We start from the raw sequence: 56913 nt of genomic DNA on the forward strand, positions 1-56913 counted from the left end.
GGGCTTGCTCGCGAAGGCGTCGGCGCAGGCGAAACACAAGGTGCGATTTCCCCCTCCCTGCGCTAACCTGCGGCCATGTTTTACGAGGTCGACTATGCACATTCATATTCTGGGTATCTGCGGGACTTTCATGGGCTCGATGGCGGTTCTGGCCAAAGAGCTGGGCCATCACGTGACCGGCTCCGACGCCAACGTCTATCCGCCGATGAGCACGCAGCTTGAGGCCCAGGGCATTCAGCTGACCCAAGGCTACGATCCGGCCCAGCTCGATCCGGCGCCGGATCTGGTGGTGATCGGCAATGCCATGTCCCGCGGCAACCCGGCGGTGGAATATGTGCTGAACAAAGGTCTGCCCTACGTCTCCGGCCCGCAATGGCTGGCCGATCACGTGCTGCAAGGGCGCTGGGTGCTGGCGGTTGCCGGTACGCACGGCAAGACCACCACCAGCAGCATGCTCGCCTGGGTGCTGGAACACGCCGGCATGAGCCCGGGGTTCCTGATCGGCGGGGTGCCGCAGAACTTCTCGGTGTCGGCGCGGTTGGGCGGTACGCCGTTCTTCGTGATCGAGGCCGATGAGTACGACAGCGCGTTCTTCGACAAGCGTTCGAAGTTCGTCCACTACCGTCCGCGCACCGCGATCCTCAACAACCTTGAGTTCGATCACGCCGACATCTTCCCCGATCTGCCGGCGATCGAGCGGCAGTTCCACCACTTGGTACGCACTATCCCGAGCGAAGGTCTGGTGATCCACCCGACCACCGAACCTGCCCTGCAGCGCGTGATCGAAATGGGCTGCTGGACCCCGGTGCAAACCACCGGCGTCGGCGGTCGGTGGCAGGTCAAGTTGCTCAAGGACGATGGTTCGGCGTTCGAAGTGATGTTCGAGGGCGTGTCCCAGGGCACTGTCGAATGGGAGCTGACCGGTCAGCACAACGTCGCCAACGCCTTGGCTGCGCTGGCAGCGGCGCGCCATGTCGGTGTGGTGCCGTCGATGGGCATCGCCGGGTTGAGCGCATTCAAGAACGTCAAGCGCCGGATGGAGAAAGTCGCCGAAGTGCGCGGCATCACCATCTACGACGACTTCGCCCACCACCCGACCGCCATTGCCACCACCCTCGATGGCTTGCGCAAGCGCATCGGCGACGCCCCGTTGATCGCGATCATCGAGCCGCGCTCCAACTCGATGAAGCTCGGCGCGCACCGTGACGGTCTGCCGGACAGCGTGGTCGATGCCGATCAGGTGATCTGGTACGCACCGGCCAATCTCGGTTGGGATCTGGCGGCCACCGCTGCGCTGTGCAGCGTGCCGTCGATTGTCAGCGATTCGCTCGAAGGCATCATCGAACGCGTGAAGAGTCAGGCCCAGCCTGGCACTCACGTGGTGATCATGAGCAACGGCGGCTTCGGCGGCCTGCACGGCAAGCTCGCCGAGGCGCTGCAATGAACACTTTTTCCCAGAACGGCGGTCCGGAACGCATTACGCTGGCGATGACCGGCGCGTCCGGCGCGCAGTACGGATTGCGCCTGCTCGATTGTCTGGTGCGTGAAGATCGCGAAGTGCACTTCCTGATTTCCAAGGCTGCGCAACTGGTGATGGCCACCGAAACCGATGTCACGCTGCCGCCCAAGCCGCAGATGATGCAGGCGTTCCTCACCGAATACACCGGGGCGGCCGCCGGGCAGATCCGTGTGTACGGCAAGGAAGACTGGATGTCGCCGGTAGCCTCGGGCTCCGGCGCGCCGGCGGCGATGGTCGTGGTGCCGTGTTCCACGGGTACCTTGTCGGCGATTGCCACGGGCGCGTGCAACAACCTGATCGAGCGCGCGGCGGACGTCACCTTGAAGGAACGTCGCCAGTTGATTCTGGTGCCACGCGAGGCGCCGTATTCGAGCATTCATCTGGAACACATGCTCAAGCTGTCGAACATGGGCGTGACCATCCTGCCGGCCTCGCCGGGCTTCTATCACCAGCCGCAGACCATTGATGACCTGATCGATTTCGTCGTCGCGCGGATTCTCAATCTGTTGGGCATTCCGCAGGACATGCTGCCGCGCTGGGGCGAACATCATCTGAGCAGCGATGAATAAGCTGTTGGCAATTGCGCTGGCCCTGCAACTGGCCGGCTGCGCCACCGCGCGCACGCTGGATGCGGCCAAACCGGGGGCGCCGGTGGTGTATTCCGGGACGCGCCTGGATTTGTATGCGATGAATGGCGGGTGCTGCGCGATGGATCGCTTCGGCGCTGAAGCGCCGAGCTATCCGGGCGTGGATCTGCCGGCGAGTGCGTTGCTCGATACGCTGTTGTTGCCGTTGTCATTGCTGACCGTGATTGGCGTTGGGTTTCAGGCGACTGGCGGGTTGTAGGGGAGTGCTGCGCACTCCATTCGCGGGCAAGCCACGCTCCCACAGGGATTGAGTCGTGCGCTAAATCTGTGTTCGCTGAAGACTACTGTGGGAGCGGGCTTGCCCGCGAAGAGGCCAGCCCAGACACCACAAAACTATTTGCCGAGCTTGCGCAGCTCATCCGACTCGACTATCCGCACCCCATCCTGTTCTTCCAGCGCCAGACGCCACATCGCCCGGGCCAATTGGCAGGCTTCGATGCCGCGGTACTTGCCGGGAATCAGCTTGGAAAACGGCGCCGCAAGTTGTTCGCCCAAGCGCGGTTCGCTGCGATCGCCCAGCAATAGCGATGGCCGGCAGATGGTCAGTTGCGGCCAGTCCTGTGCGCGCAATGCCTGCTCCATCTCACCTTTGACCCGGTTGTAGAAAATCGACGATTTCGGATCGGCGCCCAGCGCACTGATCACGATCAAGTGCCGCGCACCCATCTCCCGTGCGCGTTTGGCGAAGGCCACGACCATGTCCAGATCCACCGCGCGGAACGCGGCTTCGGAACCGGCCTGTTTGATCGTGGTGCCGAGGCAGCAATAGGCGATATCGACGCGTCCGCTCAGTTGCGGCAGAAAGGTCTGTGGGTCGCCCACCGGGTTTTCCAGGTGCGGATGTTCCGCCAGTGGCCGGCGGGACGGCGCGAGCACGCGGGTGATCGTCGGCTCGTTGAGCAAACGGTCGAGCAGATGCTCACCGGTCAGTCCGGTGGCTCCGGCAAGCAAAACGTGCTGAGGCGTCAAGTACATAGTGTTTCTCCCTTGATACTGTTCAGCTTAGTTGCTGTTTGTTGCTCCGTCGTTCAATGCAGCACTCTGCAACGCTTTTCTCGCTTGCTGTTTACGCAGCAGTTGCCAGTGCGCCAGTACGGTTTTCGGTGCCCAGATCTGCGGCTCCGAGGCTTCGAAGTTGTCCGCCAGTTCGCGCTCGGCGACGGTGGCCTTGGCCAGTTTGAACGCCTGCTCCAGATCATCGGTCTGGTTCAGGGCCTGCGCGAACAAGGCGTCGCCGAAGTAGGTGAAGTTGGCTTCTTCCGAGCAACCGAACGACACGCGGTCGGCGCGCGAGGCGGTCATGATCAGGGTGCGCTCATCTTTCAGTGCGGGGATGAAACCGCCGGAATAGCACGAGGAAATCACGATCACCTTGTCGCGATTTTTCAGCGGGGCCAGCACCGTGGCAAGTTCGTCGGCGGGCAGGTCGGCCAGTTCCATACGCGGCTGGTCGAGCACCAGTTCGTGTTCGGCGGTGCCGTGGCTGGTCAGGTAGATGAACACCAGGTCTTCCGGGCCGCTGCGCTCGGCCAGGGTCTGCGCGGCGCGGCGCAGGTTTTCGCGGGTGGCCATCGGTCGGTCGGTGAGATGGTCGCGATGGTTCACCAGGCGGATTTGTCCATAGGCACCAAACCGCGTGGAGAGCATGTTGGCGACATAATCTGACTCGCGCAGGAACACGCTTTGCTTGCCGTCGCCACCGAGGGTCAGGGTGTACAACTCCACCGCAGGCGTTGAGGCGGGCACGGCGGCCAGCGCCTCGTCCAGCAGACGACCCTGAGCCAGCAGGCCGAGTTCGAGGGTGTCGGGCAGCAGCTTGCCGTCGGCGTCACGTACGCGCTGGCCGTTGATCCAGGTGCCGCTGAGGACGGTGCCGTCGGTCAGCACCAGAGTGCCGCGTCCGGCGTAGCTGTCGCTGTCGAATTCGCCGATGTAGAAACTGCCGTCGGCCAGGTTCAAACGGCCCTGTCCGCTGAAGCGCCAGTCGTTGAAGTAGCCGACGTAATGGCTGCCGTCGGCACCGATCAATTCACCCTTGCCGGTCAGCGCGCCTTCCTTGAATTGGCCGAGCCATACGTCGCCGTCGGCGTTCTCGTAGCGGCCCTTGCCGTGCAGCTGGCTGTTCTTGAAGCCGCCGACATAGATGTCGCCATCGGCACTGTTGAAGGTGCCATTGCCTTCGAGCTGGCCGTTGACGAAGTGGCCGCTGAATGTGTTGCCGCTAGAGTCGCCGCGCTGGCCTTCGCCATTGGGTTTGCCGTGGGCGAACTGGCCCTGATAGGAACTGCCGTCGTCCATTTCCAGACGGCCCAGCCCGGAATACTGGTCAGCCTTGAACTCGCCACGGTAGGTCATGGCGTTTTCTTTCAGCGTGCCTTCGCCATCGCGTCGGCCCTGCTTGAAGCCGCCGGTGTAGCTGCTGGCGTTGGTGGTCAGGCTGCCCTGACCGTCGAACAGTCCCTGCTGGAACTGGCCGCGATAGACCTCGCCGTTGCTGCCGTGCCACTCGCCCTGACCATGCCACTGACCCTTGTCGAACTGGCCGGCATACCAGCTGCCGTTGGGGTAGTCGACGCGACCCTGACCTTGCAGTAAACCGTTGACCAGTTCGCCGCGATAGCGTCCGCCGTCCGGCAGCCGTGCGTCCGGGGGCAACAGCGATTCGCCGTCGCCGCAAGCGGTGAGCATCAGGGTCAGGGCAATGGGTGCAAGAGAAGCGAGTGGGCGCATAGCGGGATCCGGGCAATTAGGCGACCGAGTATGCCGCAGCTATGTGTCGCATATATAGAGAGGGAACGCGAAACAGCGTGAGCCGCTTCGCATCCGGGGCACTTAGACGAAGCAGAGCGACAGCGGTTCGGCGATGTAGGCCGGTTTGTCCGAGCCTTCTATCTCCAGTGTCGCGGTGGCCTTGAGCAGCCATTGACCGGGTTTTTTCTCGGTCACTTCGGCCAGATCGACTTTCAGGCGAACTTTCGAATTGACCTTCACCGGCTGGATGAAACGTACGCTGTCCAGGCCGTAATTGACCACCATCTTCAGGCCTTGCGGCAGCACGAGGATGTCTTCCATCAGTTTCGGGATCAGCGACAGCGACAGGAAACCGTGAGCAATGGTGCTGCCAAAAGGCGTTTGCGCGGCTTTGACCGGATCGACATGGATGAACTGATAATCCCCGGTGGCTTCGGCGAACAGGTTGATGCGCTCCTGATCGATGGTGAGCCATTCGGAACGTCCGAGTTCCTTGCCGACATAATCTTTGAGCTCTGCAACTGGAACATAGGGCATTGAGACTCTCCTTGGGTTCATCGGTTTTATAGTTTTTCAGGTGGGGGATTTGACCGCCCTGCGAACCACTGTAGATCAACATGGCGATTTGCTCCGGTCAACCGACCATGCTTTTGGCGAATGCCGATGCATAGCGCCGGCGTGCTTATAATGCGGGGCGCTTTTTCACAGGGGATGTCGGATGTTGTTACGTGGCCTGACCATGCTGGTGCTGTTCCAATTGCTCGGCACCGCGCTCAACCACTTGCTGCTGCCGGTGCTGCCGGGGCCGATCATCGGCCTGCTGCTGTTGCTGGTGTTCCTGATCATTCGCGGCGAAGTCGCTGAACCGCTGAACCTTGCCGCCGGCAGCCTGCTGCGCTATCTGCCGTTGCTGCTGGTGCCTCCGGCGGTGGGCGTGATGGTGTATGCCTCGGCCATTGCCGCCGACTTCTGGGCGATTGTCGGTGCGCTGGTGCTGTCGCTGATTCTCTCGATGGCGTTCGCCGGGGTGCTGATGCAACGGCTGGTCAAGCGCCATGCGCCGCACTCGGAGGAGTCGTGATGCTCTTCGATTGGCAAGGGGCCTGGGCTTCGGTCATCCATCATCCACTATTCGGCATCGGCATCACCCTCGGTGCCTATCAACTGGTGCTGGCGGCGTTCGAGAAAACCCGCTGGATCTTTCTGCAACCGGTGCTGGTCTCCATGCTGCTGGTGATCGGCGTGCTGGTCGGCTGTGGCCTGACTTACGCCGAGTACCGCAAAAGCACCGAGATCCTCAGCATTCTGCTGGGCCCGGCCACGGTGGCACTGGCGGTGCCGCTGTATCTGAACCTCAAACGCATCCGCCAATTGTTCTGGCCGATTTTTACTACGCTGGTGATAGGCGGGGTGGTTGCCACCGGCATGGGGGTTTTGCTGGGATGGTGGTTCGGTGCCGATCATATGATCCTGATGACCATGGCGCCGAAGTCGGTGACCTCACCGATTGCGATGCTGGTGGCCGAGCAGATCGGTGGCGTCGCGGCGCTGGCGGCGGTGTTCGTGCTGATCACCGGGGTGATCGGGGCGATCTTCGGCCCGGCCATGCTGACCCGGCTCGGCGTGCACAGCCCAGAGGCGCGCGGCATGGCGCTGGGCATGACCGCGCACGCGGTCGGCACCTCGGTGGCGTTGCAGGAAAGCGATGAGTGCGGCGCCTTCGCGGCGCTGGCGATGAGTCTGATGGGCGTGGCCACGGCGGTGTTCCTGCCGTTGGCGGTGTCGATGGTGGTCTAAGGAAATGTCTATGAGTCTGCCGCTTTTTCCGCTCAACACAGTGCTGTTTCCCGGCTGCAACCTCGACTTGCAGATCTTCGAGGCGCGCTACCTGGACATGATCGGCCGCTGCATGAAACAGGGTGGCGGTTTCGGCGTGGTGTGCATCCTTGACGGCCACGAAGTCGGCGTTGCGCCAGAAGGCTTTGCCCTGGTCGGCTGCGAGGCGCGGATCACCGATTTCCAGCAACAGGACAACGGTCTGCTGGGGATTCGCGTGCAGGGCGGGCGGCGCTTTCAGGTGCTGCGCACTGAAGTGCAGCGTGATCAGTTGATACTCGCCGACGTCGAGTGGCTGGACGATGAGCCGGAGCAACCGCTGCAGGACGAAGACGCCGATCTGGTGGCGCTGCTCAAGGCCTTGGCCGAACACCCGATGGTCGAGGCTTTGAACATGGGGACCGAGGCGTTGGGCCAGCAGTCACTGGCAAATCAACTGGCGTATCTGCTGCCGTTCGCCGAAGAGGACAAGATCGACCTGCTGCAACTCGACGATCCGCAGCAGCGGCTGGATGCGATCCAGGCGCTGCTTGATGAACTGCAGGGCGAGTTGTTCGCCTGAGCGTCAGTAGGCGTAGCGCAGCATCGTATGCGGCAAATGCCGCAGAACGAAGAAGCCGAACAGCGCGACCAGTGCCGGCAGCACCAGCCACCAGACTTTCTGCGGCATGGGTTCAAGCGGCGTGTTGCGCTGGCTCAGCCACAAGGCCGCAGCGCAGACGCACGCTGCCAGCATCGCCCCGGCCAGAATATCGGTGGGCCAGTGCGCGCCCAGATACACCCGTGACAGCGCAATCGCCATGGCCGGAATACAGCCGAGCAGCAGCCACGTCAGGCGCATGCGCGGCGGTTGTCCGCGTCCGGCCAGCACGGCGAGGGTCAGGAACAACGCAAACGACCCTGACGCATGGCCGCTGGGCATGCTGAAACTGGTCAGCGGTTCGGTCAGAACTTCCGGTCGAACACGAGCGAAGAATTGCTTGGTCGCGGTGTTTGCCAGCGCCGTGAACAGCAGTGTGCCGCCGACGAAAATAGCCTGTCGCCATTGCTTGCACAGCAACAGCAGGCCGGTCAGCAATGCACTGAACACGAACATGTTGCGGAACTCACCGATCAGCGTGAAGGTGACCGCAATTTCATCCAGCACGGGTTGACGGTGCTCCTGCACCAGCGTCATCACACCCTGATCGAGCGCACTCAGATACGGATAGCCGACGAACAGGCCGAGCAGAATCAACAGACTCATGCTGCTGATCCACAGCGTGGCGCGGCGATGCTGACGCAGACTGCTATTGACGCTCAGGCCGACCATCACCGCGATACTGCCGGCGACGATCCCGGCTTGCAGCCAGAAACCTTCCGGTAGTGGCAGGCGGATTGCCGCGCCGGTGGCCCAACCCGGCAGCAGGTAGGCGACGCTCCAGCCGGCGGCGGCCAGCAGGCTGACGGCGGCGAAACGCGCGAAGGGCATGTCGCACATCCCGGCGACCATCGGCAGCATTGGCCGCAGCGGGCCAATGAAACGGCCGACCAGCAGGCTGGCAATGCCGTAACGCTGGAAGTAGGTTTCGGCCCCGGCCATCCATTCCGGGTGATGGCGCAGGCCGGGCAAACGGCGGATGTTCTGGTGGAAATGCCGGCCCAGGTAATACGACACCGCATCGCCCAGAATCCCGCCGAGAAAACCCAGCAGCAAGGTTTCACTCAGCGACAGTGCGCCGCTGCCGGCCAGTACGGCCGCGGCAAACAACAGCACAGTGCCGGGCACGATAATTCCGGCAATCGCCAGACACTCCACGAATGCGACGATAAACACCGCAGCGGCCAGCCACTGCGGATTGGCGGCGAGCCACCCGGTCACGCTATCGAGCCATGGGCCCATACAAGCAACTCCATCAAATCTTCAATTGGCCCCAAAGGGTGCAGGCTACTTTCAACAGCACTCAGTTCCCCTGTGGGAGCGGGCTTGCTCGCGAATGCGCTGTGTCATTCAACTTATCCGCTCCTGACACGGCCCCTTCGCGAGCAAGCCCGCTCCCACAGGGGGATTTCATCTATTTCAAATCCGTCACTTCAGGACAGCAAAAAATAATCGCGACCTTCGACCTGGCCCCGGCGCAGCGGGTTCCGTGTACACCATTGGGCGTACGTGGCGTCGACGAAGCGGTACATCAGGTGTTCGTCGCGGCCATGGGGGATGCCCAGACGGGTGGTCTGGATAATCTGGGACGGCGCCGGCCCGGTGTCTTCCACCAGTATCCGTTCATGATCGAAACGCTTGGCGTCCCACATTGGTACTTTCAGGCCCAGCGCTTTGCACAGCAGCGTCTGTCCGGCGCAAAGTTTTTGCGAAGGGCGCGGCCGACCCTGAGTGTCAGGGTTGTTCAGCAGCATCTGCGCCAGACTCGCCTGCCCGCTGATTTCATCGACCCACGGGTAGGCGGACTTGATCAACACCGCGTTGCCTGGCCCTTGGGCGCTGAAGTTCAGCGAATCGCCGCCCCGGGCGTAGTACATATAGATGTGCCCACCGTCCAGAAACAAAGCCTTACGCTTTTCCGTATAACCGAGGGAGGCATGACTGCCTTTTTCCGCGCAGTAATAGGCTTCGGTTTCGATGATCCGGGCGCTGAGCCACAGATCGCCGACCCGGTGGCGGATGACTTTGCCGAGCAGATCGCAGGCCAGCACTTGCGCGTCACGGTCGAAAAAAGCGTCCGGAAGGCCCAGTGGCAGGCGCTCGGCGGTGGCGCGAACGGTCAGGTTGGACATTGCAAACGAGGTTTATCCAGGCGGAAGAGGTCGTGATGATAGCAATCCGAGGCTTAATTACGGCTGAACGTCGGCAAATTGCAGTCCATTTCGACCATCCGCCTGTCACCGCTGTTAGTCCCGGGACGCGACAGCTATAATCTGCCGCTTTCCTCTTTGCCAAGACCCCAGCAGACCATGACTGAGTCCGTTCTTGACTACATGACCCGATTGGGTCGCGCCGCCCGCGAAGCTTCCCGGGTCATCGGCCGTGCCAGCACCGCGCAGAAAAACCGCGCCCTGCAGGCTGCTGCCAATGCGCTGGACGCCGCGCGCGCCGAGCTGGCAGCAGCCAATGAGCGCGATCTGGCCGCCGGTCGCGCCAATGGTCTGGAGCCGGCCTTGCTGGAACGTCTGGAACTGACCCCGGCACGCATCGACGGGATGATCGTCGGCCTGCGTCAGGTCGCGGCACTACCGGACCCGGTCGGGGCGATCCGCGACATGAGCTTTCGTCCGTCCGGCATTCAGGTCGGCAAGATGCGCGTGCCGCTGGGCGTGATCGGGATCATCTACGAATCCCGACCCAACGTGACCATCGACGCCGCCAGCCTGTGCCTGAAGTCCGGTAACGCGACCATCCTGCGCGGTGGTTCCGAGGCGATTCATTCCAACCGGGCGATTGCTGCGTGCATCCAGCGCGGTCTGGCCGAGGCCGAGTTGCCGGCAGCCGTGGTGCAAGTGGTCGAAACCACGGATCGCGCCGCCGTCGGCGCGATGATCAGCATGCCCGAGTATGTCGACGTGATCGTGCCGCGCGGTGGTCGGGGCCTGATCGAGCGCATCAGTCGCGATGCGCGCGTGCCGGTGATCAAGCATCTGGACGGCATCTGCCACGTGTATGTCAGCGAGCACGCGGATCTGGCGAAAGCCCAGCGCATCGCCTTCAATGCCAAGACCTACCGTTATGGCATCTGTGGCGCGATGGAGACCTTGCTCGTCGATCAAAGTGTTGCGAAGGATTTCCTGCCGTCGATGGCAGCCCAGTTCCGCGAAAAAGGCGTCGAGCTGCGTGGCTGCGAACGCACCCGGGCGATCATCGACGCGGTGCCGGCCAGCGAAGACGACTGGAGCACCGAGTATCTGGCGCCGATCCTGTCGATCCGCGTGGTCGACGGACTGGACCAGGCCATTGAACACATCAACCATTACGGCTCGCATCACACCGACTCGATCGTCAGCGAAAACCTTGCGGACACCCGGCGTTTCGTCGCGGAAGTCGACTCGGCGTCGGTGATGATCAACACCCCGACCTGCTTCGCCGATGGATTCGAATACGGATTGGGTGCCGAGATCGGCATTTCTACTGATAAGCTGCACGCCCGCGGCCCGGTGGGCCTCGAAGGGCTGACCTGCGAGAAGTACATCGTGGTCGGTGATGGCCAGTTGCGCGGCCAGGCGACGGTCTGACTTGACCGACCTCGACCTGACAGCGCCGCTGCCTGACAGCGAACTCCGACCCCGGCGCATCGGCGTACTGGGCGGCACGTTCGATCCGGTGCACATCGGCCATTTGCGCGGTGCGCTGGAAGTCGCTGAAGCGCTGGCGCTCGACGAGCTGCGCATGATGCCCAGCGCCCGGCCGCCGCATCGCGATACGCCGCAGGTGTCGGCGCAGGATCGGCTGGCAATGGTTGAATGTGCGGTGGCCGGAGTGCCGCCGCTGGTGGTGGACGCCCGCGAATTGCAGCGGGACAAGCCGTCCTGGACCATCGATACCCTGGAGTTGATGCGTGCCGAAATGGCCGCCGAGACCCAGGTTTTTCTGCTTTTGGGCTGGGACGCATTTTGCGGCCTGCCCACTTGGCACCGCTGGGAAGAGTTGCTCCAGCATTGCCACATCCTGGTGCTACAGCGCCCGGACGCCGACAGCGAACCGCCGGATGCCTTGCGCAACCTGCTGGCAGCGCGTTCGGTGAGCGACCCGCTGGCCCTGAAAGGGCCGAGCGGACAGATTGCATTCGTCTGGCAGACACCGCTCGCGGTTTCCGCCACCCAGATCCGTCAACTGCTGGCCAGCGGTAAGTCGGTACGTTTCCTGGTGCCCGACGCGGTCCTGGCCTACATCGATGCGCACGGTCTGTACCGTGCGTCGAACTGAACAAGGCGTGCTTCACTGATACGAATCCACGTATCGCCAAGCCGCCGAATACATGAGCAAAACGAGTTTTATATGACTGACAAAGATGTAAGCAAAGTTAAGCGTAAAGGCACGTTCAAGAGCGCGCCGCTGCCGGAAGTGGCCAACACCAACGAGCCGCTGAAAGGCGACGAACTGGTCAAGGTTGCCGTGGCCGCCCTGGAAGACGTCAAGGCACAAGACATCCAGATCATCGATGTTCGCGACAAGCAGAGCATCACCGACTACATGATCATCGCTACCGGTACGTCCAATCGCCAGATCAACGCGATGCTGGACAAGGTCCGTGAAGAAGTGAAAAAGCAGGGCGCCAAGCCGCTGGGCGAAGAAGGCAAGGGCGACAGCGACTGGGTGCTGCTCGACCTCGACCTGGTGATCGTGCACATGATGACTGCCTCGGCGCGTCAGTTCTACGACCTGGAACGCCTGTGGGCCGGTGCCGAGCAAAGCCGTGCGGCAGACGCCAGGCACCACAGCCCGGAAAACACCCACGAGCATTTCACCAAGCTCAACAAAGACCAGCTGTAAGGGATCGCTGTGCGACTGCGACTGATCGCCGTCGGTTCACGCATGCCCAAGTGGGTGGAAGAAGGCTGGCATGAATATGCCAAGCGTCTTCCGTCCGAGCTGGCGCTGGAACTGGTGGAAATTCCGCTCAATACCCGTGGCAAGAACGCCGACGTGGCCCGTTTCATCCGTCAGGAAGGCGAAGCCATGCTGGCCAAGGTCGGGCCGAACGAGCGGATCGTCACGCTGGAAGTCCACGGCAAGCCCTGGAGTACCGAGCAGCTGGCGGTCGAACTCGACCGCTGGCGGCTGGATTCGCGCACGGTCAATTTCATGGTCGGCGGCCCCGAAGGGCTGGCGCCGGAAGTCTGCGCCCGCGCCGATCAGCGCTGGTCGTTGTCGCCATTGACCTTGCCGCACCCGCTGGTGCGGATCCTGATCGGCGAACAGCTGTACCGTGCCTGGACCGTACTGTCCGGTCACCCTTACCACAAGTAGTCCTGCCCTCATGTCTCAGCCGATCCGCATCAAGGACCACGAAAAGGACGCCCGCCTGGTGCGTAGCCGCGTCGTGTTCGGGGCCATTGCGGTCATGCTGTTGATCTGCGTATTGATTGCGCGGCTGTACTACTTGCAGGTGATCCAGTACGAGTACCACTCGACGCTCTCGGAAAACAACCGTGTCCACGTGCAGCCGATTCCGCCGACCCGCGGCTTGATCTTCGACCGCAACGGCGTGGTGGTGGCGGACAACCGCCCGAGCTTCAGCCTGAGCATGACCCGCGAGCGTTCCGGCGACTGGCAGCAAGTGCTCGATGTGATCGTCGAAGTGCTGCAGTTGACGCCCGAGGACCGGGTGATCTTCGAGAAGCGCATGCGTCAGGGGCGCCGGCCGTTCGAGCCGGTGCCGATCCTGTTCGAGCTGACCGAAGAGCAGATCGCCAGGATCGCGGTGAACCAGTTCCGCCTGCCAGGGGTGGAAGTGGTCGCGCAGCTGGTGCGCCACTACCCGCAGGGCGCGCATTTTGCGCACTCGGTGGGTTACATGGGGCGCATCAACGAGAAAGAGCTGAAGACCCTCGACCCGGTCAATTACAGCGGCACCCATCACATCGGCAAGACCGGCATCGAGCGTTTCTACGAGCCGGAACTGCACGGCCAGGTGGGTTACGAGGAAGTCGAGACCAACGCCCGAGGCCGCGTATTGCGCGTGCTCAAGCGTACCGATCCGATTCCCGGCAAGGACATCGTCCTGAGCCTGGACATCAAACTGCAGGAAGCGGCCGAGGCCGCGCTGGGCGGGCGCCGTGGCGCGGTGGTAGCGCTCGATCCGAACACCGGCGAAGTGCTGGCGATGGTCAGTCAGCCGAGTTTCGACCCGAACCTGTTCGTCACCGGCATCAGCTTCAAGGCCTATGCCGAGCTGCGCGATTCCATCGACCGGCCGCTGTTCAACCGGGTGCTGCGCGGTCTGTACCCGCCGGGTTCGACGATCAAGCCAGCGGTGGCGATTGCCGGTCTCGATGCCGGTGTGGTGACAGCGTCGAGCCGGGTGTTTGACCCCGGTTATTACATGCTGCCCAACTACGATCACAAGTACCGCAACTGGAACCGCACCGGTGACGGTTTCGTCGATCTCGACACGGCGATCATGCGTTCCAACGACACCTACTTCTACGACCTGGCGCACAAGCTGGGTATCGATCGGTTGTCGGCCTACCTGAACAAGTTCGGCATCGGCCAGAAGGTCTCGCTGGACATGTTCGAAGAATCCCCCGGCCTGATGCCGTCCCGCGAGTGGAAACGCGCGACGCGCAAACAGGCGTGGTTCCCGGGCGAAACCCTGATTCTGGGGATCGGCCAGGGCTACATGCAGTCCACCCCGTTGCAACTGGCGCAGGCTACGGCGCTGGTGGCCAACAAAGGCATCTGGAACCGGCCGCACCTGGCCAAGACCATCGAAGGCGCCAAACCGGTAGACGAAAACCCGATGCCGGATATTGTCCTGCGCGATCCGTCGGACTGGACCAAGGTCAACCACGGCATGCAGCAGGTTATGCACGGCGCCCGGGGTACAGCGCGCAAGGCGGCGATCGGTGCGCAATACCGCATCGCCGGCAAGTCCGGTACGGCTCAGGTAGTCGCGATCAAGCAAGGTGAGAAATACGACCGCTCCAAGGTTCAGGAGCGCCACCGTGACCACGCCTTGTTCGTCGGTTTCGCCCCGGCCGACAACCCGAAAATCGTGGTCTCGGTGATGGTCGAGAACGGTGAGTCCGGCTCGGGCGTCGCCGCGCCAGTGGTGCGTCAGGTCATGGATGCCTGGCTTCTGGACCAGGATGGTCGGTTGAAGGCCGAATACGCCGGTCCTATCAGTGCGGAGGCTACGGCCCGTGATGAATAATTTTGATCGCATGCTCTCCAGCGAGGATGTGATGCGTCGCCGCGCGACGCTGCTGCAACGTCTGCATATCGATGGCCCGCTGTTGATCCTGCTACTGATCCTCGCCGCAGGCAGTCTGTTCGTGCTGTATTCGGCCAGCGGCAAGAGCTGGGATCTGCTGGGCAAACAAGCCACTTCGTTCGGCATCGGCCTGGTGTCGATGATCGTCATCGCCCAGTTCGAACCGCGTTTCATGGCGCGCTGGGTGCCGCTCGGTTACGTGGTCGGCGTGGTGCTGCTGATGGTGGTGGACATCATGGGCCACAACGCCATGGGCGCGACGCGCTGGATCAACATCCCCGGGGTGATCCGCTTCCAGCCCTCGGAGTTCATGAAGATTCTGATGCCGGCGACGATTGCCTGGTATCTGTCCAAGCGCACACTGCCGCCGCAGCTCAAGCATGTGGGCATCAGCCTGTTGCTGATCGGTGTGCCGTTCATTCTGATCGTGCGCCAGCCCGACCTCGGTACGTCGTTGCTGATTCTCGCCGGCGGCGCGTTCGTGCTGTTCATGGGCGGGCTGCGCTGGCGCTGGATCCTCAGCGTGCTGGCCGCCGCCGTACCGGTGGCGATCGCCATGTGGTTCTTCATCATGCACGACTACCAGAAGCAGCGGATCCTGACCTTCCTCGACCCGGAAAGCGATCCGCTCGGCACCGGCTGGAACATCATCCAGTCGAAAGCCGCGATCGGTTCCGGCGGTGTGTTCGGCAAGGGCTGGCTGCTGGGTACCCAGTCGCACCTGGACTTTTTGCCGGAAAGCCACACCGACTTCATCATCGCCGTCCTCGGCGAAGAGTTCGGTCTGGTGGGCATCTGCGCGCTGCTGCTGATCTATCTGCTGTTGATCGGTCGCGGGCTGGTGATTACCGCCCAGGCGCAGACGCTGTTCGGCAAACTGCTCGCCGGCGCGTTGACCATGACGTTTTTTGTTTATGTTTTCGTCAACATCGGTATGGTCAGTGGCCTGTTGCCGGTGGTGGGGGTGCCGTTGCCGTTCATTAGCTACGGAGGAACTTCGCTGGTGACACTGCTGTCAGCGTTTGGGGTTTTGATGTCGATTCATACGCATCGCAAGTGGATCGCACAGGTTTGAATAAGGTGAAGAGTTCAATGCAAGTCATGCGCAGCTGGGCGACTCGTTACGCGCCGTGGGTCGGCCTGGTCGGCATCCTTGGCAGCGCGCAGGAAGCGCTGGCCGGCGATTACGAAGGCTCGCCGCAGGTGGCCGAATTCGTCGGTGAAATGACCCGCGACTACGGTTTTGCCGGTGAGCAACTGATGGCGGTGTTTCGCGAGGCCCAGCGCAAACAGGCGATTCTCGACGCGATTTCCAAGCCCGCCGAGCGGGTCAAACAGTGGAAAGAATATCGCCCGATGTTCATCACCGACGCGCGCATCGCCCGTGGCGTGGACTTCTGGCGCCAGCACGAGGCCGTACTGGCCCGTGCCGAGCAGGAATACGGCGTGCCGGCACAAGTCATCGTGTCGATCATCGGCGTCGAGACCTTTTTCGGACGTAATACCGGCAATTACCGGGTGATTGATGCGTTGTCCACGCTCGGTTTCGACTATCCTCCCCGTGCCGAATTTTTCCGCAAGGAATTGCGTGAGTTCCTGCTGCTGGCCCGTGAAGAACAAGTTGATCCATTGACCCTCAAAGGCTCGTACGCCGGGGCGATGGGCCTGCCGCAATTCATGCCGAGCAGCTTTCGCGCCTACGCGGTGGATTTCGACGGTGACGGTCACATCAATATCTGGACCAATCCGGACGATGCGATCGGCAGCGTTGCCAGTTACTTCAAACGGCATGGCTGGGTCGCCGGGGAACCGGTGGTCAGCCGCGCCGATGTGCGCGGCGAGCAGGTCGATGAAGGCCTGACCACCGGCATCGAGCCGACGAAGACGGTTGGAGAGTTGCGGGCGCTGGGCTGGTCAAGTCATGATGCGCTGCGCGATGATATGCCGGTTACTGCATTTCGCCTCGAAGGCGATAACGGCCCTGAATACTGGATGGGCCTGAAGAATTTCTACGCGATCACGCGTTATAACCGCAGCGTGATGTACGCCATGGCCGTATATCAACTGTCTGAAGAGCTGGTAAAAGCACGGGGCGTCAAGTAATGCGGGCACTGCCTATCAATAAACCCCTGAAGCTGGTGGCTTTCGCTGCGTTGGCGGTACTGGTCGTCAGTTGTTCGACCAGCCGCGCGCCGACCCAGAAGACCTCGTCCACCGCCGTGCGTGCGCAGCCGGGGCTGGACATCAACCGCGCCCACAAAGACGGCGCGCCTTGGTGGGATGTCGACGTTTCGCGGATCCCGGATGCCACGCCGACCCTGCACACCGGCCCGTACAAGGCCAACCCGTACACCGTGCTGGGCAAGACCTATTTCCCGTTGCAGGAATCCAAGACCTACGTCGCCTCGGGCACGGCGTCCTGGTACGGCACCAAGTTTCACGGGCAGAACACCGCCAACGGCGAAGTGTATGACCTGTACGGCATGAGTGCTGCCCACAAGACTCTGCCACTGCCAAGTTACGTTCGGGTGACCAACCTGGACAACAACAAGAGCGTGATCCTGCGGGTCAACGATCGCGGGCCGTTCTATTCGGACCGGATCATCGACTTGTCCTACGCGGCCGCGAAGAAGCTCGGTTATGCCGAAATCGGCACCGCGCGGGTCAAGGTCGAAGGCATCGATCCGCAGCAATGGTGGGCCGCGAAGGGCCGTCCGGCGCCTCTGATGCTCAACGAGCCGCAAGTCGCGCAGAATAGCGCCCCGGTGATCACGGCGTCGGCCGGTACCATCGAGCAGTGGACCCCGCCGCCGCAGCAACATGCCTCTGACACTGTACCTGTACAGATCAGCGCAAAAAAAAACGCTTCTGCACCAGCGTCTGGCCAGTATCTGCAGGTGGGCGCGTTCGCCAACCCGGACGCTGCAGAACTCCTGAGGTCGAAGCTCAGCGGGATGGTGAGCGCTCCGGTGTTCATCAGCTCGATCGTGCGCAATCAGCAGACCCTGCACCGGGTTCGCCTGGGGCCGATCGGTTCGCCGGGTGAAATCGCCCAGGTGCAGAACAGTGTGCGCCTGGCCAATCTCGGTTCGCCGAGTGTGGTCACAGAGTAAGAAACGTAGCACTTGATTGACGGTTCACTTGCGGTTTTGGGGGGTGAACCAGGTTGTTGGCTCGTCGAAGAACAAAAGCCCGGCAAGGGTGACTGGAGTGAGCAACTGAACACGCGATGGCCCGTTAGAAGGCTGTCTGAATAGTTTTGCCCTCGGGCAAGTTTCCATTAGCGATTTCGAGAGACGGATGAACATCACCACCTTTGCCAAACGCCTGTGTCTGCTAGTCCCGCTGCTCCTCTCGCCAGCCGCCTTCGCGGCCGAGATGATGCCGTCGCCACCTCAACTGGCTGCAAAAGCCTACGTGCTCATGGACGCCAGCAGCGGCAACGTGCTGGTGGAGAACAACGGTGACCAGCGTCTGCCGCCAGCCAGCCTGACCAAACTGATGACCGCGTACATCGCTACGCTGGAAATCCGTCGTGGCCAGATCGGTGAAAACGACCCGGTGACCGTCAGCGAAAACGCTTGGCGTACCGGCGGTTCGCGGATGTTCATCAAAGTCGGCTCGCAAGTGACCGTCAGCGACCTGCTGCACGGCATCATCATCCAGTCCGGCAACGACGCCAGCGTGGCGCTGTCCGAGCACATCGCCGGCAGCGAAGACGCTTTCGCCGACCTGATGAACAAGACGGTCGCCGATCTGGGCATGACCAACTCCCACTTCATGAACCCGACCGGTCTGCCGAACCCTGAGCACTACTCGTCGGCTCACGACATGGCGATCCTGGCGCGCGCGATCATCCACGAAGACCCGGCTCACTACGCGATCTACTCGCAGAAAGAGTTCTTCTGGAACGGCATCAAGCAGCCTAACCGCAACCTGTTGCTGTGGCGCGACAAGACCGTTGACGGTCTGAAAACCGGTCACACCGACGAAGCCGGCTACTGCATGGTGTCCTCGGCTGTGCGTGATGGCCAGCGTCTGATCGCCGTGGTGTTCGGCACCAACAGCGAAGTGGCTCGTGCTGCTGAAACCCAGAAGCTGCTGACCTACGGTTTCCGTTTCTTCGAAACCCAGACCTTCTACCAGAAGGGCACCGAACTGGCTCAGGCCCCGGTGTGGAAAGGCACCACCAGCCAAGTCAAGGCCGGCCTGGCTGAAGACCTGACCATGACCCTGCCAAAAGGCCAGCTGAAAAAGCTCGCTGCCAGCATGACCATGAACCCGCAACTGACCGCGCCAATCGCCAAGGGCGACGTGATCGGTAAAGTCGAAGTGAAGCTGGACGACAAGGTGGTGCACAGCGCCGACCTGATCGCCCTGGACGCTGTCGAGGAGGGTGGTATCTTCCGTCGCATGTGGGATAGCATCCGTCTATTCTTCTACGGCTTGTTCAACTGATTGAGTGTTGACCTGCATGGCCCCGTTCCCATCCGGATCGGGGCCATGTGCGTTACCACGGCTTACGCTTACGAGGCCGTTACGCCATGACCGATACCGAAGTAAAGGCGCCAAAGATCGAATTCCCCCAGGTTGATTATCCGGTTAAGGTAATCAGCGATACGGGCGTCGGGCACAAAGACAAGATCATCGAGATCGTGAAGAAATTCGCGACCATCAACGATGAGCGTGTCGACGAACGCTCGAGCAGCAACGGCAAGTACACCACCATCCAGTTGCACATCGTCGCGACCGATCAGGATCAGCTGTACAACATCAACAGCGAACTGCGGGCGACCGGTTTCGTACACATGGTGTTGTGATGCCGGGCACGCTGGGCTTTCGCGAACTTGGCCAGATGGCTTACGAGCCGGTCTGGCATGCCATGCAACGCTTCACCAACGAACGCGGCAGCGATGCCGCCGACGAAATCTGGCTGGTCGAGCACCCTCCGGTGTTCACCCAGGGCCAGGCCGGCAAGGCCGAACATTTGCTGCTGCCGGGGGATATCCCGGTGGTACAGGTCGATCGCGGCGGGCAGGTGACCTATCATGGCCCCGGTCAATTGGTGGCTTACCTGTTGCTGGACGTACGCAAGCTGGGCTTTGGCGTACGTGATCTGGTCAGTCGCATGGAACACTGCCTGATCGAATTGCTGGCCAGCTACGGCGTGACCGCTGTAGCCAAGCCAGATGCTCCCGGCGTCTACGTCGACGGAGCGAAAATCGCTTCTCTGGGTTTGCGGATTCGCCACGGTTGCTCCTTTCATGGCCTGGCCCTGAACGTGGATATGAACCTGGAGCCGTTTCGACGGATTAATCCCTGCGGCTATGCCGGGCTGGCGATGACCCAGCTGAGCGATCACGCAGGATCGATTGAATTTGCCGAGGTAAGTGCCCGGCTGCGCGCGCAGCTCGTCAAACACCTCGACTATGCTGAGCAGACGACCCTGACGGGCGGAATCGACTGATATGACTACTGATGCAGTGCAAACCATGATCCCGACGCTCGACGTGACCGAGCGCCCGGCCCCGCGTCCCAAGGTTGAAGCCGGCGTCAAGCTGCGCGGCGCCGAGAAGGTTGCACGCATCCCGGTCAAGATCATTCCGACCACCGAACTGCCGAAGAAACCTGACTGGATTCGCGTGCGTATCCCGGTTTCGCCGGAAGTCGACCGGATCAAGAGTCTGCTGCGTAAGCACAAGCTGCACAGCGTCTGCGAAGAAGCCTCCTGCCCGAACCTGGGCGAGTGCTTCTCCGGCGGCACCGCGACCTTCATGATCATGGGTGACATCTGCACCCGTCGCTGCCCGTTCTGCGACGTTGGCCACGGCCGTCCGAAGCCACTGGACGTCAACGAGCCGGAAAGCCTGGCGATCGCCATTGCCGACCTCAAGCTCAAGTACGTGGTGATCACTTCGGTTGACCGCGACGATCTGCGTGACGGCGGTGCCCAGCACTTTGCCGACTGCATTCGCGAAATCCGCAAGCTGTCGCCGAACGTGCAGCTGGAAACCCTGGTTCCGGACTACCGTGGCCGCATGGACATCGCCCTGGAAATCACTGCCGCCGAGCCGCCGGATGTGTTCAACCACAACCTGGAAACCGTACCGCGCCTGTACAAGGCTGCGCGTCCGGGTTCGGACTACCAGTGGTCGCTGACCCTGCTGCAACGTTTCAAGCAGATGATGCCGCACATCCCGACCAAATCCGGCCTGATGCTCGGCCTGGGCGAGACTGACGAAGAAGTCATCGAAGTCATGAAGCGCATGCGCGAACACGACATCGACATGCTGACCCTCGGCCAGTACCTGCAACCGTCGCGCAGCCACTTGCCGGTGCAGCGTTTCGTGCACCCGGACACCTTCGCCTGGTTCGCCGAGGAAGGTTACAAGATGGGCTTCAAGAACGTTGCTTCCGGCCCGCTGGTACGTTCTTCGTATCACGCTGACGAGCAGGCGAAACTGGTCAAGGCCGAGCTGCTCGGTTCCTGATCCGGCGCTGATTGCCTCCAAAAATACCCGCCTCGGCGGGTATTTTTGTTTGGGCCTGCCGAGCACTCTTTTGTTTGTCTCTGTACCTGACTACTGTGTGTTCATGAATTCACAGGGAGACCCATGGATGAACGTTCGACCAACTCACACCCTTTTTCCGCATAAGCCTGTGCCGGCGCTGCCGTCCGAAGGACTGATCGGTGTGATTGCCCCCGCCGGCCCCGGTGCACTGGACACTGACAAGGCTGTGCAGTGGATGCGTGCCCGCGGCTATGCGCTGAAGGTGTTCCCCGGTGTCTACGAGAAGGACGGCTACCTGGCCGGCAGCGATGACGTACGCCTCAACGACCTGCACGCCGCTTTCGTCGACCCTGAAGTCGACGCGATCATTTGCCTGCGCGGCGGCTACGGTACGCCGCGCCTGCTGGACCGGATCGATTACGACTTGCTGAGTCGTCACGCCAAGCCGTTTGTCGGCTACAGCGACATCACCGCACTGCATCTGGCGATCAGTCGCTACGCAGGGTTCGTGACCTTCCACGGCCCGCTGCTCAATGCCGATCTGCTGGGCGACAAGGAGCCGCCCACCGTCACCTCATTCTTCGCCATGCTGCGCGGTCAGTTGAAGGCGGGGAGTGTGTTGAGCCATCCGGTGGCTTATCCATTGACCACGGTCGAACCCGGCATCGCTCACGGGCGTTTGCTTGGCGGTAATCTGGCGATGATTGCCTCGACGCTGGGCACACCTTATGAGATTGACGTCGAAGGGGTGATTCTGCTGATCGAAGACGTCAACGAGCCGCTGTATCGGATCGACCGTCTGCTCACGCAGATGCGTCTGGCTGGCAAGCTGGCCAGATTGTGCGGTGTGCTGGTGGGGGATGTCGCCGGGGTGGATGTCGAGGCGTTGAATCGCTTGCTCAAGCAGACCTTCGAGCCGTTGCGGATTCCGGTGCTGTCGGGGTGGCGCAGCGGGCATTGTGATCCGAACCTGACGCTGCCGATGGGGGCGCTGGTTCGCTTGGATGCCGGGAAGAAGGAATTGATGTTGGAACAGGATGTAGTGATCAAACGCTAGGGTTTGGTTGCCAGTGAGTCAGTCTTCGAGAGCAGGCCCCCTCCCACATTGGATTCGTGTCGTACACAGAACCAATGTGGGAGCGGGCTTGCTCGCGAAGGCGGCATCAGCCATACGATTATCGTTCTATTGGCTGCGCAGGCTCTCAAGCAGCTTATGCGTCGGATACCCGTCCGCCGGCCAGCCAAACGACTGCTGGGCACTGCGGATCGCCTTGCGGGTATTGGCGCCGATAATCCCGTCCGCCGTGCCCGCATCGTAATTACGCGCGCTCAGCAGGTTCTGCAATTCGATGCGTTCGGAACGGCTCAGTGGCAGATCGTCTTTCGGCCAGATGCCGTTGATCAGGCCTGCGCCATTGAAGCGCTCGGACAACAGACTGACCGCCAGTGCATAGGACGACGAGTTGTTGTACTTGAGGATCGCCCGGAAGTTATCGAGGATCAGGAACGCTGGGCCACGGTAGCCGGCCGGCAGCAGCAGGGCGGCAGACAGCTGTTCCGAGCCGGCAGGGGCCTGACCGCCATTGGGCAGGATCACGCCCAGTTGACGCCATTCGGCAACGGTCTTGCGCATCGAGCCATCGGCCAGGGTGTAGTTGAAACCGCTCGGCAGTTGCACCTCGAAGCCCCACGGCTGACCACGCTGCCAGCCTGAGCTTTGCAGGTAGTGCGCGGTGGAGGCCAGCGCATCGGCCGGGCTGCCCCAGATGTCGCGGCGACCGTCACCGTCGAAATCCACGGCGTGAGTGTTGTAGGTCGTCGGAATGAACTGGGTCTGGCCCATCGCACCCGCCCACGAGCCAAGCATCTTTTCTGGCGTGATGTCGCCCTGTTGCAGGATCTGCAGCGCCGCGATCAGTTGTGCATGAGCAAATGCGGGGCGACGGCCTTCGTAGGCCAGGGTCGCCAGCGAGTTGATCACCGATTTGGTGCCCTGGAACTGACCGAAGTTGCTTTCCATGCCCCATACCGACACCAGTGCCTGGCGATCCACGCCATAACGCTGTTCGATGCTTTGCAGGATGTCGGCGTACTGACTGATCAGCGCCTGCCCCTTGCGCACCCGCAGCGGCGACAGGGCGCCGTCGAGGTATTCCCATACCGGACGGGAAAATTCCGGCTGGCTGCGGTCGGCTTTGATCACGCTGGCATCGAAGCTGACATTGGCAAACGCGCGGTCGAACACATCTGCACGGATACCGGCTGCCAGCGCATCCTTGCGGAAACCTGCCTGCCATTCGGCAAAGGTCTGGGTTGGCTGCAAGTCGAGAGAGTCGGCGGACGGCACTACCGGCGGGATGATCGCTGGGGCCGTGACGGCAGGAACGGTCTGTAATGGTTGCGCATCGGCGGCGGTAGGTTTTTCCGCGCAGGCGACAAGCAGAATGAAGCTGGAGGCAGCGATCAGTTGGCGAACGGGCCAACGACGGGAAAGACTGAAGGGCATGCACAGTTCCAGGGGATACGAATCAGGTGCAGACCTTAACATGACCGGGGGGTACTGTGCTTCAGGCAGCCAGAAAGTAAGAAGCCTCCCAGCTATCAGACTGGAAGGCTTCGCGGCGGTAGCTGCCTTTGCCCTTGGTTGGTCGTTCCTGGCGGCTGCGGAACAGGGGTTGGGCGATGATGGATTTGGCCTTGTTCGGGCCATGTTTCGATGGCTTTTTGCTCATGATGGATCTCTCGAGTGAGTGGTTTTTGCGGGGGAAATAATCTGCCGATGTTGGACGTCTGTCCAGTCCCTGATATGTAGGAATGTTCTGACGCTTTCGCGAGCAAGCCCGCTCCCACAGTCGATCGCATTCACATGATAGAACTCGGTCGACTGTGGGAGCGGGCTTGCTCGCGAAAGGGCGTTATGCGGTTGAGCGTCTTACTCGGCGGGCAGTGAAAGACGCTGGCCGGACATCAACAACGCCAACCGGCTCAGGCTCATCCACGGCGAACCGGCGGCTTGTCCCTTGATCTGCGCATCGATGCGCTGGGCTTCGAGCAGCAACTGCGCCCAGCGTTGTGCCGAATAGCGTTGCAGGGCTTTGCTCATCAGCGGTTTGCGCTTGTCCCAGACCGGTGGTTTCGCCTGGCTGAAGCACTTGTCCAGCGGCGTGCCCTGGCTGTACTGCAGCGAGATATTGGCCAGCAGGCGCAACTCCCGCGCCAGCGCCCAGAGAATCACCGGAGGCTCGACACCCTCACCGCGCAGGCCTTCGAGCATGCGCAAGGCGTGGGCCGGTTCACCGTTGAGCACGGCGTCGGTCAGGCCGAACACGTCGAAGCGCGCACTGTCGGCCACGGCGGCCTGCACCGTTTCGACAGTGATCTGCCCACCTTCGGCCATCAGCTTGAGCTTTTCGATTTCCTGCGCGGCGGCGAGCAGATTGCCCTCGACGCGCGCGGCGATCAGTTCAACCGCGTCCTGGCTGGCCGACAATCCGGCCTGCGAGAGGCGTTGGCGAATCCAGCTCGGTAGCTGATTGGCATCCACCGGCCAGATCTGAATGAACTGGGTCTGCTGGCCTTCGACCAGCGCCTTGCCCCACTTGGTCTTCTGCGCACTGCCATCGAGCTTGGGCAGGCTGATCAGCAGCACAGTGTCTTCGGCGGGGCGCGAGCAGTATTCGATCAGCGCGGCAGCACCCTTGTCACCGGGTTTGCCCGAGGGCAAACGCAGCTCCAGCAGGCGCTTTTCAGCGAACAACGACATGCTGGCACCGGCCTGCAGCAAGGTACCCCAATCGAAATTGGCATCGGCGGCGAACACCTGGCGTTCGTCGAAACCTTGCTGGCGGGCGGCGCTGCGGATGGCGTCGGCGGCCTCCTGGCACAACAGCGGGTCATCGCCGCTGATGATATAGACGGGCGCAAGAGCGCCTTGCAGGTGTTTGCCGAGTTGAGCGGGAGCGAGCTTCATAAGAGAGGGCGTACGGGGCGCCTGAGCGCCCCGTACGTCTTACTGCTGCGGCAGTTCGAGCGGCGACTGACGCGGCGTTTCCGCTTCAGCCTTCTGTGCCGCTTTCAGGGCATCGGCTTCAGCCCGGGCGCGGTCGTTGGCCGCTTGCTGCAGTTTCTCCAGTTGACCCGGAGTCAGCTGTTGCAGGCGCAGCATCATGCGCTGAACCAGCTCGCGACGAGTTTCGTTGCGGGCGTCGTTGGCTTCCTGATCGGAGCCGACCAGGTTGTTGCCGTCGTGAATGAACACTTTCTGTACTTCAAGCTTGTCGCTCAACAGGTTGAGATTGTGTTCGCCCACGATGTTGTAGTTCAGCACGGTGTTGACCTGGTATTCGCCAGTACGGCCGGCGCCGGCGTAGCTGAGGATGCGCTGGCTTTCCTGCTCGTCAGCCAGATACAGCTTGTACGGTGCACCGCTGTAGACCTTGACGCCGCTGGACTCCAGCACCTGACGCAGCTGGGTGACGGTGTCGCCATAGGCGTTGCGGGCGCTCAGGTCGAGTTCCTTGATTGCCAGTTCGGTGGTGCCAGTGCCACGCAGCTGGAAACCGCAGGCGCTCAGCAGAACAGCGAGGCCCATCACCAGCAGATTGCGTTTGATCATTGTGTTGCTCCCCTTGAAACCATGTGGGCCGACCCTGCGGCCCGAAAGGTTTTACAGTGCGTCAGGCGAACCTGACGCCCAATCCAATTTAGCTGGCGACGATGTTGACCAGTTTCCCCGGTACAACGATCACTTTGCGAATGGTCAGACCGTCGACGAAACGCAGCACGTTTTCGTTGGCGCGGGCTGCCGCTTCGACTTCCTCGCGAGTGGCGCTGGCCGGCATTTCGATCTGGCCACGCAGCTTGCCGTTCACTTGAATGACCAGTTGCAGGCTGTCCTGCACCAGGGCGCTTTCATCGACCGCTGGCCAGCCAGCATCGATCACCGGGTCAGCGTGGCCCAGTTGATTCCACAGCTCATGGCTGATGTGCGGCGTGATCGGAGCCAGCAGCAGCGTAACGGCTTCCAGGCCTTCGTGAATCAGTGCGCGATCCTGCTCGGTGCCTTGCGCGGCTTTTTCCAGCACGTTCATCAGCGTCATCACCTGAGCGATGGCGGTGTTGAATTTGTGGTTCTGGCCGACGTCATGGCTGGCCTGCTTGATGGCCAGGTGGATGGCGCGGCGCACGGCTTTCTGCTCGTCGTTCAGGCCGGCGATGTCCAGTTTGCCCGGCAGGCCCTGGGTGACGTGGGCCTGAGCCAGACGCCAGACGCGCTTGAGGAAACGGTGCGAGCCTTCCACGCCGGAGTCGGACCATTCGGCGCTCATGTCCGGCGGCGAAGCGAACATCATGAACAGGCGGCAGGTGTCGGCGCCGAACTGATCGATCATCGACTGTGGGTCGACGCCGTTGTTCTTGGACTTGGCCATTTTCTCGGTGCCACCGATTTCCACCGGCAGGCCGTCGGATTTCAGTTTGGCGCTGATGACCTTGGCCTTGCTGTCACGCTCGAGTTCCACGTCCGCCGGGTTGAACCAGGTGTAGGCACCGTTGGCTTCGCGACGGTAGTAAGTCTCGGCGATCACCATGCCCTGGGTCAGCAGGTTCTTGAACGGCTCGTTGGAGCTGACCAGGCCTTCGTCACGCATCAGCTTGTGGAAGAAACGCGCGTACAGCAGGTGCAGAATCGCGTGTTCGATACCGCCGATGTACTGATCCACCGGCAGCCAGTGGTCAGCCGCGGATTTTTCCACCAGGCCACCTTCGAAGTGCGGCGAAGCGTAGCGGGCGTAGTACCAGGACGACTCGACGAAGGTGTCCATGGTGTCGGTTTCACGCTTGGCAGGCTGGCCGCATTTCGGGCAGCTGCACTCGTAGAATTCCGGCATGCGCGCCAGCGGCGAACCGGCGCCGTCCGGCACCACGTCTTCCGGCAGAACCACCGGCAACTGGTCTTCCGGGACCGGCACGTCACCGCAAGTGGCGCAGTGGATGATCGGGATCGGGCAGCCCCAGTAGCGCTGACGGCTGATGCCCCAGTCGCGCAGGCGGAACTGGGTGCGCGAGGCACCGAGGTTTTTCTTGATCAGTGCAACTTCCATGGCATCGAACGCGCCAGCGAAGTCCAGACCGTCGAACTCGCCGGAGTTGATCAGCGTGCCGTGCTCGCCGTAGGCGTCTTGCCACGGAGCCGGGTTGGTGTCACCGGAGCTGGTGCGCACCACCGATTTGACCGGCAGGTTGTACTTGTGGGCGAATTCGAAATCGCGCTCGTCGTGCGCCGGAACCGCCATCACCGCGCCGTCGCCGTAGTGCATCAGCACGTAGTTGGCGACCCATACCGGGAGTTTTTCACCGGTCAGCGGGTGCTCGACGAACAGGCCGGTCGGCAGGCCTTTCTTCTCTTGAGTGGCGACGTCGGCTTCAGCGACGCTGCCGCCCTTGCATTCGGCGATGAACGCTTGCAGCTCAGGATTGTTCTGCGCGGCCTGGGTGGCCAGCGGGTGTTCGGCTGCCACGGCAACGTAGGTTGCGCCCATCAGGGTGTCCGGACGGGTGGTGAAGACCTTGAGGGTGCCTGCTTCGCCGATCGAGTCGACGTTGTACGGGAACTGCACTTCCATGCCGCGGGACTTGCCGATCCAGTTGCGCTGCATGGTCTTGACCTGTTCCGGCCAGCCAGTCAGTTCGTCGAGGCTCTCCAGCAGCTCATCCGCGTAGGCGGTGATCTTGAAGTAGTACATCGGGATTTCGCGCTTTTCGATCAGCGCGCCGGAACGCCAGCCGCGGCCGTCGATCACCTGCTCGTTGGCCAGTACGGTCTGGTCGACCGGGTCCCAGTTCACGGTGCCGTTCTTGCGGTAGATCACACCTTTTTCGAACAGGCGGGTGAACAGCCATTGTTCCCAACGGTAGTAATCCGGTTTGCAGGTGGTCACTTCACGGGACCAGTCCACCGCCAGGCCCAGGCTGCGCAGCTGGGACTTCATGTAGGCGATGTTTTCGTAGGTCCACTTGGCGGGTGCCACGTTGTTCTTCATCGCGGCGTTTTCCGCCGGCATGCCGAAGGCGTCCCAACCCATCGGTTGCAGAACGTTCTTGCCTTGCATGCGCTGGTAGCGGGAGATCACGTCGCCGATGGTGTAGTTGCGCACGTGCCCCATGTGTAGCTTGCCGCTGGGGTAAGGGAACATCGACAGGCAGTAGTAGGTCTCCTTGCCTGGCTGTTCACTGACTTCAAAGGACTTTTGCTCGTCCCAGAACGACTGGGCGGCGGCTTCGATTTCACGGGGCTGATATTGTTCGTGCATGGCTACTTTTGTACTGGATAGGGGTGGCCTAATCCTCTTCAACGCGCCCTCCGGGAATGCTCCGGACAAGCTGGAAGTGGAATTACAGGAAGCGCCGTAGCATACATGACCGCGCTTGGCCTAGGGAAACCCTGATTACAGCTGTCTGGCCCCGGAAAACCGTGGCGAGGGCCGTTGGTCGCGGCGTTCAGCCGGTTTGTGCAGCGAAGCTAAGCTCTTATTGGGGAGTGAGTCTTATCTTCAATGAGGTGAGGGATGGTGGAGCAACGGCAAAAAAACGTGACGAAACCCGAGTTGTACGAACGGTTGATGGATCGTCTGGGCATGGCCCTCGACGCTGCCAAAACCGCTGGCCGGCTGCGCGACGAGCGCCCCCTGGAACTGGAATTGCGTGGCTTGAGCCCCGCCGAGTTCAAACTGGTCAAGGCCTATCTGGATCGCTGTGAACGTGAAACGCATGGAAGCTTGTCTCAGGCAGTGAAGCAGCTCGATGCACCACAATCGGCCAAGGTCATCTGGCTCAAGGACAAGGCGCCCGGCAAAGACACCATCAAGGTTCGCTCTTTGCAGGCCAAGTAAGCGCAAGGCAGCAGGAAACGGATCTTTTTCAACAGGATCCGACCCTATCGGTTGTAACGCTCTATTAACACTCTTAGGCTTCGGGCATCTCTGGAGATGCCCCGATGCCTTTTCGTTACTTCATCAAACAACTTTTATTGCCGCCCGGCATTCTTTTGCTGCTGTTGTTGGTCGCCTGGTGGCTGCGCCGCTCCCGACCGCGGCTGGCCGCTGTGTGTTTCGCCATTGGCCTGGGTGGTTTCTGGCTGATGAGCCTGCCAGTGGTCGTGCAGTGGGGCGCCAAGGCGCTGGAGCGTGAGCCGCCGCTGCCCCGTGACGCGTGGTCGATGCTGGCGCAGCGGGCTGACGCCATCGTGGTATTGGGTTCCGGGCGTGAGCGCGGCGATCTGGCCTGGGGCGAGGATCAGCCGACCGGCGTTGGACTGGAGCGTCAGCGCTACGCCGCGCGGCTGGCCAAGGCGTCCGGCTTGCCGATCCTGACCAGTGGTGGTTTGCATTACGGTACACCGCCGACGGAAGCGAAGCTGATGGCCGATTCGCTGCGCGATGATTTCGGCGTGACCACGCGTTGGCAGGAAGGCGAGAGCCGTACCACATGGGAGAACGCCAAATTCAGCGCCGATATGTTGCTGCCACAGGGGATCAAACGTGTTGTGGTGGTGACCCAGGCCTGGCATATGCCGCGCGCCGTCTGGTGTTTTCAGCAGGCAGGGTTTGAAGTGGTGCCGGCACCCGTAGGGTTTCTCGGGACCGACAATGCACGACCGTTTGGTGGCTGGCTGCCGGAGTTCAAGTCGATCTGGCAGAGCGGACAGTTGCTGAATGAGGCGGTGGGGCAGGTGGGGTATTCGCTGTTTTACCGCTGAAGATCAAAAGATCGCAGCCTGCGGCAGCTCCTACATGGGGATTTGTGTTTTCCCTGTAGGAGCTGCCGCAGGCTGCGATCTTTGCTTTTAAAGGGTTTTCGACATCCGGCTCGCCATCAGTGCCCAGCCAAACAGCAGCACGCACAGAATAATCAGCGGCCACGAACGCCATTCAAGGTACGGCGTCAGGTTGTGCATCGGCACCACTTCGCCATACAGAATGCCCTGCTCGAACTGCGGGATCTGCTCGGTGATCTGCCCGAACGGGTTGATCAGTCCGGTCACGCCGTTGTTCGTAGCACGGATCATCCAGCGGCCCGCCTCAAGTGCGCGCATCTGCGCCATTTGCAGGTGCTGCAACGGGCCGATCGAGGTGCCGAACCAGGTGTCGTTGCTGATCGTCAGCAGCAGATCGCTGCGTGCCGACAAACCGGCGGCGAACTCCGGGTACACCACTTCGTAACAGATAAACGGCGCGATCTGATAACCCTTGGCCTGCAGCAACGGCTGATCCGCCGGGCCGCGAGCGAAGTCGGACATCGGCAAATCAAAGAACGCGATCAAGCCGCGCAGCAGATCCTGCAGCGGCACGTACTCACCGAACGGCACCAGTTTCTGTTTGAGATAGGTGCCATCGCCTTCGCCGACCACGGTGATGCCGTTGAAGAAGCGTTTTTCGTGGCGCACCGTCTCGCGGATCGGCACCCCGGTGATCAGCGCCGATTTACGCTCGGCGGCGAAGTTACCCATCATGTTCAGGTAGCCCTCGGCGGACTCCTTGAGCACGGGTACCGCGGTTTCCGGCCAGATCAGCAGGTCCACCGGTTTGGAGCGGAAACTCAGGTCGCGGTACAGCGCCAGTTGCGCGTTGAGCTGCGCCGGGTCCCATTTCATGCTTTGTTCGACGTTGCCCTGAATCGCCGCGACAGTCAGCGGTGCACCGGCCGGACTGGTCCAGGCGTGGCCCTTGAGCGCGATGCCCGCCACCCAAGGCCCGACCAGCAACACCAGGCCTGCGGCGATAAAACCTTTGCGAGCGGATTGCAGCAGGCGCGGCGCGTTGTAGATCAGCGCGGCAGTCAGTGCCAGAACGAAGGACACCAGCCACATGCCACCGACCGGCGCGAGCCCGGCCAATGGGCCGTCGAGCTGGCTGTAACCGGAGTAGAGCCACGGGAAACCGGTGAGGAACCAGCCGCGAAAGGCCTCCTGACCGACCCACAGTGCAGCAAACGCCAGCGCATCGGCCAACGGTGCCTCGTTGCGGCGCAACCAGCGCGCCCAGACCCACGCGGGCAGGGCGAAGAACAGCGCGATCGCTGCGGTGAACAGCAGCATCAGGAACCCGGCCAGCAGCACCGAGGCGCCACCGAAGTGGTGAATGCTGTAGTAGATCCAACTGGTGCCGGCGCCGAACAGGCCGAAACCGAAACACCAGCCACGGCCCAGCGCCTGACGCGGCTTCAGCTCGCGCAGGCCGGCATAGAACAGGCCGACCGCCAGCAAGGCCAGCGGCCAGATGTTGAACGGGGCCAGGGCGAAAGTGGTGATTGCACCGGCCGCCACGGCCAGCAGGTTACCGGGCCAGCCGGGGCGGGTTGTCCAGCGCATTTCAGTCCTTAGATTTAACGAGCGATTGGCGTCAGTCGCAGCAAATGAATCCGACGGCTGTCGGCGTTCAGGATGCGGAAACGATAGGCGCCGATTTCAGTGATTTCGTTGCGTTTTGGCAAGTGCCCGAACGCGCTCATCACCAGACCGCCAACGGTGTCGAACTCGTCGTCGGAGAATTCGCTGTCGAAGAACTCGTTGAAGTTCTCGATCGGCGTCAGGGCCTTGATCAGGAAGTCACCGCTGGGCAGCGGCTTGATGTAGCTGTCTTCTTCGACGTCGTGCTCGTCTTCGATGTCGCCGACGATCTGCTCCAGCACGTCTTCAATCGTCACCAGACCGGCCACGCCGCCGTACTCGTCGATGACGATGGCCATGTGGTTGTGGTTGGCGCGAAATTCACGCAGCAACACATTCAGGCGCTTGGACTCCGGCACGAACGTGGCCGGGCGCAGCAGGTCCTTGATGTTGAAGCTGTCGCCGTTCTCCTTGAGGATCAGCGGCAGCAGATCCTTGGCCAGCAGCACGCCCATCACGTCGTCGTGGCTTTCGCCGATGACCGGGTAGCGCGAGTGGGCCGAGTCGAGCACGGCGGGCAGGAATTCACGAGGGGTCTGGGTCGCCTTGATGCTGATCATCTGCGAGCGCGGGACCATGATGTCGCGTACTTGCAGGTCAGCCACCTGAATGGCGCCTTCGACGATGGCCAGCGCTTCGCTGTCCAGCAGTTTGTTCTGATGTGCATCACGCAGCAGCTCAAGCAGCTCCTGACGGTTCTTCGGCTCGTGGGCAAAAGCCTGGGTCAGTTTACCCAGCCATGACTTCTGCCCGTTGCTCGATCGATCTTCGCTCATAGCGATTACTCTGAATCCTTTGTTGTAACGATAGGGGAGGTTTCGGCTTCGTCGTCCGCGTACGGATCGGGATAGCCCAGTTCGGCAAGCAACTCGCGTTCCAGTGCTTCCATTTCTTCGGCTTCGTCGTCATCTATATGGTCGTAACCGAGCAGATGCAAGCAGCCGTGAATGACTAGATGTGCCCAATGGGCCTGGAGTTCCTTGCCTTGTTCGGCAGCTTCGCGTTCGACCACAGCCACGCAGATCACCAGATCGCCGAGCAGCGGGATGTCGAGAAACTCGTCCGGGACTTCGGCCGGGAACGACAGGACGTTGGTCGCGTAATCCTTGTGGCGCCAGGTGTGATTGAGTTCGCGACCTTCTTCCTCGTCGACCAGGCGAATGGTCATTTCCGAGTCGGCGGTGCGCTGGCGCAGGGCCAGTTCGCACCATTTGCGGAAGTCAGCTTCACTCGGGGCGTTCGCTTCGGTAGCGATTTGCAGATCCAGCTCAAGCATCGCGCGAGGTTTCCTTGGCGGCTTCGGCACGGGTCTCGAAGCGCTCGTAGGCCTCGACGATCCGTTGCACCAACGGGTGACGCACAACGTCTTTGGGCTGGAAGTGCGTGAAGCTGATGCCCGGAACGTCCTTGAGCACTTCGATCACATGATGCAGCCCGGACTTGGTGCCGCGCGGCAGGTCGACCTGGGTGATGTCGCCGGTGATGACGGCGGTTGAGCCGAAGCCGATCCGGGTCAGAAACATCTTCATCTGTTCGACGGTGGTGTTCTGGCTTTCGTCGAGAATGATGAAGCTGTTGTTCAGCGTCCGACCGCGCATGTAGGCCAGCGGCGCGACTTCGATCACCTGACGTTCGATCAGCTTGGCCACGTATTCGAAGCCGAGCATTTCGTACAGCGCGTCGTACAGCGGGCGCAGGTACGGGTCGATCTTCTGGCTCAGGTCGCCGGGCAGGAAGCCGAGTTTTTCACCCGCTTCAACCGCCGGACGCACCAGCAGGATGCGGCGGATCTGCTCGCGCTCCAGGGCATCAACGGCGCAAGCCACGGCCAGATAGGTCTTGCCGGTACCGGCCGGACCGATGCCGAAGTTGATGTCGTTGCCGAGGATTTCCTTCACGTAGCGCAGCTGATTCAAGCCGCGTGGGCGAATCATGCCTTTCTTGGTGCGCAGGGCAACGGAGGCTTCGGCGGGGGCGTGGTTGTCCAGTTCGACGACGGCCGATTCCTGGAGGAACAGGTGCACCATGTCCGGCGACAGCTCGGTACCCTTGGTTTCCCGGTACAGGCGGCGCAGCAGATTTTCCGCAGACGTGGTGTGCTTGGGGTCGCCGATCAGTTCGAACTGGTTTCCGCGATTGCGGATCTCGATGGCCAGGCGTTGTTCGATCAAGCGCAGGTGCTCGTCGAATTGCCCGCACAGATTGGCGAAGCGGCGAGCCTCAAAGGGCTCGAGGATAAAACGATGTGGTTCTATGGGTGCGTTCAAGGTCGTATTTAGCCGCCCTGGGGCAATTAAGATGAAATCAAGGATAACGCCAGTGGCGTGGGTGCGAAAGCTCTTAAAACGGTCTCACTGGATAACTGTGGCGAGGGAGCTTGCTCCCGCTGGAGTGCGCAGCGCTCCCAAGTCCTCCAGCCTCGATCATTCAGGATGATCGAGGTGTCTGGTTTGCGGCTGCTTCGCAACCGAGCGGGAGCAAGCTCCCTCGCCACAGAGGCACTTTGACGCCTTACGTTTACTGAACCAGCGAGCCGCGCAGCGAGTGCGGTTGCGCCGCGTCGATGTGCACGTCGGCGAACTGGCCGATCAGGGTCGGATTATCGCAGCGGAAGTTGACGATACGATTATTCTCGGTGCGCCCTTGCAGCTCGCCCGGGTCCTTCTTCGAATAGTCGGTGACCAGAATGCGCTGGATCGAGCCGACCATTTGTCGGCTGATCTCGAACCCTTGCTGATTCAAGCGATGCTGCAAGGCGTTCAGGCGTTCTTTTTTCAGCTCTTCAGGGGTGTCGTCGGCCAGATCGGCGGCCGGGGTGCCCGGGCGCTGGCTGTAGACGAAGGAATAGGAGAAGTCGAAACCGACGTCGGCAATCAGCTTCATGGTCTGCTCGAAATCTTTTTCGGTCTCGCCGGGGAAGCCGACGATGAAGTCCGAGCTGATGCAGATCCCCGGTACCGCAGCGCGCAGTTTGCGCAGTTTGGACTTGTACTCCAGCGCCGTGTGGTTGCGCTTCATCGCCGCGAGGATCCGGTCGGAACCCGACTGCACCGGCAAGTGCAGGTGTTTGACCAGCTCCGGCACTTCGGCGTGGGCCTGGATCAGGCTGTCGGAGAACTCCAGCGGGTGCGAAGTGGTGTAGCGAATGCGGTCGATGCCATCGACGGCAGCGACCACACGGATCAGCTCGGCCAGATCGGCCAGGCGCCCGTCGTGGGTCAGGCCGCGATAGCCGTTGACGTTCTGCCCGAGCAAGGTCACTTCACGCACGCCGTTTTCCGCGAGGTGGATGATCTCGGCAATCACGTCATCGAACGGTCGACTGACTTCTTCGCCACGGGTGTAGGGCACCACGCAGAACGTGCAGTACTTGCTGCAACCTTCCATCACCGACACGTAGGCGCTCGGGCCATCGATGCGCGGCTCGGGCAGGTGGTCGAATTTTTCGATTTCCGGGAACGAGACGTCGACCTGCGGCAACTTGCTGCTGCGTGCGGCGTCGATCATTTCCGGCAGACGGTGAAGGGTCTGCGGGCCGAAGACCACGTCGACATACGGCGCGCGATCACGGATCGCCGCGCCTTCCTGGCTGGCCACGCAACCGCCGACGGCGATCACCATGTCCGGGTTGGCCAGTTTCAGTTCACGCCAGCGGCCGAGCTGCGAGTACACCCGATCCTGGGCGCGTTCGCGGATCGAGCAGGTGTTGAGCAGAATCACGTCGGCGTCTTCCGCACGCGCGGTGACTTCAAGGGCCTGATGTTCGCCCAGCAGATCGACCATGCGCGAGCTGTCGTACTCGTTCATCTGGCAACCGTGGGTTTCGATGTAAAGCTTCTTGGCCATGGAGTAGGGTCGTCACGTGATTCAAAGAACCGCGCATTATAGGGAACAAGCCCTCAGGTTCCTACCGCTGTGCGTCCGGTGGCTATGCTATAGTTTGCGCCCTCATTTTTATCCCCGATGTTATCCGCCCGCCATGACCAAACGCGAAGCTCCAATCTACAAGGTGATTTTCCTCAACCAGGGCCAGGTGTTCGAAATGTACGCCAAGCAGATCTATCAAAGTGATCTGTGGGGTTTTCTGGAAGTGGAAGAGTTCGTCTTTGGCGAGCGCACGCAAGTGGTCGTCGATCCGAGCGAAGAGAAGCTCAAGGCACAGTTCGAAGGCGTGGTGCGCAGCTTTGTGCCGATGCATTCGATCGTGCGCATCGACGAGGTGGAGCGTCTGGGCACCCCGAAAATCAGCGAAGCCCGTGGCGCGGTCGGCAATGTGATGCCGTTTCCGATGCCGATGCCTGAGAAGTAAGCCGCAAAACCGAGTCGTCTCATTCGCGAGCAAGTCGAATCGTCGCACCGTCGCTCCCACAGGGGATCCTCTGAACACTGGAGATCTACTGTGGGAGCGAGCTTGCTCGCGAAGGGGCCGGAAAGGTCGGCGCAAAAATCAGGGAAGTGGCGAAAACGGCGTACGCCCATCCGCGCTCTGCAGTTCCATCAGGTATTTACGGAAAATTTGCCCGAGCACCTGGGTCGCGGTTTCGAGGTCTTCGCGGGACATTTTTTCCGAGACCTCGTCGGCGGTGTCCAGCGCATCTTCGGCGCCGTTGACCGCGGCCATCTTCAGCACGATGTACGCCTGAATGTTGTTGGCCTGCACGCCTTCGCCGTGGAAGAACATGGTGCCGAGCTTGAACTGTGCCTGAGCATGGCCTTGCAACGAGGCCTTTTCGAAATAGCTCAGGGCTTGATTGAGGTCGCGCGGCGCATTCTTGCCGTCGTAGTAGAACTCACCCAACTCGTATTGCGCTTGCGCATCCCCTTCATCCGCCGCTTTCTGGCAGGCAGCCAGTGCCTGCGTGACGTCTTGCGGCTGAGTATTGAGGGTGCAACGACCCATCGCCGGGATCAACAACGAGTTGCCGCCTGCTTGTGCATGCGCGAGCAGGGGCTGAAGGAGCAACAGGCAGCCCAAGGCAAGGGTGCGGCCGGTGCGGTTCATGGGAATCGACTTACCTCTGAAGGGCACGCGGACCCATCGAGGGATCCAATAAGCGCGCATTATGAAATAAGCGGGGCCAACCTTACAAAGTCTTTACTCGTTTTTCTGCTGCGCGGGGAATATATCGCCCACTTTCTGGCGGATTTTTAGCAGAGGCGTGGGAAAAACGGCGTGGGTGTAGGTAAAAGCTGACGCTGGCCATGGCCAACGTCAGCGGGACGGCCATTACTTCAGTGCGGCGAAGGCGCGCTCGGCAGCGTCCAGGGTGATTTTCAGCTCGGTTTCGCCGTGGGCGATCGACGTAAAACCGGCTTCGAAAGCGCTCGGTGCCAGATAAACGCCGCCTTCGAGCATCAGGTGGAAGAAGCGCCCGAACATTGCCGCGTCGCTGGCCATCACGTCTTCAAAGGTGACGATGTCGTCGGCGCCGCTGAAGTACAGGCCGAACATGCCACCCGCTTGCGTGGTCACGAACGGAATGCCCGCCGCATCGGCGCGTTGTTGCAGGCCGTCGAGCAGGCGCGTGGTGTAGTCGGTCAGTTCGGCGTGGAACCCCGGACGGCTGATCAGGCGCAGGGTGGTCAGACCGGCGGCCATCGCCAGCGGGTTGCCCGACAAGGTGCCGGCCTGGTACACCGGGCCCAGCGGCGCGATGCGCTCCATGATTTCACGCTTGCCGCCGAAGCAGCCGACCGGCATGCCGCCACCGATGATCTTGCCGAACGTGGTCAGGTCCGGGGTCACGCCGTAGTGCGCCTGGGCGCCGCCGAGGGCAACGCGGAAACCGGTCATCACTTCGTCGAAAATCAGCACCACGCCATGCTTGTCGCAGAGCGAACGCAGGCCTTCGAGGAAACCCGGCGCCGGTGGTACGCAGTTCATGTTGCCAGCGACTGGCTCGACGATGATGCAGGCGACGTCCTGACCGACTTCGGCGAGCATCTTTTCCACTGCGTCGATGTCGTTGAACGGCAGGGTCAGGGTGTGTTTGGCAAACGCTGCCGGGACACCGGCGGAGCTCGGCACACCTTGGGTCAGCGCGCCGGAACCGGCCTTGACCAGCAGGCTGTCGGAGTGGCCGTGGTAGCAGCCTTCGAACTTGATGATGCTGTCCCGACCGGTGTAACCACGGGCCAGACGAATCGCGCTCATGGTCGCTTCGGTGCCGGAGCTGACCATGCGCACCATGTCCATCGACGGCACCAGCGAGCAGACCAGATCGGCCATCTCGGTTTCCATCGCGGTCGGTGCGCCGTAGGACAGGCCGTGTTGCAGCTGATTGCGCACCGCGTCGAGCACATCCGGGTGGCTGTGGCCGAGGATCATCGGCCCCCACGAACCGACGTAATCCACATAGCGCTTGTCGTCTTCGTCGGTGACGTAGGCGCCTTCGGCATGCTTGAAGAACAGCGGTGTGCCGCCCACGCTCTTGAACGCGCGAACCGGCGAGTTCACGCCACCGGGAATGTGTTTCTGGGCATTGGCAAACAGGGTTTCGGAACGAGACATGATCGGGCTCTCAAATCAGATTTTCAGAAGTTCGTTGAAGGCGCGGGCGCGGCGGGTCACTTCGGCGGTGCTCTCGGCACCGAACAAACCGTGGACCACCGCCAGCAGGTCGACCCCGTGGGCCACCAGCGGCCCGGCATTGTCGAGGGTGATGCCGCCAATCGCGCAGACCGGCAGGTGCAGCTTGCGTTTGGCCTCGTCGAGCAGATCGAGGCTGCAGCTTGGCGCGCCGGGTTTGGTGTTGGAATTGAAGAAGCGGCCGAAGGCGACATAACTCGCGCCTTCCTTGGCGGCCTGTTCAGCCAGTTCGAGCTGCGCGTGGCAGGTCGAACCGATGATCGCCTTGGAGCCGAGCAGGGCGCGGGTCGGCGACAGCGGGCCGTCGGTCTGGCCCAGGTGCACGCCGACGTTGAGACGCGCGGCCAGTTCGGCGTCATCGTTGATGATCAACTGCGTCTTGTAGCGCTCGCACAGGTTACGCAGCGCTTCGGCCTCGCGCAGACGGCGGGCCTCGTCGCTGCTTTTGTCGCGGTATTGCAGCAGGGTGACGCCGCCTTCCAGCGCCGCCTCCACGTACGACAGAAACTTGCCCGCCAGCAATTGGCTGTCGGTGATGGCGTACAGGCCACGGAGTTTCATCAGGCAGACCTCACGACGTTACGAGCAAAAATCCAGCGGCAGGCGACGTGGCACGAACTGGCCTTTGCCCAGTTGTTCGGCGTCGCGCAGGGTGCGCCAGGTGTAATCCAGTGCAGTACGCACGGCGCTGGCAAGGTTTTCACCCTGGGCCAGCCGACCGGCGAGGGCGCTGGCCAATGTGCAGCCGGAACCGTGATAACTGCCCGGCAAACGCTGGCAATAGAAGGTTTCACGCAGGCCGTCACGGCTGTACAGGCGATTGTGGATTTCAGTTTCGTCGCCATGGCCGCCGGTGATCAGCAGGTTTTTGACGAACGGCAAGAGTTTTTCCGCGCACTCGTCCGCCGTGCCTTCGGGCAATTCGGCGAGAATCCGCGCTTCGGGAAGGTTGGGGGTGGCAATGATCGACAGCGGCAGCAGACGCTCGCGCATCGCATAACCGACTTCGTCCTTGCCCAGGCGTCCGCCGCCGCCAGCACGCAGCACCGGGTCGCAGACCACCGGCAGGTGCGGGTGCGCCGAAAGCAGTTCGACCACGGTGTCGACCATTTCCAGCGAACCGAGCATGCCCAGTTTGACCGCAGCGACTTCGGAGTCGTTGAGCACGGCATTGGCCTGGGCCAGTACCCACTCACGGTCGAGGACGCGGAAGTCAGTGACGTTGACGGTGTCTTGCACGGTCAGGGCGGTGACGGCCGGAGCCGCATGGCAACCCTGCGCGAGCAGGGCTTCGATATCTGCCTGCAAGCCGGCGCCACCACTGGGGTCGTGGCCGGAGAGACAGAGGACAACGGGGCGGGAGCTGTAGATATTCATGGTGCGCGAGCTTACCACCAAACCTGATTTTGGGGTTCAGTCCTGATGGTGTTTGCGAGCAGATTGTCGGACAACACTGCAGCTACCATTGTGGCGAGGGAGCTTGCTCCCGCTGGGTTGCGAAGCAGCCCCCTGCATTTATTCAGGCACCGCGCATTTACAGGTTTTACGACTGCTGCGCAGCCGAGCGGGAGCAAGCTCCCTCGCCACAAAAGCGGATCGCAATGATTGAGCTGACCAACTCAACAGCTCTAGCTCGCTGCTTTGCTCTGAAACGCCCGTTCTAGAGCCTTTGTAGGAAAAATTTCGATGGTGCTCAATGGCCATCAACGGCTATGCTAGTCTGGATCCAAACCAATAACAGGTAATACCGGTTTTACGTCTACTCAAAGGGAATGGGGGGCTTCCTGACACAACCGGACGAGCCACGCTGGGGCTTCAATGCGCTATTTGCTGATGTTGCTGTTCTGCTTGCCCCTCTTCGCAAGCGCCGTCGAGTTCGACGAAAATACCCAGAGCCTTCCCCTGGGCCGCTCATTGCAAGTGTTCGAGGACCCAAGCGGTCAGGCGAGCATCGCCGACGTCCGCGCTCAAGCGGCGGCGGGCAATTTCAAACCTCACGATAAAGCCACGCTCAATGCCGGTTACTCGCGCTCGGCGTTCTGGCTGAAGATCGACCTGCATTACCGCCCGAACAATCCGGCCGCCCAGCGCACCTGGCTGCTGGAACTGGCGTATCCGCCGCTTGATCACCTCGACCTTTATATGGCCGATGCCAATGGCGACTACCGACTGATCCGGCAAACCGGCGACGCCTTGCCGTTCGCCAGTCGCGAGATCCGCCAGAACAACTACCTGTTCGACCTTGAGTTCAAGCCGGAGCAACAACGCACCGTGTACCTGCGCCTGGCCAGTGAAGGTTCGATCCAGGCGCCGGTGACCTTATGGTCGAGCACCGCGTACCTCGAGGATCAACCGGTGCGCCTGTATGTGCTGGGGATCATTTATGGCGTGCTGCTGGGGATGCTGGTCTACAACCTGTTCATCTACCTGAGCGTGCGCGACACCAGTTACCTCTATTACATCTTCTACATTGCCTCGTTCGGCCTTTATCAACTGTCGGTGAACGGCGCGGCGGTCGAGTATTTCTGGCCGGACAATCCGTGGTGGACCAACGCCTCCACACCGTTTTTCATCGGCTGCGCCGGCCTGTTCGGCAGCCAGTTCGCCCGCAGTTTCCTGCAGACAAGAACCCACAGCCGCTGGCTCGACCGCTTGCTGATCGCCCTGATCGCATTCGGCGCGCTGGTGGTCGGGCTGTCGCTGATGACCAGTTACGCCTTGTCGTTGCGCCTGGCGACCCTGTTGGCGCTGGTGTTCACCGTGGTGATCTTCGCCGCCGGGATTCTCGCCTGGTGGCGCGGCTTGCGCGTGGCACGTTATTTCATCATTGCCTGGTCGGCATTCCTGCTCGGCGGCATCGTCAATACGCTGATGGTGCTCGGCCTGCTGCCGAACGTGTTCCTGACCATGTACGCCAGTCAGATCGGCTCGGCGATCGAAGTTGCGCTGCTGTCGCTGGCGCTGGCGGATCGCATCAACGCCATGCGCGAGCAACAGGCGCAGACCCTGTTCGACGCCGGGCAGAAGCTCGAAGTGCTCAACCAGCAACTGGCCCATAGCAACAAGCTCAAGGATGAATTCCTCGCGACCCTGACCCACGAATTGCGCACGCCGATGAACGGCGTGATCGGTTCGCTGGAGCTGATGCAGACCGTCGAGCTGGAACCTGAACTGGAGCAATACCAGCAAACCGCCGCCGGTTCCGCCCGGGACATGATGCGCATGGTCAACGGCATCCTCACCCTCACCGAACTGCAGGCCGGCAAGCTCAAGGCGACGCCGGGCAGCTTCAGCCTGCGCGCGGTTGTCGAGGCCTTGCGCATGCAGTTCGATGGCAACGCGGCGAGCAAGTCGCTGGACTTCAAGGTCGAGGTACTGCCGACCCTGCCGGATCGCTTGCACGGCGATAGCGCCAAACTGGCGCAGTGCCTGGAGTGCCTGCTGGACAACGCGATCAAGTTCACCCGGGTCGGTGGTCTCGCGCTGCGAGTGACCGGCAAACCGTCGGCGGGCAATCGCTTGGCACTGTCGTTTGCGGTGATCGACACCGGCATCGGTTTCACCGATCTGGGCGAGGCGACGATGTATCAGCGCTTCTTCCAGCTCGATGGCTCGATGACCCGCGAATACGGTGGGCTGGGCGTGGGGCTGGCGATCTGTCGGCAACTGGTGGAACTGCTCGGCGGCAAGCTCACACACCGCTCCCAACCTGGCAGCGGCAGCCGTTTTCAACTGGATGTCGAGTTCGAGCTGCCGGAAGTCGAAGCGGCACCAACCGCGGACGCGCTGCACGAGCGCAGCCGTGCGCCGCAGGACTGCACGGTGTTGCTTGTGGATGACAACAGCGTCAACCAACTGGTGATGCGCGGCATGCTGCTCAAACTGGGGTTCCGCGTACGCACGGCGGACAACGGCGCGGCGGCGCTGGATTATCTGCAGCGCGAGGCCTTCGATGCGGTGCTGATCGATTGCCAGTTGCCCAGCCACGAAGGGGCCTCGTTGTGCTGCCAGATTCATGGGTTGCCCGGCTGCGCCAATCTGCCGGTGTTCATGCTGGCCCTGGGCACGGATCGCGAGCATTGCGCACCGGGCACGCGCATCGATTACCTGAACAAACCGGTGAAATTCGAAGACCTGCAAACGGCGCTGGAGCGTCGGGTGCTCAGCGCGTAATAGGGTGAAAGCGCCGGAAGTTCGGCGCATATGACACTTTGATCAGCGGCGGCCCGGTGCTTAACTGGATTCCTTGGCTGACCAAAGGAGCCCCGTCATGAACCTGCATCAGTTCGCCGAAACCCACGAAGTCACCAACCAGCCACCGTCGCTGGACGGCGCCAACCTGTACCGCATTGATCTGCCGCTGCAGGAGTGGTCGCGCCGTTTTGGCGCCGGTTGGGCCGAGTCGCGGATCGACACCTACGGCGCTCTGGCCGGTGGGCCGCTGATGGAGGCCGGGTTCCTCGCCAATCAGAACAAACCGGTATTCGTCAGCCATGACCGCTACGGTCATCGCATTGATCTGGTGGAATTCCATCCCGCTTATCACGAGCTGATGCGCACCGCGATCGAACATGGTTTGACCTCGTTGCCATGGGCTCATCCGCAGGACGGCGCGCATGTCGCCCGTGCGTCCATGAGCTATTTGCACAGCCAGGCCGAGGCGGGCAGCGGTTGCCCGTTGACCATGACCTTCGCCAGCGTCCCGGCCATGCGCTTGCAGCCGGATCTGGCTGAACAGTGGCTACCGAAGATCCTCGCCACCGAATATGACCCGCGCAACGTCGGCATGGCGCACAAGGCTGGCGTGACCATCGGCATGGCGATGACCGAAAAACAGGGCGGCACCGACGTGCGCGCCAACACTACCAAGGCCTATCCGGTGGGCGCCAGTGGCCCGGGCCAAGCCTATGAACTGCTCGGGCACAAGTGGTTCTGCTCGGCGCCGATGTGCGATGCGTTCCTCACGCTGGCGCAGACCGACAAGGGCCTGACCTGCTTCCTGCTGCCGCGCCATCGCCCGGACGACACGCGCAATCAGTTCTACATCCAGCGCCTGAAAAACAAACTCGGCAACCAGTCCAACGCCTCCAGTGAAGTGGAGTTTCGCGGCGCGCTGGCATGGATGGTCGGCGAAGAGGGGCGTGGCGTGCCGACCATCATCGAGATGGTGGCGATGACCCGTTTCGATTGCATGGTCGGCTCCAGCGCCTTGATGCGTCAGGCGCTGACCCAGGCCAGCCACCACTGCGCGCACCGCAAGGTCGGCGGCAAACTGCTCAGCGAGCAACCGTTGATGCAGAACGTGCTGGCCGATCTGGCCCTGGAAAGCGAAGCCGCACTGGCGCTGAGTCTGCGCATGGGCAAGGCACTGGATCATCTGGATGATCGCCATGAAGCGCAATTCGCCCGGCTGGTGACGGCGGTGGGCAAATACTGGATCTGCAAACGCGCCCCCGGAATGATCAATGAAGCTGCCGAATGCATGGGCGGCGCGGGGTATGTCGAGGAAAGCATTCTGCCGCGCCTGTATCGCGAGGCGCCGGTCAACTCGACGTGGGAAGGCTCGGGCAATGTGCAGTGCCTGGACGTATTGCGTGCGCTGTCGAAAGAACCGGGTGTGCTCGATGTGTTGTTCAGCGAATTGGGCGATGGCCATGGCGATAAGCGTTTGGCCGCGCATATCCAGCTGTTGCAGGCACAGTTCAAGGACACCAGCGACATTCAGTATCGGGCGCGGCAGTTGACCGAGGACATTGCGCTGGGGCTGCAGGCCAAGCTGTTGCTGGAGGCCGGAAACTCAGCAGTGAGTGATGCGTTTATTGCCAGCCGTTTGAGCGGTGGCGGCCGGGTCTACGGTGCACTGCCGCGTGGGCTGGACGTCGAAGCCATCGTCGCCCGCTCAACTCCGCAGGGTTTCTGACCCAACACAAATCCCCTTGTGGGAGCGGGCTTGCTCGCGAATGCGGTGTGTCAGTCAATGGATAGGTCGACTGACACTGCGCATTCGCGAGCAAGCCCGCTCCCACAGGGGGATCTCCATTGACAGGGAGATTTGGGTATAGCCACAACGCCACTGTTCCCGTGACGCGATGTTGCAGGCAAGATGAAGCTCTGCAAGTCAGAACACAGGAAGCTGATCGTGACCGAAGCGTTTATTGTCGTTCAAACCGCCGAACAAGCCGTGGATCGTCTGGCCGAGTTGCATGAGCGGGCCACCACTGCGCTGAACTCGGCGCTCAAGCGGTATCTCAAGGATCGCGTCGAGCCCGACGCCGAACAGCGTGCTCTGTTTCGTTACCCCGAACTGCGTCTGACCTACCTGTGTCAGGGCGAAGTGCCGCAGACCACCCGCGCCTACGCCAAGGTGCAATTGCCGGGCACCTACAGCGTCACCGTCACCCATCCGAAGGCGTTCCGCAAATACCTGCTGGAACAGCTGGTGCCGTTGATGCACGACTTCACCGTGACCGTGGAAGTCGGCGTCAGTCAGCAGAACATTCCGTATCCGTACGTGGTCGAGCAGGGCGATGAACTGGCCGGCTCCGGCGTTACCGCTGCGGTGCTGGCGCGGGTGTTCCCGAGTACCGACCTGTCCGCCGCCACCGATGGCATCGCCGACGGTCTCTACGATTGGGAAAACACCGATCCGCTGCCACTGGCGCTGTTCGATGCCGCGCGCGTCGACTTTTCCCTGCGTCGCCTGGTGCACTACACCGGCAGCGACTGGCGCCATGTGCAGCCGTGGATTCTGCTGACCAACTACCACCGCTATGTCGACCAGTTCATCGTTCATGGCCTGGAACAACTGCGCAACGACCCGCGTTTCGTGCGCATGGTGCTGCCGGGCAACGTGATCATCGAGAAGGGCATGGATCACGGCGAAGCGTCGGCGATTGCCGCTGGCGTGGTCTGGCACCGCTACCAGATGCCGGCCTATCACCTGATCGCCAATGACGGCCACGGTGTGACCCTGGTCAACATCGGTGTCGGCCCGTCCAACGCCAAGAACATCACCGACCACCTGGCGGTGCTGCGTCCGCATTGCTGGCTGATGATCGGCCACTGTGGCGGTCTGCGGCAGTCGCAGACCATCGGCGACTACGTGCTGGCTCACGCCTATATGCGTCGCGACGGGATTCTCGACCGCGTAGTACCGCCGAACATTCCGATCCCGGCGCTCGCCGAAGTGCAGCTGGCGCTGCAACAAGCCGCGGCCAATATCACCGGCGAGAAGGGCGAAGAGCTGAAAAAACGCCTGCGCACCGGCACCGTGCTGACCTACGACGACCGCAACTGGGAGCTGCGTTGGGCGCAGGAACGTCCGTTGATCAACCTGTCCCGCGCCGTGGCCGTGGATATGGAAAGCGGCACCATCGCCGCCCAGGGTTATCGCCTGCGGGTGCCATACGGCACGCTGCTGTGCGTTTCGGACAAACCGCTGCACAGTGAAATCAAGCTGCCGGGCTCGGCCAACGCGTTCTACGAGCGTGCGGTCAGCCAGCACTTGAAGATCGGCATCGAGGCGGTGGATCTGCTGCGCACCGAACTCAACTCGCTGCACTCGCGCAAACTGCGCAGCTTCGACGAGCCGCCGTTCCGTTAACGGTTAGTCGTGGTCATTTGGCGGTCGGGGCACTAGCATTGTCAGCCCAGATCGCCAGATGTTGTTTTGCCCATGTCCCGTCCCCCGCGTCCTCCTTCCCGCCGTCCCGGTGCGAAGCCATCCTCCTCAGCTCCACGTCGTGTCGCCAAGGCGCCGCCGGCCGAGCCGAAGCTGATCCTGTTCAACAAACCGTTCGATGTGCTGACGCAGTTCAGCGACGAAGGCGGGCGGGCGACGCTCAAGGATTACATTGACGTGCCCGGTATCTATCCGGCCGGACGCCTTGATCGCGACAGCGAAGGCTTGTTGTTGCTGACTAATGACGGCCAGTTGCAGGCGCGCATCGCTGATCCGAAACACAAACTGGCGAAGACTTACTGGGTGCAGGTCGAAGGCGTGCCGACAGACGAGCAGTTGCAGCGTCTGCGCGAAGGCGTCGAGTTGAATGACGGCATGACTTTGCCTGCCGAGGCCCGGCAACTGGAGGAACCTGAACTGTGGCCGCGCAATCCGCCGGTGCGCTTTCGCATGACGGTGCCGACCAGTTGGCTGGAGCTGGTGATTCGTGAAGGGCGCAACCGTCAGGTACGGCGGATGACCGCCGCGGTGGGGTTGCCGACATTGCGGCTGGTGCGGGTGCGGATTGGCGACTGGACGCTCGAAGGGCTCGATCAGGGTCAGTGGAAAGAAGTGCCGGCGCGTCTATAGAGCGCCGGATTCGATCAGGCCGATCACCACACTCTTGATGATGAATGCGGCCACGCCCAGGCCCAGGACGAAGAACAGGATGAACGAGCCGAAACGCCCGGCCTTGGACTTCTTCGCCAGATCCCAGACGATGAAACCCATGAAAATGATCAGGATGCTGACCAGGCCAGTCATCATCCACTCTTCGAATACTGCAGGATCCATTAGAGTTCTCCGGCATGCGCGCGGCTAAAAGGGCGCGGCGATTATATGCCAAGGTTCGTTGGGTGGCATTGATCTGGGTCTGATCCGAAGCCTGGCCCTCACCCTGGCCCTCTCCCAGAGGTAGAGGGGACTGACCGTGCGATGCTCACGAGTTACACCGACCTGATCTTGCGTCTGTGAATCCATAATCGACTCGAAGGTTCAGGTCGATGGATGATGCCAGACGCCTCGGTCGGCCCCCTCTCCCTCCGGGAGAGGGCTGGGGTGAGGGGCTTTTGATTAGCTGCGCAGATGCGTCAGCGGCAATTCAGTGCTATTGAGCACCTGATTCAACACAAAACTCGAACGCACGCTGGTTACGCCTTCAATCCGGGTCAGATGCCCCAGCAGCAGTTTCTGATAGTGATCCATGTCCGGCACCACCACTTTCAACTGATAGTCGGCATCCACGCCGGTCACCAGGCTGCATTCCAGCACCTGCGGCAGGGTGCGGATCGCCGCTTCGAAGTTCTCGAAACGCTCCGGTGTGTGCCGGTCCATGCCGATCAGCACGTAGGCGGTCAGGCTCAGGCCGAGCATCTTGCGATCGAGCAAGGCGACCTGGCGCGAGATGTAGCCGTCGTCTTCCAGTTGCTTGACCCGGCGCGAGCAAGGGGAGGGCGACAGACCGATGCGCTCGGCCAGTTCCTGGTTGGAGATGCGGGCGTCGCGCTGCAATTCCGCCAAAATGCTCAGGTCATAACGGTCGAGTTTGCTCATGAATCTGTCCTTGGTTGTAACTATTGCGGCGGATTATCTATCCAGGGTTAAAAATTGCGCAAGCGGTGTTTATTTGAGCAATCTTCGCAATCCTCTGTCGCGCCTCGCGGCCTATTCTTATCACCAGAATCACTGCTCGGTAACACAGTCCACTGCGGCCCGCCCAATCAGGCCCGCCGCGGCCGCCACCCCCACCGGGGATGTGCCGGCCCCCGAGCTGCACACTGTCCAGAAGACGGCGTGAGGTGAGCCGACGTCAAAAGCGTCGAGCCAGGACGAAGTTCTCTAAAGGGAGGCCGACGGGTCTCCCTTTTTTCTTGCCTGCGATTTGCCCGCCACGGAGAATGCCGGCCTCAATAAATAAGTTGCGTGACTGATAACCTGTCGCAGAACCCGGACTGTGGTTTCCCGGTCTTAGCTACAGGTCCACTCAATTACAGGCCTAGCCCGCAGTGAGGAAAAGCATGAAGTCGCGCATCTGGCGTCTGGCCAGTGTTGGTTTGCTATGTGTGAGTGTCAGTGCGCAAGCGCTTGCCGATGAGCCGCAGAACCGTGGTCCCGAGAATGACGGGCGTGGTCCGGAGCATCAGGGCAACAATCAAGGCCATGGTGGCAACAATCCGCCGCACGGGCAGAACAATCCGCCGCCGCAAAATCAACCTCGTCCGCAAAACAACGAAATCATTCGTGGCGACAACAGTCGCCAGTTCGAGCACAACAATGGTCAGTGGCAGAACCAGAACCGCGCGCCGAATCAACCGGCCCCCGTGCATCAGCCACCGCCGCCACCGGCCAACAACCTGCCGATCCAGCCACGGCCCGACGCCGTGCGCCAGACTCAGGAGCCGCGCCAGGGTTACTACCGCGACGAGCGTCCGCAAAACGGCTACAACAACCAGCACTGGCAGGCCGGCAACAATCGGCCCAACGATAATCGCTGGCCGGGTCGCCCGGACGGGCATGGCAACGGTTGGGGCCCCGGCCCGCAATACCGCCCGGGGCATGTGATCGACCGCTTCCCGGATCGCGAATACCGCGTGCCGTATCGCGGCCAAGACTACTTCTATTCCGGTGGCTACTGGTATCGCCCGCAAGGCCCACGCTACATCGTCGTGCAGCCGCCACGGGGCATTCGTACCCACTATTTGCCGGACTACGCCCGTGAAGTGTGGATCGGCGGTGCGCTGCTGTTCCTCGCTGCCGGTTCGTACTATGCGTATGAGGAGTCGACCCAGGATTACGTGGTGGTCGAGCCGCCGGTTCAGCCGCCGTCACCTCAACCACAAAGCCAGGGGTATGACGTGCAGGCTTATCCGGCCAACGGCCAGTCGCCGGAGCAGGTGCAGCAGGACGGTTATCAGTGCTACCAATACGCCGTGCAGCAGAGCGGTTTCGATCCGCGCACCGCGACATATCAGCCGGCGCCCCAAGTGGTGCAGGCGTACCGTCAGGCTCAGGGTAATTGCCTGAGCAGTCGCGGTTATCAGGTGTCTTACTGAATCCGGGTTTGTGCCCGTTCGGTCTTGACCACTTCCTGCGGGTCGGCGTGCACCAGCACTTCGGCCCGCGGGTAGGCGGCGTGAATCGCATCGGCCGCCTGATCGCTGATGCCGTGGGCGACTGACAAGGTCAGCTCTCCCGGCAATTCCAGATGCAATTGCACAAACCAGTGGTTACCCGAGATCCGTGTGCGCAAGTCATGCGCGCCCAACACACCGGGTACGCCGCAGGCCAGTTCGAGCATGTGCTGACTGACATCGGTTGGCAGCTCTTCATCCATCAGCACCGAAAAGCTTTCTCGGGCGATCTGGATCGCACTCCACAAAATGTACCCGGCAATCCCCAGGCCGAACCACGCATCGAGTTGATGAAAGCCCATGCCGGCGAGGATCAGCGCGATCAGAATGCTGCCGTTGAGCAGCATGTCCGACCGGTAGTGCAGCGAGTCGGCGCGCACGGCGTTGGAGCCGGTCTGCTTGATTACTCGATGTTGCAGCGTCAGCAACGCCGCGGTCAGCAGCAGCGAGAACACGATCACGCCGATGCTCAGCCACGGCGCGCCCAGCGGCTCCGGTTGCTGAATGCGCTCATACGCCTGAAACGCAATCAGCACCGCACTGCCACCGATGAACAGCGCCTGCGCCATGCCCGCCAGCGATTCGGCCTTGCCGTGGCCGTAACGGTGATCGTCATCGGCCGGGCGCAGCGCGTAATGCACCGCCAGCAGATTGAGCAGCGAGGTGACGCCATCCAGCGCCGAGTCGGTGAGGCCGGCGAGCATGCTCACCGAACCACTCAGCCACCAGGCGATGGCTTTGGCGATGATCAGCGTGCAAGCCACCGCCACCGAAGCGCGGGTTGCCAGCCGCAGCAGGCGGGCGTGTTCGGGGCTGGTGGTCATGTGATTTCCTTATGCGGCGGGTTGCAGGCCAAACATCGCCAGTTGTTGCGTGCTGCCCTTGTGCTGGATCAGGCGCGGATCGTCCAGTGGCAGGTTGCGGCCCAGTTCAGTTTCGAGAATAGCCTGCAACTTGAGGTTATCGACCTGACCGTCCGGGCCGACCGCCTGTTTGAGCTTGGCCGGATCGACCTGAGCGGTGTGGCCCGGTTCGAAATAGATCGCGCCAGTGGTGAAGTCGACCGCGAAAGCGATCAGGCCGGGAATGACGTAGAACAGCAGGCCCACTGCGTCGAGCACGGCAATCGCCGGGTCGATCTTGCCGTCGATCTGGCCGCGACGATCCGGGTAGAAAATCGAACCGCAGGCCGTGAGTTGAGTGAGCAGGGTGGCGACCAGTACACCGCCGATCAGGCGAGAAGGTAAGCGCATGGAAAATCTCCTGAGTCATTTGAAAACGAAGCGTCGTCATTTGAAATTAAGACCCTGACAAACGCCCGGCAGTTCGCCGTTATACTCGCCCTCGGCAGGGCGCGCCCACAGTAAATTGCGGCCTCGTCTCACCCCACCGAAATACGTTGAGGATTGAAGTTGTTTTCTCCAGATCGACACCGCGTGAAGGTTCATGAATCCTGGCGGGGTTCGGCCCTCCGGGCTAAAGCTGTGAACGCGCCATGCTGCGTTGCGGAACTTGGCAAGGAAACGACCCTTACCTGCGTCCCGCGCCTTGCCTGGCACGCTCACAGCTTTAACGCGACTCGCAATTTACTGTGGGCATGCCCTGGGGAGCCAGCATGATTTCTTTGCCGATCGATGAAGTTTTACCCGCCCTGCGTGAAGCCTTGGCGACACGCCACGAAGCCGTGCTCGAAGCACCGCCTGGCGCCGGTAAAACCACCCGCGTGCCCCTGGCCTTGCTCGATGAAGCGTGGCTGGCCGGGCAGACCATTCTGATGCTCGAACCGCGCCGTCTCGCTGCGCGTGCAGCCGCAGAACGTCTGGCCAGCGAACTGGGCGAGAAGGTTGGCGAAACCGTCGGCTATCGCATCCGCCTCGACAGCAAGGTCGGCCCCAATACCCGTATCGAAGTGGTCACCGAAGGCATCCTCACCCGGCGTCTGCAGGATGATCCGGCGCTGGAAGGCGTCGGTCTGCTGATCTTCGACGAATTCCACGAACGCAGCCTCGACGCCGATCTGGCCTTGGCCTTGAGTTTGAACGGTCGTGAACTGTTCCGCGCTGAACAGCCGCTGAAGATTCTGCTGATGTCCGCCACGCTGGAAGGCGAGCGTCTGGCCGGGTTGCTGGATGACGCGCCGATCCTGCGCAGCGAAGGGCGCATGTACCCGGTGACGATGCGCTGGGGTCGACCGTTCCAGCCCGGCGAATACATCGATCAGCGCGTGACCCAGACCGTACTTGAAGCCCTGCACGATGAAAGCGGCAGCTTGCTGGTGTTCCTTCCGGGGCAGGCGGAAATCCGTCGCGTGCATCAGCAACTGAGCGATGCCATCGGCGAGCGTGAAGACGTATTGCTCTGCCCGTTGCACGGCGAACTGGATCTGAATGCCCAGCGCGCTGCCATCGACCCGGCGCCGACCGGCCAGCGCAAAGTGGTGCTGGCGACCAACATCGCCGAGACCAGCCTGACCATCAACGGCGTGCGCGTAGTGATCGACGCCGGGCTGGCGCGGGTGCCGCGTTTCGATCCCGGCAGCGGCATGACCCGCCTCGATACGCAGCGCATTTCCCGGGCCAGTGCCACCCAGCGTGCGGGCCGGGCGGGGCGTCTAGAGCCGGGTGTGTGTTACCGCTTGTGGTCGCAGGATCAGCACGAGCAACTCGCCGCTTACGGTAGTGCCGAAATTCTGTCGGCGGATCTGGCGAGCCTGGCGCTGCAACTCGGACGCTGGGGCGTGACCCCGGGCGAACTGGTCTGGCTCGATGTGCCGCCGGCAGCGGCCTATGCCCAGGCGCAGGATTTGTTGCAGCGCCTGGGCGCACTTGAAGGCGAGGCGTTGACTTCCCACGGTCAGGCCATGGCCGAATTGCCGGCGCATCCGCGCATCGCCCATCTGTTGCTGCGCGGTCAGGCGCTGGGGCTGGCGCACATGGCGTGCGACGTCGCCGCACTGCTCGGCGAGCGCGACATTTTGCGCGGTGCGGGTGCCGATCTGCACAGCCGCTTGGTGCTGCTCTCCGGCGAAGAACGCGCGGCACGCGGTGCACAGGGTGGTGTGCAACGTGCGCGGCAACTGGCGCGACAATATCGCGGTTACCTGCGCGGCAAGGCCAGCGAGCCGGTCAGCGATCCCGATCACCCACGCTGGCTCGGAGCGCTGCTGGCGCTGGCCTACCCGGATCGGGTTGCCCAGCAGCGGCGTGCCGGTGGCGCCGAATATCGTCTGGCCAATGGTCGGGCGGCGTTGTTTGCCGAAGCCGACAGCCTGATGAAGGAAGCGTGGATCGTTATTGCCGACCTCGGCAGCCGTCAGGGTCAGCGTGAGGAACGGATTTACCTGGCGGCGGATTTCGATCCGGCGCTGTTCGATTCGGTGCTCGCCGAGCAAGTGCACGTCGTCGATCAACTGGACTGGGACGAGCGCGAAGGCGTGCTGCGCGCCGAGCGTCAGCGCAAGGTCGGCGAACTGATCCTCAGCCGCGAACCGTTGACCGGTCTCGACGAAGCGGCGCGCAGTCAGGCGCTGGTCAATCTGGTGCGGCGCAAGGGGCTGGAGTTGTTGCCGTGGACGCCGGAATTGCGCCAGTGGCAGGCGCGGGTTGCCCTGTTGCGGCAATTGGATCTGAACGCTCAGGCTGAAAGCCAATGGCCGGATGTCAGCGACGCAACCTTGCTGAAAACCCTCGAGCATTGGTTAATGCCTTACCTGGGCAAGGTCTCGCGGCTCAGCCATTTCGCCAATCTTGACCTGTCGAGCATCGTCCGCAATCTGCTGCCGTGGCCGTTGCCGCAGAAGCTTGATGAGCTGGCGCCGCACCACATCAGCGTGCCGTCGGGGTCATCGATTCGTCTGGATTACAGCGAACAGCCACCGATTCTCGCGGTGCGTTTGCAGGAGCTGTTCGGCCTCGCCGAGACGCCGCGAATTGCCGGCGGCCGGCAAGTGGTCAAGCTGCACCTGTTGTCCCCGGCGCGCCGGCCGGTGCAGGTGACGCAGGATCTGGCCAACTTCTGGCGCAGCACCTATGCCGAGGTGAAGAAGGATCTGAAGGGGCGTTATCCGAAGCATTACTGGCCGGATGATCCGTTGGTGGCCGAGGCCACGGCACGGGCCAAGCCACGCGGCACCTGAAGATCAAAAGATCGTAGCCTTGCCCGTCAGTTGTTCCCGGCAATAATCGGCGAACAACTGCGCCGGTTTGGTCAGTTGCCCGCGTTTGAGCCATGCGGCAACCAGGCCTGAACCGGTGACATCTTCGACAATGTCGACGCACACTACTTTCTTGCCGTCATAGGTGCACTCCGAGTGCGGCTTCGTCACCAGCACCGAGAAGCCAAAACCCTGGCCGACCATGCCGCGCACCATCTCGATCGACGGCGAGCTGAACTCGATGCGTGGGGTAAGGCCGAGTTCTTCGAACAGGCTGACGAAGTAGGTTCGGCTCGGCTGCACGTCGAGCAGAATCATCGGTTCCAGACACAGATCGCGCAGCGACACTTGCTTGTACTGGGCGAAGCGATGATCGGCCGGCAGCAGCGCATACGGCCGTTGTGCCGGCATCAGCGGTTCGGTCTGGATGGTGGCATCAAGTTCGTGTTCGTAGAGGATCACCAGATCGAACGTACCCGAGGTCAGGCCTTGCACCAGTTCCTGCTGCTCGCCGTCGCGGATGCGGATTTTCACTCCCGGATACAGCGCGGAAAATCCGGCAATCAACTGCGGCAGGTACAGCGGCGCGACGGTTTCGAAGCAGCCGATGTCGATCTGTCCGGCGACGATATCGTTGTCGGCGAGGGCGTTCTGCTCGAATTCCCGGGCCATGCGCAACAGCTCCTGCGCCTTGCGAAAAAACCGTGCACCGCTGGGCGTCAGGGAAACGCCCTGGGCGTGATGGCGGATCAGCAGTTGCACGGCGAAGCTGTCTTCCAGACCCTTGATCGCCGTAGAGATCGCCGGTTGCGCGATATACAGCTTGCGCGAGGCTTCGGCAACGCTGCCGCATTCGACGGTGGTGATGAAGTATTTCAGCTGACGCAAATTGTAGGCGGCCACGGCAAACCTCAGGACGAGCGGACTCGACTTCCAAGCAATTTGTGCGCCGCCGCGTCCGCTGCGCGACGATGTTTTTGTCCTTGAACAGTAGTCACCCACAGCGTTTTTGGGGAAACCGATTGAGCAGTTTTTTCATTGCCTGCGAAGACATTTTTACTATTTTTCGCCCGTCCGGGCCTGCGCCACCATCGACTGCACAATAACGTCCAAGGAGCATTCGACGTGTTCGAACTTGCAGAGTGGCAGCGCCAGGCCGTTGCCTTGAAGTTTCCCGATAAAGCCGTAATCAATGGTCAACACTGCGCCGCGCAATCGGGGCAGACCTTCGCCGCGATCAATCCCGCCACCGGCCGGTTACTGGCCAATGTCGCCGCGTGTGGCGAGGACGATGTCGACGCGACGGTGGCTAATGCGCGACAAGTGTTCGAGGCCGGCATCTGGGCACAACGTCCGCCTGCCGAGCGCAAGCAGGTGCTGCTGCGGCTGGCCGATCTGCTGATGGAGCATCGCGAAGAGCTGGCCCTGCTCGATTCGCTGAACATGGGCAAGCCGGTGATGGACGCTTACAACATTGATGTGCCGGGCGCCGCCGGGGTGTTTCGCTGGTACGCCGAAAGCATCGACAAACTCTACGACCAGATCGCCCCCGGCGCCGCCAATGTGCTGGCGACCATCACCCGTGAAGCGCTGGGCGTGGTGGCGGCGGTGGTGCCGTGGAATTTTCCGTTGGACATGGCCGCGTGGAAGCTCGCGCCGGCACTGGCGGCGGGTAACTCAGTGATCCTCAAGCCGGCCGAGCAATCACCGTTTTCCGCGTTGCGTCTGGCCGAGCTGGCGCTGGAAGCGGGCCTGCCGCCGGGTGTGCTCAACGTGTTGCCGGGGCTGGGTGAGCAGACCGGCAAAGCCTTGGGCCTGCACCCGGATGTCGATTGCCTGGTATTCACCGGCTCAACGCAGGTCGGCAAGTATTTCATGCAGTACTCGGCGCAATCCAACCTCAAACAGGTGTGGCTGGAGTGCGGCGGCAAGAGTGCCAATCTGGTGTTTGCCGATTGCAAGGATCTGGATCTGGCGGCGGAAAAAGCTGCGTTCGGGATCTTCTTCAACCAGGGCGAAGTGTGCTCGGCGAACTCGCGGTTGCTGGTCGAGCGTTCGATTCATGATGAGTTTGTCGAGCGCCTGAAAGCCCAGGCCGAACTCTGGTTGCCGGGGGATCCGCTCGACCCGCAAAGTCGTGCCGGGGCGATCGTCGATCAGCGGCAGACGGCGAGCATCATGCGCGCCATTCGCGGTGCCGAGCAGGCGGGTGCGAGTCTTGTGTTTGGTGGTCGGCAGCGGCGCTTGAATGGCTCGGACAACTTCATCGAACCGACGATTTTTACCGGCGTGAGTGCCGACATGCCGCTGTTTCGCGAAGAGGTGTTCGGCCCGGTGCTGGCGGTGGTGCCGTTCGATGATGAAGACGAGGCGGTGCGCCTGGCCAACGACAGCGTGTATGGGCTGGCGGCGTCGCTGTGGACCGATGATCTGCATCGCGCACACCGCGTGGCGCGACGACTGCGTGCCGGCACAGTGTCGGTCAACACTGTCGATGCCCTCGACGTGACGGTGCCGTTCGGCGGTGGCAAGCAATCGGGATTCGGCCGTGACCTGTCGCTGCATTCGTTCGACAAATACACCCAGTTGAAAACCACCTGGTTTCAGTTGCGCTGATTGCGGTTGATTCAAAAGCAAAGATCGTAGCCTTCGGCAGCTCCTACATGGGCCAGTGTTGCTCTGTGTAGGAGCTGCCGAAGGCTGCGATCTTTTGCTTTCAAAGCTGTGCACCATCTCCGCTCAGGTCGCGCTTTTACGGTGCGTCTTAAGCAGTTTTTTCATCATTTGCAGCCAACAATTTCCTGATTTTCCTCAGCCCGCACATGGGCCACCATCGATCTTGCCAGCCCGGTGTTTCCCGCCAGAGTCCAGCAGAGACCGCAGCGTGAATTCACATCATCGGGGCCGGCCGTACTGCCCATGACAAAACTAAATCAACAGCGTCGGGAGTGCTCCATGATCAAGTCCTTGTGTATTCGTCTCACCCATCCACTGGCAATCACCGCCCTGGCCGCCACGGTCGCGACTGGCGCCCAGGCCGGCACCCTGTCCATCGGCCATACCACCTGGGTCGGCTACGGCACGCTGTACCTGGCTCAGGATCTGGGCTACTTCAAGGAAAACGGTCTGACTGTCGAATTGCCGGTGGTTGAGGAAGCTTCGATGTACATGGCCGCCCAGGCCTCCGGGCAACTGTCCGGCTCGGCCTCGACCATCGACGAAGTGCTCAAGTACCGTCCGCAGTTCTGCTTCAAGGCTGTGGCGGCGCTGGATGACAGCCATGGTGGTGACGGCGTGCTGGTCGGCAAGGACGTGAAGTCGTTGCAAGAGCTCAAGGGCCAGGCGGTGGCCGTCAACGAAGGTTCGACGTCGCAGTTCTGGCTGTCGTACCTGCTGAAAAAGAATGGCATGAAAATGAGCGACATCACCGTGCAGAACATGACGGCCGACGATGCCGCCACCGCGTTCATCGCCGGTCGCGTGCCAGCCGCCGTGACCTGGGAACCGCACCTGTCGATGGTCCGCGACAAGCAGCAGGGCAAGGTGCTGATCGACAGCAGCAGCACGCCGGGTGTGATCGTCGATGTGGTGGCGCTCAATTGCAGCGTCATCGAAAAACAGCCGCAGGACGTCAAGGCGCTGGTCGCCGGTTTGTACAAGGCGGTCAAGTACACCCAGGAACACCCGGA

54 protein-coding genes (1 of these 54 only partly in view) are annotated in these 56913 nt (G+C 61.7%); 30 read left to right on the forward strand and 24 right to left on the reverse strand.

The window, feature by feature from the left end; all coding sequences use genetic code 11:
* Positions 1–94 precede the first annotated feature (94 nt).
* From mpl to NTD85_RS03100, 3 genes are read left to right on the forward strand one after another with little or no spacing between them, the layout of a single operon-like run.
* Positions 95–1444, forward strand: coding sequence for a UDP-N-acetylmuramate:L-alanyl-gamma-D-glutamyl-meso-diaminopimelate ligase (gene mpl, locus NTD85_RS03090; protein WP_262141401.1), 1350 nt, complete (start codon positions 95–97; stop codon positions 1442–1444).
* Complete coding sequence (gene ubiX, locus NTD85_RS03095; protein WP_003228582.1) at positions 1441–2088, forward strand: flavin prenyltransferase UbiX; 648 nt, start codon at positions 1441–1443, stop codon at positions 2086–2088. The genes mpl and ubiX overlap by 4 nt, the downstream gene beginning before the upstream one ends.
* Positions 2081–2365 (forward strand): YceK/YidQ family lipoprotein, encoded by a 285-nt coding sequence (locus NTD85_RS03100; protein WP_003228580.1) that lies wholly within the window; start codon positions 2081–2083, stop codon positions 2363–2365. The genes ubiX and NTD85_RS03100 overlap by 8 nt, the downstream gene beginning before the upstream one ends.
* A 134-nt stretch (positions 2366–2499) precedes the next feature.
* On the opposite strand, the gene NTD85_RS03105 is transcribed toward NTD85_RS03100, so the two are convergent.
* The 3 genes from NTD85_RS03105 to NTD85_RS03115 form a co-directional block, all read right to left on the reverse strand.
* On the reverse strand, positions 2500–3141 hold the full coding sequence (locus NTD85_RS03105; protein WP_003228578.1) for an oxidoreductase: 642 nt from the start codon (positions 3139–3141) through the stop codon (positions 2500–2502).
* Positions 3142–3168: 27 nt separating this feature from the next.
* Positions 3169–4896 carry a C13 family peptidase gene (locus tag NTD85_RS03110; protein ID WP_003228577.1) on the reverse strand — a complete coding sequence of 576 codons (1728 nt, stop codon included), beginning with the start codon at positions 4894–4896 and terminating at the stop codon, positions 3169–3171.
* Between the two features lie 102 nt (positions 4897–4998).
* The gene (locus NTD85_RS03115; RefSeq protein ID WP_003228575.1) at positions 4999–5454 is read right to left on the reverse strand and encodes a MaoC family dehydratase; all 456 of its coding nucleotides are present in this window, start codon (positions 5452–5454) and stop codon (positions 4999–5001) included.
* 181 nt (positions 5455–5635) lie between these two features.
* Here NTD85_RS03115 and NTD85_RS03120 point away from each other — a divergent pair, with 181 nt between their 5' ends.
* Genes NTD85_RS03120 through NTD85_RS03130 form a run of 3 tightly spaced genes read left to right on the forward strand, consistent with a single transcriptional unit; the run spans position 5636 to position 7315 of the window.
* Positions 5636–5998, forward strand: a complete 363-nt coding sequence (locus tag NTD85_RS03120) for a CidA/LrgA family protein (protein WP_103486260.1) — start codon at positions 5636–5638, stop codon at positions 5996–5998.
* On the forward strand, positions 5998–6714 hold the full coding sequence (locus tag NTD85_RS03125; RefSeq protein WP_003228570.1) for an LrgB family protein: 717 nt from the start codon (positions 5998–6000) through the stop codon (positions 6712–6714). The genes NTD85_RS03120 and NTD85_RS03125 overlap by 1 nt, the downstream gene beginning before the upstream one ends.
* Before the next feature lie 10 nt (positions 6715–6724).
* Positions 6725–7315, forward strand: a complete 591-nt coding sequence (locus NTD85_RS03130; protein ID WP_007960613.1) for an LON peptidase substrate-binding domain-containing protein — start codon at positions 6725–6727, stop codon at positions 7313–7315.
* Positions 7316–7318: 3 nt separating this feature from the next.
* Here the strand turns inward: NTD85_RS03130 and NTD85_RS03135 are convergent, their stop codons facing one another.
* A complete protein-coding gene (locus NTD85_RS03135; protein WP_262141402.1) occupies positions 7319–8635 on the reverse strand; it encodes a bifunctional DedA family/phosphatase PAP2 family protein in 1317 nt (438 codons plus the stop codon).
* A gap of 191 nt (positions 8636–8826) precedes the next feature.
* A complete protein-coding gene (locus tag NTD85_RS03140) occupies positions 8827–9525 on the reverse strand; it encodes a DNA-3-methyladenine glycosylase (RefSeq protein WP_262141403.1) in 699 nt (232 codons plus the stop codon).
* 177 nt (positions 9526–9702) lie between these two features.
* On the opposite strand from NTD85_RS03140, the gene NTD85_RS03145 reads away from it, so the two are divergent.
* The 13 genes from NTD85_RS03145 (at position 9703) to NTD85_RS03205 (ending at position 22244) form a co-directional block, all read left to right on the forward strand.
* The gene (locus NTD85_RS03145; RefSeq protein ID WP_201136488.1) at positions 9703–10974 is read left to right on the forward strand and encodes a glutamate-5-semialdehyde dehydrogenase; all 1272 of its coding nucleotides are present in this window, start codon (positions 9703–9705) and stop codon (positions 10972–10974) included.
* The gene (gene nadD / locus NTD85_RS03150; RefSeq protein WP_103486254.1) at positions 10943–11665 is read left to right on the forward strand and encodes a nicotinate-nucleotide adenylyltransferase; all 723 of its coding nucleotides are present in this window, start codon (positions 10943–10945) and stop codon (positions 11663–11665) included. The genes NTD85_RS03145 and nadD overlap by 32 nt, the downstream gene beginning before the upstream one ends.
* 72 nt (positions 11666–11737) lie before the next feature.
* Entirely contained in the window at positions 11738–12232 is a 495-nt protein-coding gene (gene rsfS, locus NTD85_RS03155; protein WP_003228555.1) for a ribosome silencing factor, read from the forward strand.
* A 9-nt stretch (positions 12233–12241) separates the two neighbouring features.
* Positions 12242–12709, forward strand: a complete 468-nt coding sequence (gene rlmH / locus NTD85_RS03160) for a 23S rRNA (pseudouridine(1915)-N(3))-methyltransferase RlmH (RefSeq protein ID WP_003185785.1) — start codon at positions 12242–12244, stop codon at positions 12707–12709.
* 10 nt (positions 12710–12719) lie between these two features.
* The gene (mrdA, locus tag NTD85_RS03165) at positions 12720–14615 is read left to right on the forward strand and encodes a penicillin-binding protein 2 (protein WP_003228554.1); all 1896 of its coding nucleotides are present in this window, start codon (positions 12720–12722) and stop codon (positions 14613–14615) included.
* 31 nt (positions 14616–14646) lie between these two features.
* Positions 14647–15750, forward strand: coding sequence for a rod shape-determining protein RodA (rodA, locus tag NTD85_RS03170; protein WP_049827977.1), 1104 nt, complete (start codon positions 14647–14649; stop codon positions 15748–15750).
* A 17-nt stretch (positions 15751–15767) separates the two neighbouring features.
* Entirely contained in the window at positions 15768–16778 is a 1011-nt protein-coding gene (gene mltB, locus NTD85_RS03175) for a lytic murein transglycosylase B (RefSeq protein WP_103486252.1), read from the forward strand.
* Positions 16778–17788, forward strand: coding sequence for a septal ring lytic transglycosylase RlpA family protein (locus tag NTD85_RS03180; RefSeq protein WP_103486251.1), 1011 nt, complete (start codon positions 16778–16780; stop codon positions 17786–17788). The genes mltB and NTD85_RS03180 overlap by 1 nt, the downstream gene beginning before the upstream one ends.
* 187 nt (positions 17789–17975) lie before the next feature.
* Entirely contained in the window at positions 17976–19133 is a 1158-nt protein-coding gene (locus NTD85_RS03185) for a D-alanyl-D-alanine carboxypeptidase family protein (RefSeq protein WP_003228546.1), read from the forward strand.
* An 86-nt stretch (positions 19134–19219) separates the two neighbouring features.
* The gene (locus tag NTD85_RS03190; protein WP_003228544.1) at positions 19220–19495 is read left to right on the forward strand and encodes a DUF493 domain-containing protein; all 276 of its coding nucleotides are present in this window, start codon (positions 19220–19222) and stop codon (positions 19493–19495) included.
* Entirely contained in the window at positions 19495–20142 is a 648-nt protein-coding gene (gene lipB, locus NTD85_RS03195; RefSeq protein WP_226501060.1) for a lipoyl(octanoyl) transferase LipB, read from the forward strand. The genes NTD85_RS03190 and lipB overlap by 1 nt, the downstream gene beginning before the upstream one ends.
* A 25-nt stretch (positions 20143–20167) precedes the next feature.
* Positions 20168–21166, forward strand: coding sequence for a lipoyl synthase (gene lipA / locus NTD85_RS03200; protein ID WP_160768663.1), 999 nt, complete (start codon positions 20168–20170; stop codon positions 21164–21166).
* Positions 21167–21293: 127 nt separating this feature from the next.
* On the forward strand, positions 21294–22244 hold the full coding sequence (locus tag NTD85_RS03205) for an LD-carboxypeptidase (RefSeq protein WP_262141404.1): 951 nt from the start codon (positions 21294–21296) through the stop codon (positions 22242–22244).
* A 126-nt stretch (positions 22245–22370) separates the two neighbouring features.
* On the opposite strand, the gene NTD85_RS03210 is transcribed toward NTD85_RS03205, so the two are convergent.
* From NTD85_RS03210 to leuS, 5 genes are all read right to left on the reverse strand, one after another.
* Complete coding sequence (locus tag NTD85_RS03210) at positions 22371–23693, reverse strand: lytic murein transglycosylase (RefSeq protein ID WP_262141405.1); 1323 nt, start codon at positions 23691–23693, stop codon at positions 22371–22373.
* A gap of 61 nt (positions 23694–23754) precedes the next feature.
* A complete protein-coding gene (gene arfA, locus NTD85_RS03215; protein ID WP_003228536.1) occupies positions 23755–23919 on the reverse strand; it encodes an alternative ribosome rescue factor ArfA in 165 nt (54 codons plus the stop codon).
* A gap of 200 nt (positions 23920–24119) precedes the next feature.
* On the reverse strand, positions 24120–25157 hold the full coding sequence (holA, locus tag NTD85_RS03220) for a DNA polymerase III subunit delta (RefSeq protein WP_003228535.1): 1038 nt from the start codon (positions 25155–25157) through the stop codon (positions 24120–24122).
* A gap of 39 nt (positions 25158–25196) precedes the next feature.
* A complete protein-coding gene (gene lptE / locus NTD85_RS03225; RefSeq protein ID WP_262141406.1) occupies positions 25197–25802 on the reverse strand; it encodes an LPS assembly lipoprotein LptE in 606 nt (201 codons plus the stop codon).
* An 88-nt stretch (positions 25803–25890) separates the two neighbouring features.
* On the reverse strand, positions 25891–28497 hold the full coding sequence (leuS, locus tag NTD85_RS03230) for a leucine--tRNA ligase (protein ID WP_003228532.1): 2607 nt from the start codon (positions 28495–28497) through the stop codon (positions 25891–25893).
* Positions 28498–28752: 255 nt separating this feature from the next.
* On the opposite strand from leuS, the gene NTD85_RS03235 reads away from it, so the two are divergent.
* Positions 28753–29076 carry a hypothetical protein gene (locus tag NTD85_RS03235; RefSeq protein WP_003228531.1) on the forward strand — a complete coding sequence of 108 codons (324 nt, stop codon included), beginning with the start codon at positions 28753–28755 and terminating at the stop codon, positions 29074–29076.
* A gap of 104 nt (positions 29077–29180) precedes the next feature.
* Positions 29181–29942: a YdcF family protein gene (locus tag NTD85_RS03240; protein WP_003228530.1), complete on the forward strand. Its 762-nt coding sequence runs from the start codon at positions 29181–29183 to the stop codon at positions 29940–29942.
* An 87-nt stretch (positions 29943–30029) separates the two neighbouring features.
* Here NTD85_RS03240 and lnt read toward each other — a convergent pair whose 3' ends face one another.
* The 5 genes from lnt to miaB form a co-directional block, all read right to left on the reverse strand.
* Positions 30030–31553 (reverse strand): apolipoprotein N-acyltransferase, encoded by a 1524-nt coding sequence (gene lnt, locus NTD85_RS03245; RefSeq protein ID WP_262141407.1) that lies wholly within the window; start codon positions 31551–31553, stop codon positions 30030–30032.
* 14 nt (positions 31554–31567) lie between these two features.
* Positions 31568–32407 (reverse strand): HlyC/CorC family transporter, encoded by an 840-nt coding sequence (locus NTD85_RS03250; protein ID WP_003228526.1) that lies wholly within the window; start codon positions 32405–32407, stop codon positions 31568–31570.
* Positions 32408–32412: 5 nt separating this feature from the next.
* Entirely contained in the window at positions 32413–32907 is a 495-nt protein-coding gene (ybeY, locus tag NTD85_RS03255; RefSeq protein ID WP_003228524.1) for an rRNA maturation RNase YbeY, read from the reverse strand.
* Positions 32900–33898 (reverse strand): PhoH family protein, encoded by a 999-nt coding sequence (locus NTD85_RS03260; protein ID WP_003228522.1) that lies wholly within the window; start codon positions 33896–33898, stop codon positions 32900–32902. The genes ybeY and NTD85_RS03260 overlap by 8 nt, the downstream gene beginning before the upstream one ends.
* A gap of 250 nt (positions 33899–34148) precedes the next feature.
* Positions 34149–35477, reverse strand: coding sequence for a tRNA (N6-isopentenyl adenosine(37)-C2)-methylthiotransferase MiaB (gene miaB / locus NTD85_RS03265; protein ID WP_003228520.1), 1329 nt, complete (start codon positions 35475–35477; stop codon positions 34149–34151).
* Positions 35478–35610: 133 nt separating this feature from the next.
* On the opposite strand from miaB, the gene NTD85_RS03270 reads away from it, so the two are divergent.
* Positions 35611–35940, forward strand: a complete 330-nt coding sequence (locus NTD85_RS03270; RefSeq protein WP_003185742.1) for a DUF1820 family protein — start codon at positions 35611–35613, stop codon at positions 35938–35940.
* A gap of 138 nt (positions 35941–36078) precedes the next feature.
* On the opposite strand, the gene NTD85_RS03275 is transcribed toward NTD85_RS03270, so the two are convergent.
* The 4 genes from NTD85_RS03275 to NTD85_RS03290 all read right to left on the reverse strand — a co-directional run bounded on the left by NTD85_RS03275 (position 36079) and on the right by NTD85_RS03290 (position 39597).
* Complete coding sequence (locus tag NTD85_RS03275; protein ID WP_003228518.1) at positions 36079–36633, reverse strand: tetratricopeptide repeat protein; 555 nt, start codon at positions 36631–36633, stop codon at positions 36079–36081.
* Between the two features lie 225 nt (positions 36634–36858).
* Positions 36859–38142, reverse strand: coding sequence for a glutamate-1-semialdehyde 2,1-aminomutase (hemL, locus tag NTD85_RS03280; protein ID WP_262141408.1), 1284 nt, complete (start codon positions 38140–38142; stop codon positions 36859–36861).
* Between the two features lie 15 nt (positions 38143–38157).
* Positions 38158–38781 carry a thiamine phosphate synthase gene (thiE, locus tag NTD85_RS03285; protein WP_262141409.1) on the reverse strand — a complete coding sequence of 208 codons (624 nt, stop codon included), beginning with the start codon at positions 38779–38781 and terminating at the stop codon, positions 38158–38160.
* A gap of 18 nt (positions 38782–38799) precedes the next feature.
* A complete protein-coding gene (locus NTD85_RS03290) occupies positions 38800–39597 on the reverse strand; it encodes a hydroxymethylpyrimidine/phosphomethylpyrimidine kinase (RefSeq protein ID WP_007960553.1) in 798 nt (265 codons plus the stop codon).
* 441 nt (positions 39598–40038) lie between these two features.
* Here NTD85_RS03290 and NTD85_RS03295 point away from each other — a divergent pair, with 441 nt between their 5' ends.
* From NTD85_RS03295 to NTD85_RS03310, 4 genes are all read left to right on the forward strand, one after another.
* On the forward strand, positions 40039–42393 hold the full coding sequence (locus tag NTD85_RS03295; RefSeq protein ID WP_262141410.1) for a hybrid sensor histidine kinase/response regulator: 2355 nt from the start codon (positions 40039–40041) through the stop codon (positions 42391–42393).
* A gap of 97 nt (positions 42394–42490) precedes the next feature.
* Positions 42491–44140, forward strand: coding sequence for an acyl-CoA dehydrogenase family protein (locus tag NTD85_RS03300; protein ID WP_262141411.1), 1650 nt, complete (start codon positions 42491–42493; stop codon positions 44138–44140).
* A 183-nt stretch (positions 44141–44323) separates the two neighbouring features.
* Positions 44324–45823: an AMP nucleosidase gene (gene amn / locus NTD85_RS03305; protein WP_177434769.1), complete on the forward strand. Its 1500-nt coding sequence runs from the start codon at positions 44324–44326 to the stop codon at positions 45821–45823.
* 72 nt (positions 45824–45895) lie between these two features.
* Positions 45896–46531: a pseudouridine synthase gene (locus NTD85_RS03310; protein ID WP_262141412.1), complete on the forward strand. Its 636-nt coding sequence runs from the start codon at positions 45896–45898 to the stop codon at positions 46529–46531.
* Here NTD85_RS03310 and NTD85_RS03315 read toward each other — a convergent pair.
* Both NTD85_RS03315 and NTD85_RS03320 read right to left on the reverse strand, forming a co-directional pair.
* Complete coding sequence (locus NTD85_RS03315) at positions 46526–46735, reverse strand: DUF2788 domain-containing protein (RefSeq protein ID WP_003228500.1); 210 nt, start codon at positions 46733–46735, stop codon at positions 46526–46528. The two genes, NTD85_RS03310 and NTD85_RS03315, sit on opposite strands and share 6 nt — an antisense overlap.
* A gap of 279 nt (positions 46736–47014) precedes the next feature.
* Entirely contained in the window at positions 47015–47494 is a 480-nt protein-coding gene (locus tag NTD85_RS03320) for an Lrp/AsnC family transcriptional regulator (protein WP_007909658.1), read from the reverse strand.
* 464 nt (positions 47495–47958) lie between these two features.
* On the opposite strand from NTD85_RS03320, the gene NTD85_RS03325 reads away from it, so the two are divergent.
* Positions 47959–48993 (forward strand): DUF6515 family protein, encoded by a 1035-nt coding sequence (locus NTD85_RS03325; protein WP_103485500.1) that lies wholly within the window; start codon positions 47959–47961, stop codon positions 48991–48993.
* Here the strand turns inward: NTD85_RS03325 and NTD85_RS03330 are convergent.
* On the reverse strand, positions 48987–49895 hold the full coding sequence (locus NTD85_RS03330) for a cation diffusion facilitator family transporter (RefSeq protein WP_003228494.1): 909 nt from the start codon (positions 49893–49895) through the stop codon (positions 48987–48989). The two genes, NTD85_RS03325 and NTD85_RS03330, sit on opposite strands and share 7 nt — an antisense overlap.
* 9 nt (positions 49896–49904) lie before the next feature.
* The gene (locus NTD85_RS03335) at positions 49905–50324 is read right to left on the reverse strand and encodes a hypothetical protein (RefSeq protein ID WP_003228492.1); all 420 of its coding nucleotides are present in this window, start codon (positions 50322–50324) and stop codon (positions 49905–49907) included.
* A gap of 362 nt (positions 50325–50686) precedes the next feature.
* Here NTD85_RS03335 and hrpB point away from each other — a divergent pair, with 362 nt between their 5' ends.
* Positions 50687–53206 carry an ATP-dependent helicase HrpB gene (gene hrpB / locus NTD85_RS03340; protein ID WP_262141413.1) on the forward strand — a complete coding sequence of 840 codons (2520 nt, stop codon included), beginning with the start codon at positions 50687–50689 and terminating at the stop codon, positions 53204–53206.
* 3 nt (positions 53207–53209) lie between these two features.
* Here hrpB and NTD85_RS03345 read toward each other — a convergent pair whose 3' ends face one another.
* Positions 53210–54127 carry a LysR family transcriptional regulator gene (locus NTD85_RS03345; RefSeq protein ID WP_262141414.1) on the reverse strand — a complete coding sequence of 306 codons (918 nt, stop codon included), beginning with the start codon at positions 54125–54127 and terminating at the stop codon, positions 53210–53212.
* A gap of 222 nt (positions 54128–54349) precedes the next feature.
* Between NTD85_RS03345 and NTD85_RS03350 the strand changes: the two genes are divergently transcribed.
* Together NTD85_RS03350 and NTD85_RS03355 are read left to right on the forward strand one after the other, a co-directional pair.
* Positions 54350–55840, forward strand: coding sequence for an aldehyde dehydrogenase (locus NTD85_RS03350; protein WP_262141415.1), 1491 nt, complete (start codon positions 54350–54352; stop codon positions 55838–55840).
* 339 nt (positions 55841–56179) lie between these two features.
* Positions 56180–56913 carry the 5' portion of an ABC transporter substrate-binding protein gene (locus NTD85_RS03355; protein ID WP_103486196.1) on the forward strand. Its footprint extends 253 nt past the window's final position, so 734 of the gene's 987 nt are visible here — the first part of the coding sequence; its start codon is at positions 56180–56182; its stop codon lies off the right edge, out of view.

This window comes from Pseudomonas sp. 13B_3.2_Bac1, assembly GCF_025466205.1.
GTDB lineage: Bacteria > Pseudomonadota > Gammaproteobacteria > Pseudomonadales > Pseudomonadaceae > Aquipseudomonas > Aquipseudomonas fluorescens_H.

Bases quoted from the DNA above. Each gene is read 5' to 3' on its own strand.
- holA (WP_003228535.1), bottom strand. From the start codon at position 25,157: ATGAAGCTCGCTCCCGCTCAACTCGGCAAACACCTGCAAGGCGCTCTT.
- NTD85_RS03320 (WP_007909658.1), bottom strand. From the start codon at position 47,494: ATGAGCAAACTCGACCGTTATGACCTGAGCATTTTGGCGGAATTGCAG.
- NTD85_RS03240 (WP_003228530.1), top strand. From the start codon at position 29,181: ATGCCTTTTCGTTACTTCATCAAACAACTTTTATTGCCGCCCGGCATT.
- NTD85_RS03115 (WP_003228575.1), bottom strand. From the start codon at position 5,454: ATGCCCTATGTTCCAGTTGCAGAGCTCAAAGATTATGTCGGCAAGGAA.
- NTD85_RS03185 (WP_003228546.1), top strand. From the start codon at position 17,976: ATGAACATCACCACCTTTGCCAAACGCCTGTGTCTGCTAGTCCCGCTG.
- NTD85_RS03330 (WP_003228494.1), bottom strand. From the start codon at position 49,895: ATGACCACCAGCCCCGAACACGCCCGCCTGCTGCGGCTGGCAACCCGC.
- NTD85_RS03140 (WP_262141403.1), bottom strand. From the start codon at position 9,525: ATGTCCAACCTGACCGTTCGCGCCACCGCCGAGCGCCTGCCACTGGGC.
- NTD85_RS03205 (WP_262141404.1), top strand. From the start codon at position 21,294: ATGAACGTTCGACCAACTCACACCCTTTTTCCGCATAAGCCTGTGCCG.
- amn (WP_177434769.1), top strand. From the start codon at position 44,324: ATGAAGCTCTGCAAGTCAGAACACAGGAAGCTGATCGTGACCGAAGCG.
- NTD85_RS03130 (WP_007960613.1), top strand. From the start codon at position 6,725: ATGAGTCTGCCGCTTTTTCCGCTCAACACAGTGCTGTTTCCCGGCTGC.
- NTD85_RS03125 (WP_003228570.1), top strand. From the start codon at position 5,998: ATGCTCTTCGATTGGCAAGGGGCCTGGGCTTCGGTCATCCATCATCCA.
- NTD85_RS03335 (WP_003228492.1), bottom strand. From the start codon at position 50,324: ATGCGCTTACCTTCTCGCCTGATCGGCGGTGTACTGGTCGCCACCCTG.
- ybeY (WP_003228524.1), bottom strand. From the start codon at position 32,907: ATGCTTGAGCTGGATCTGCAAATCGCTACCGAAGCGAACGCCCCGAGT.
- NTD85_RS03300 (WP_262141411.1), top strand. From the start codon at position 42,491: ATGAACCTGCATCAGTTCGCCGAAACCCACGAAGTCACCAACCAGCCA.
- NTD85_RS03315 (WP_003228500.1), bottom strand. From the start codon at position 46,735: ATGGATCCTGCAGTATTCGAAGAGTGGATGATGACTGGCCTGGTCAGC.
- rodA (WP_049827977.1), top strand. From the start codon at position 14,647: ATGCGTCGCCGCGCGACGCTGCTGCAACGTCTGCATATCGATGGCCCG.
- NTD85_RS03180 (WP_103486251.1), top strand. From the start codon at position 16,778: ATGCGGGCACTGCCTATCAATAAACCCCTGAAGCTGGTGGCTTTCGCT.
- NTD85_RS03120 (WP_103486260.1), top strand. From the start codon at position 5,636: ATGTTGTTACGTGGCCTGACCATGCTGGTGCTGTTCCAATTGCTCGGC.
- NTD85_RS03235 (WP_003228531.1), top strand. From the start codon at position 28,753: ATGGTGGAGCAACGGCAAAAAAACGTGACGAAACCCGAGTTGTACGAA.
- NTD85_RS03290 (WP_007960553.1), bottom strand. From the start codon at position 39,597: ATGAATATCTACAGCTCCCGCCCCGTTGTCCTCTGTCTCTCCGGCCAC.
- NTD85_RS03110 (WP_003228577.1), bottom strand. From the start codon at position 4,896: ATGCGCCCACTCGCTTCTCTTGCACCCATTGCCCTGACCCTGATGCTC.
- NTD85_RS03310 (WP_262141412.1), top strand. From the start codon at position 45,896: ATGTCCCGTCCCCCGCGTCCTCCTTCCCGCCGTCCCGGTGCGAAGCCA.
- hrpB (WP_262141413.1), top strand. From the start codon at position 50,687: ATGATTTCTTTGCCGATCGATGAAGTTTTACCCGCCCTGCGTGAAGCC.
- miaB (WP_003228520.1), bottom strand. From the start codon at position 35,477: ATGGCCAAGAAGCTTTACATCGAAACCCACGGTTGCCAGATGAACGAG.
- ubiX (WP_003228582.1), top strand. From the start codon at position 1,441: ATGAACACTTTTTCCCAGAACGGCGGTCCGGAACGCATTACGCTGGCG.
- NTD85_RS03250 (WP_003228526.1), bottom strand. From the start codon at position 32,407: ATGAGCGAAGATCGATCGAGCAACGGGCAGAAGTCATGGCTGGGTAAA.
- NTD85_RS03295 (WP_262141410.1), top strand. From the start codon at position 40,039: ATGCGCTATTTGCTGATGTTGCTGTTCTGCTTGCCCCTCTTCGCAAGC.
- lptE (WP_262141406.1), bottom strand. From the start codon at position 25,802: ATGATCAAACGCAATCTGCTGGTGATGGGCCTCGCTGTTCTGCTGAGC.
- NTD85_RS03105 (WP_003228578.1), bottom strand. From the start codon at position 3,141: ATGTACTTGACGCCTCAGCACGTTTTGCTTGCCGGAGCCACCGGACTG.
- NTD85_RS03270 (WP_003185742.1), top strand. From the start codon at position 35,611: ATGACCAAACGCGAAGCTCCAATCTACAAGGTGATTTTCCTCAACCAG.
- mpl (WP_262141401.1), top strand. From the start codon at position 95: ATGCACATTCATATTCTGGGTATCTGCGGGACTTTCATGGGCTCGATG.
- NTD85_RS03325 (WP_103485500.1), top strand. From the start codon at position 47,959: ATGAAGTCGCGCATCTGGCGTCTGGCCAGTGTTGGTTTGCTATGTGTG.
- NTD85_RS03145 (WP_201136488.1), top strand. From the start codon at position 9,703: ATGACTGAGTCCGTTCTTGACTACATGACCCGATTGGGTCGCGCCGCC.
- rsfS (WP_003228555.1), top strand. From the start codon at position 11,738: ATGACTGACAAAGATGTAAGCAAAGTTAAGCGTAAAGGCACGTTCAAG.
- NTD85_RS03135 (WP_262141402.1), bottom strand. From the start codon at position 8,635: ATGGGCCCATGGCTCGATAGCGTGACCGGGTGGCTCGCCGCCAATCCG.
- leuS (WP_003228532.1), bottom strand. From the start codon at position 28,497: ATGCACGAACAATATCAGCCCCGTGAAATCGAAGCCGCCGCCCAGTCG.
- NTD85_RS03190 (WP_003228544.1), top strand. From the start codon at position 19,220: ATGACCGATACCGAAGTAAAGGCGCCAAAGATCGAATTCCCCCAGGTT.
- lipB (WP_226501060.1), top strand. From the start codon at position 19,495: ATGCCGGGCACGCTGGGCTTTCGCGAACTTGGCCAGATGGCTTACGAG.
- NTD85_RS03100 (WP_003228580.1), top strand. From the start codon at position 2,081: ATGAATAAGCTGTTGGCAATTGCGCTGGCCCTGCAACTGGCCGGCTGC.
- lnt (WP_262141407.1), bottom strand. From the start codon at position 31,553: ATGCGCTGGACAACCCGCCCCGGCTGGCCCGGTAACCTGCTGGCCGTG.
- lipA (WP_160768663.1), top strand. From the start codon at position 20,168: ATGATCCCGACGCTCGACGTGACCGAGCGCCCGGCCCCGCGTCCCAAG.
- NTD85_RS03210 (WP_262141405.1), bottom strand. From the start codon at position 23,693: ATGCCCTTCAGTCTTTCCCGTCGTTGGCCCGTTCGCCAACTGATCGCT.
- NTD85_RS03275 (WP_003228518.1), bottom strand. From the start codon at position 36,633: ATGAACCGCACCGGCCGCACCCTTGCCTTGGGCTGCCTGTTGCTCCTT.
- mrdA (WP_003228554.1), top strand. From the start codon at position 12,720: ATGTCTCAGCCGATCCGCATCAAGGACCACGAAAAGGACGCCCGCCTG.
- mltB (WP_103486252.1), top strand. From the start codon at position 15,768: ATGCAAGTCATGCGCAGCTGGGCGACTCGTTACGCGCCGTGGGTCGGC.
- hemL (WP_262141408.1), bottom strand. From the start codon at position 38,142: ATGTCTCGTTCCGAAACCCTGTTTGCCAATGCCCAGAAACACATTCCC.
- nadD (WP_103486254.1), top strand. From the start codon at position 10,943: ATGGCCAGTTGCGCGGCCAGGCGACGGTCTGACTTGACCGACCTCGAC.
- thiE (WP_262141409.1), bottom strand. From the start codon at position 38,781: ATGAAACTCCGTGGCCTGTACGCCATCACCGACAGCCAATTGCTGGCG.
- arfA (WP_003228536.1), bottom strand. From the start codon at position 23,919: ATGAGCAAAAAGCCATCGAAACATGGCCCGAACAAGGCCAAATCCATC.